Annotated in this window: 47 protein-coding genes (1 of these 47 running past the window's edge); 13 read left to right on the top strand and 34 right to left on the bottom strand. The window is 73.0% G+C overall.

Features of this window, described 5'->3' with window-relative positions:
• A protein-coding gene (locus ORI94_RS02140; protein WP_416237751.1) for a permease crosses the window boundary here: on the bottom strand, positions 1-816 show its 5' portion. It extends 219 nt beyond the left edge of the window; only the first 816 of its 1,035 coding nucleotides appear in the window; the start codon lies at positions 814-816; its stop codon lies beyond the left edge, outside the window.
• A 218-nt stretch (positions 817-1,034) separates the two neighbouring features.
• On the opposite strand from ORI94_RS02140, the gene ORI94_RS02135 reads away from it, so the two are divergent.
• Positions 1,035-3,023 (top strand): potassium channel family protein, encoded by a 1,989-nt coding sequence (locus ORI94_RS02135; protein ID WP_266071979.1) that lies wholly within the window; start codon positions 1,035-1,037, stop codon positions 3,021-3,023.
• 55 nt (positions 3,024-3,078) lie between these two features.
• Here ORI94_RS02135 and ORI94_RS02130 read toward each other — a convergent pair whose 3' ends face one another.
• Positions 3,079-4,971 (bottom strand): prolyl oligopeptidase family serine peptidase, encoded by a 1,893-nt coding sequence (locus tag ORI94_RS02130; protein ID WP_266071935.1) that lies wholly within the window; start codon positions 4,969-4,971, stop codon positions 3,079-3,081.
• Between the two features lie 154 nt (positions 4,972-5,125).
• Here ORI94_RS02130 and ORI94_RS02125 point away from each other — a divergent pair, with 154 nt between their 5' ends.
• The gene (locus ORI94_RS02125) at positions 5,126-5,968 is read left to right on the top strand and encodes an SURF1 family protein (RefSeq protein WP_266071934.1); all 843 of its coding nucleotides are present in this window, start codon (positions 5,126-5,128) and stop codon (positions 5,966-5,968) included.
• Between the two features lie 30 nt (positions 5,969-5,998).
• Here ORI94_RS02125 and ORI94_RS02120 read toward each other — a convergent pair whose 3' ends face one another.
• The 7 genes from ORI94_RS02120 to ORI94_RS02090 form a co-directional block, all read right to left on the bottom strand.
• The gene (locus tag ORI94_RS02120; protein WP_266071933.1) at positions 5,999-7,471 is read right to left on the bottom strand and encodes a hypothetical protein; all 1,473 of its coding nucleotides are present in this window, start codon (positions 7,469-7,471) and stop codon (positions 5,999-6,001) included.
• Positions 7,468-8,142: a SigE family RNA polymerase sigma factor gene (locus ORI94_RS02115; protein WP_266071932.1), complete on the bottom strand. Its 675-nt coding sequence runs from the start codon at positions 8,140-8,142 to the stop codon at positions 7,468-7,470. The genes ORI94_RS02120 and ORI94_RS02115 overlap by 4 nt, the downstream gene beginning before the upstream one ends.
• A gap of 398 nt (positions 8,143-8,540) precedes the next feature.
• The gene (locus ORI94_RS02110; RefSeq protein ID WP_266071931.1) at positions 8,541-9,617 is read right to left on the bottom strand and encodes an aspartate-semialdehyde dehydrogenase; all 1,077 of its coding nucleotides are present in this window, start codon (positions 9,615-9,617) and stop codon (positions 8,541-8,543) included.
• Positions 9,617-10,894, bottom strand: a complete 1,278-nt coding sequence (locus tag ORI94_RS02105; RefSeq protein WP_266071930.1) for an aspartate kinase — start codon at positions 10,892-10,894, stop codon at positions 9,617-9,619. The genes ORI94_RS02110 and ORI94_RS02105 overlap by 1 nt, the downstream gene beginning before the upstream one ends.
• A gap of 1,088 nt (positions 10,895-11,982) precedes the next feature.
• On the bottom strand, positions 11,983-12,642 hold the full coding sequence (locus ORI94_RS02100; protein ID WP_266071929.1) for a DUF5063 domain-containing protein: 660 nt from the start codon (positions 12,640-12,642) through the stop codon (positions 11,983-11,985).
• Entirely contained in the window at positions 12,635-13,234 is a 600-nt protein-coding gene (gene recR / locus ORI94_RS02095; protein ID WP_042163566.1) for a recombination mediator RecR, read from the bottom strand. Before recR ends, ORI94_RS02100 begins: the two co-directional genes overlap by 8 nt.
• 58 nt (positions 13,235-13,292) lie before the next feature.
• On the bottom strand, positions 13,293-13,634 hold the full coding sequence (locus ORI94_RS02090) for a YbaB/EbfC family nucleoid-associated protein (protein WP_266071928.1): 342 nt from the start codon (positions 13,632-13,634) through the stop codon (positions 13,293-13,295).
• 379 nt (positions 13,635-14,013) lie between these two features.
• Between ORI94_RS02090 and ORI94_RS02085 the strand changes: the two genes are divergently transcribed.
• Positions 14,014-14,766, top strand: a complete 753-nt coding sequence (locus ORI94_RS02085) for an SLATT domain-containing protein (protein WP_266071927.1) — start codon at positions 14,014-14,016, stop codon at positions 14,764-14,766.
• Between the two features lie 190 nt (positions 14,767-14,956).
• Here the strand turns inward: ORI94_RS02085 and ORI94_RS02080 are convergent, their stop codons facing one another.
• The 3 genes from ORI94_RS02080 to ORI94_RS02070 all read right to left on the bottom strand — a co-directional run bounded on the left by ORI94_RS02080 (position 14,957) and on the right by ORI94_RS02070 (position 18,092).
• A complete protein-coding gene (locus ORI94_RS02080; protein WP_416237755.1) occupies positions 14,957-16,921 on the bottom strand; it encodes a serine/threonine-protein kinase in 1,965 nt (654 codons plus the stop codon).
• A 77-nt stretch (positions 16,922-16,998) separates the two neighbouring features.
• Positions 16,999-17,490: a MarR family winged helix-turn-helix transcriptional regulator gene (locus ORI94_RS02075; RefSeq protein ID WP_266071925.1), complete on the bottom strand. Its 492-nt coding sequence runs from the start codon at positions 17,488-17,490 to the stop codon at positions 16,999-17,001.
• The gene (locus tag ORI94_RS02070; protein WP_266071924.1) at positions 17,487-18,092 is read right to left on the bottom strand and encodes a type 1 glutamine amidotransferase family protein; all 606 of its coding nucleotides are present in this window, start codon (positions 18,090-18,092) and stop codon (positions 17,487-17,489) included. The genes ORI94_RS02075 and ORI94_RS02070 overlap by 4 nt, the downstream gene beginning before the upstream one ends.
• A 159-nt stretch (positions 18,093-18,251) precedes the next feature.
• Here ORI94_RS02070 and ORI94_RS02065 point away from each other — a divergent pair, with 159 nt between their 5' ends.
• The 3 genes from ORI94_RS02065 (at position 18,252) to ORI94_RS02055 (ending at position 21,402) form a co-directional block, all read left to right on the top strand.
• The gene (locus ORI94_RS02065) at positions 18,252-19,619 is read left to right on the top strand and encodes an aspartate aminotransferase family protein (RefSeq protein ID WP_266071923.1); all 1,368 of its coding nucleotides are present in this window, start codon (positions 18,252-18,254) and stop codon (positions 19,617-19,619) included.
• Positions 19,620-19,852: 233 nt separating this feature from the next.
• Positions 19,853-20,560, top strand: a complete 708-nt coding sequence (locus ORI94_RS02060; protein ID WP_266071922.1) for a GntR family transcriptional regulator — start codon at positions 19,853-19,855, stop codon at positions 20,558-20,560.
• Positions 20,561-20,751: 191 nt separating this feature from the next.
• Positions 20,752-21,402, top strand: coding sequence for a hypothetical protein (locus ORI94_RS02055; RefSeq protein WP_042163549.1), 651 nt, complete (start codon positions 20,752-20,754; stop codon positions 21,400-21,402).
• A 110-nt stretch (positions 21,403-21,512) separates the two neighbouring features.
• Here the strand turns inward: ORI94_RS02055 and ORI94_RS02050 are convergent, their stop codons facing one another.
• A complete protein-coding gene (locus ORI94_RS02050) occupies positions 21,513-22,796 on the bottom strand; it encodes an adenylosuccinate synthase (protein WP_266071921.1) in 1,284 nt (427 codons plus the stop codon).
• 186 nt (positions 22,797-22,982) lie between these two features.
• On the opposite strand from ORI94_RS02050, the gene ORI94_RS02045 reads away from it, so the two are divergent.
• A complete protein-coding gene (locus tag ORI94_RS02045) occupies positions 22,983-23,885 on the top strand; it encodes a diacylglycerol kinase family protein (RefSeq protein ID WP_266071920.1) in 903 nt (300 codons plus the stop codon).
• Positions 23,886-23,915: 30 nt separating this feature from the next.
• On the opposite strand, the gene ORI94_RS02040 is transcribed toward ORI94_RS02045, so the two are convergent.
• Positions 23,916-24,419, bottom strand: coding sequence for a GbsR/MarR family transcriptional regulator (locus ORI94_RS02040; RefSeq protein ID WP_266071919.1), 504 nt, complete (start codon positions 24,417-24,419; stop codon positions 23,916-23,918).
• 173 nt (positions 24,420-24,592) lie between these two features.
• On the opposite strand from ORI94_RS02040, the gene ORI94_RS02035 reads away from it, so the two are divergent.
• Positions 24,593-25,555, top strand: a complete 963-nt coding sequence (locus ORI94_RS02035) for an ABC transporter ATP-binding protein (RefSeq protein WP_266071918.1) — start codon at positions 24,593-24,595, stop codon at positions 25,553-25,555.
• Positions 25,552-27,213, top strand: coding sequence for an ABC transporter permease (locus tag ORI94_RS02030; RefSeq protein WP_266071917.1), 1,662 nt, complete (start codon positions 25,552-25,554; stop codon positions 27,211-27,213). The genes ORI94_RS02035 and ORI94_RS02030 overlap by 4 nt, the downstream gene beginning before the upstream one ends.
• Positions 27,214-27,273: 60 nt before the next feature.
• Here the strand turns inward: ORI94_RS02030 and ORI94_RS02025 are convergent, their stop codons facing one another.
• From ORI94_RS02025 to ORI94_RS01980, 10 genes are all read right to left on the bottom strand, one after another.
• Positions 27,274-28,494 carry a cytochrome P450 gene (locus ORI94_RS02025; RefSeq protein ID WP_266071916.1) on the bottom strand — a complete coding sequence of 407 codons (1,221 nt, stop codon included), beginning with the start codon at positions 28,492-28,494 and terminating at the stop codon, positions 27,274-27,276.
• Between the two features lie 207 nt (positions 28,495-28,701).
• Positions 28,702-29,448, bottom strand: coding sequence for a response regulator (locus ORI94_RS02020; RefSeq protein ID WP_266071915.1), 747 nt, complete (start codon positions 29,446-29,448; stop codon positions 28,702-28,704).
• Complete coding sequence (locus ORI94_RS02015; protein ID WP_266071914.1) at positions 29,445-30,803, bottom strand: sensor histidine kinase; 1,359 nt, start codon at positions 30,801-30,803, stop codon at positions 29,445-29,447. Before ORI94_RS02015 ends, ORI94_RS02020 begins: the two co-directional genes overlap by 4 nt.
• 243 nt (positions 30,804-31,046) lie before the next feature.
• Complete coding sequence (locus tag ORI94_RS02010) at positions 31,047-31,709, bottom strand: response regulator (RefSeq protein ID WP_266071913.1); 663 nt, start codon at positions 31,707-31,709, stop codon at positions 31,047-31,049.
• Positions 31,706-33,058 carry a sensor histidine kinase gene (locus ORI94_RS02005; RefSeq protein WP_266071978.1) on the bottom strand — a complete coding sequence of 451 codons (1,353 nt, stop codon included), beginning with the start codon at positions 33,056-33,058 and terminating at the stop codon, positions 31,706-31,708. Before ORI94_RS02005 ends, ORI94_RS02010 begins: the two co-directional genes overlap by 4 nt.
• A 10-nt stretch (positions 33,059-33,068) precedes the next feature.
• Entirely contained in the window at positions 33,069-34,283 is a 1,215-nt protein-coding gene (locus tag ORI94_RS02000) for an acyltransferase family protein (RefSeq protein ID WP_266071912.1), read from the bottom strand.
• Positions 34,276-35,241, bottom strand: a complete 966-nt coding sequence (locus ORI94_RS01995) for an alpha/beta hydrolase (protein WP_266071911.1) — start codon at positions 35,239-35,241, stop codon at positions 34,276-34,278. Before ORI94_RS01995 ends, ORI94_RS02000 begins: the two co-directional genes overlap by 8 nt.
• A gap of 170 nt (positions 35,242-35,411) precedes the next feature.
• The gene (locus ORI94_RS01990; protein ID WP_266071910.1) at positions 35,412-36,323 is read right to left on the bottom strand and encodes an alpha/beta hydrolase; all 912 of its coding nucleotides are present in this window, start codon (positions 36,321-36,323) and stop codon (positions 35,412-35,414) included.
• Between the two features lie 180 nt (positions 36,324-36,503).
• Entirely contained in the window at positions 36,504-37,868 is a 1,365-nt protein-coding gene (locus tag ORI94_RS01985; protein ID WP_266071977.1) for a kynureninase, read from the bottom strand.
• Between the two features lie 40 nt (positions 37,869-37,908).
• Positions 37,909-38,739, bottom strand: coding sequence for a tryptophan 2,3-dioxygenase family protein (locus ORI94_RS01980; RefSeq protein ID WP_266071909.1), 831 nt, complete (start codon positions 38,737-38,739; stop codon positions 37,909-37,911).
• Between the two features lie 389 nt (positions 38,740-39,128).
• Here ORI94_RS01980 and ORI94_RS01975 point away from each other — a divergent pair, with 389 nt between their 5' ends.
• Both ORI94_RS01975 and ORI94_RS01970 read left to right on the top strand, forming a co-directional pair.
• Positions 39,129-40,283 (top strand): PP2C family protein-serine/threonine phosphatase, encoded by a 1,155-nt coding sequence (locus tag ORI94_RS01975; RefSeq protein WP_266071908.1) that lies wholly within the window; start codon positions 39,129-39,131, stop codon positions 40,281-40,283.
• Positions 40,280-40,702: a DUF3151 domain-containing protein gene (locus tag ORI94_RS01970; protein ID WP_266071907.1), complete on the top strand. Its 423-nt coding sequence runs from the start codon at positions 40,280-40,282 to the stop codon at positions 40,700-40,702. Before ORI94_RS01975 ends, ORI94_RS01970 begins: the two co-directional genes overlap by 4 nt.
• Here ORI94_RS01970 and ORI94_RS01965 read toward each other — a convergent pair.
• The 7 genes from ORI94_RS01965 to ORI94_RS01935 form a co-directional block, all read right to left on the bottom strand.
• Positions 40,699-42,342 (bottom strand): DHA2 family efflux MFS transporter permease subunit, encoded by a 1,644-nt coding sequence (locus tag ORI94_RS01965; protein WP_266071906.1) that lies wholly within the window; start codon positions 42,340-42,342, stop codon positions 40,699-40,701. The two genes, ORI94_RS01970 and ORI94_RS01965, sit on opposite strands and share 4 nt — an antisense overlap.
• 69 nt (positions 42,343-42,411) lie before the next feature.
• Positions 42,412-43,443, bottom strand: coding sequence for a class II fructose-bisphosphate aldolase (fbaA, locus tag ORI94_RS01960; RefSeq protein ID WP_266071905.1), 1,032 nt, complete (start codon positions 43,441-43,443; stop codon positions 42,412-42,414).
• Positions 43,444-43,648: 205 nt separating this feature from the next.
• On the bottom strand, positions 43,649-44,221 hold the full coding sequence (gene pyrE, locus ORI94_RS01955; RefSeq protein ID WP_042163485.1) for an orotate phosphoribosyltransferase: 573 nt from the start codon (positions 44,219-44,221) through the stop codon (positions 43,649-43,651).
• A 58-nt stretch (positions 44,222-44,279) separates the two neighbouring features.
• Positions 44,280-45,080, bottom strand: a complete 801-nt coding sequence (locus ORI94_RS01950) for an aldose 1-epimerase (protein WP_266071904.1) — start codon at positions 45,078-45,080, stop codon at positions 44,280-44,282.
• Positions 45,081-45,163: 83 nt separating this feature from the next.
• Entirely contained in the window at positions 45,164-46,273 is a 1,110-nt protein-coding gene (locus tag ORI94_RS01945; RefSeq protein WP_266071903.1) for an SRPBCC domain-containing protein, read from the bottom strand.
• A 126-nt stretch (positions 46,274-46,399) separates the two neighbouring features.
• A complete protein-coding gene (locus tag ORI94_RS01940) occupies positions 46,400-48,121 on the bottom strand; it encodes a polyamine aminopropyltransferase (RefSeq protein WP_416237750.1) in 1,722 nt (573 codons plus the stop codon).
• A gap of 202 nt (positions 48,122-48,323) precedes the next feature.
• On the bottom strand, positions 48,324-48,842 hold the full coding sequence (locus ORI94_RS01935) for a DUF2617 family protein (protein WP_266071902.1): 519 nt from the start codon (positions 48,840-48,842) through the stop codon (positions 48,324-48,326).
• 790 nt (positions 48,843-49,632) lie between these two features.
• On the opposite strand from ORI94_RS01935, the gene ORI94_RS01930 reads away from it, so the two are divergent.
• The gene (locus ORI94_RS01930; protein WP_266071901.1) at positions 49,633-50,826 is read left to right on the top strand and encodes a pyridoxal phosphate-dependent aminotransferase; all 1,194 of its coding nucleotides are present in this window, start codon (positions 49,633-49,635) and stop codon (positions 50,824-50,826) included.
• 103 nt (positions 50,827-50,929) lie between these two features.
• Here ORI94_RS01930 and ORI94_RS01925 read toward each other — a convergent pair whose 3' ends face one another.
• A complete protein-coding gene (locus ORI94_RS01925; RefSeq protein WP_266071900.1) occupies positions 50,930-51,484 on the bottom strand; it encodes a Uma2 family endonuclease in 555 nt (184 codons plus the stop codon).
• A gap of 340 nt (positions 51,485-51,824) precedes the next feature.
• Between ORI94_RS01925 and ORI94_RS01920 the strand changes: the two genes are divergently transcribed.
• Entirely contained in the window at positions 51,825-53,003 is a 1,179-nt protein-coding gene (locus ORI94_RS01920; RefSeq protein ID WP_266071899.1) for a serine hydrolase domain-containing protein, read from the top strand.
• Between the two features lie 113 nt (positions 53,004-53,116).
• On the opposite strand, the gene ORI94_RS01915 is transcribed toward ORI94_RS01920, so the two are convergent.
• Together ORI94_RS01915 and clpB are read right to left on the bottom strand one after the other, a co-directional pair.
• Entirely contained in the window at positions 53,117-53,647 is a 531-nt protein-coding gene (locus ORI94_RS01915) for a YbjN domain-containing protein (protein WP_266071898.1), read from the bottom strand.
• Positions 53,648-53,839: 192 nt separating this feature from the next.
• Entirely contained in the window at positions 53,840-56,437 is a 2,598-nt protein-coding gene (gene clpB, locus ORI94_RS01910) for an ATP-dependent chaperone ClpB (RefSeq protein ID WP_266071897.1), read from the bottom strand.
• Positions 56,438-57,402: the final 965 nt, after the last annotated feature.

Raw genomic sequence — 57,402 nt, 5'->3', positions numbered from 1 at the left:
CAGCAGGACGGCCAGCGCGGCCAGGACCAGTACCGACAGCACGGGGTGGTCGGCCGCCCGTTGCAGCCAGGCGGCCGGGACGACCGCCTTCAGCGTCGCCGCGGCCATCGCACCGACCACCAGGAAGCCGCCGGCGTGCATCACGTCGTGCCGGACCGACCCCCAGAACGCCGCGCCCCGGCTCTGCCCCTCGTGGGACGAACGGGACGGCGGGCGCAGCCAGTCGGCGCGGCCGTGGCGCTGCCACAGCCAGCCCATCAGGCAGGCCACCAGCAGGCTCGCCACGAACCGGGCGAGGACCATCAGGGGATCGTCCGGGAAGGCGACCGCCGTCGCCGTCAGCACGATCGGGTTGATCGCGGGCGCGGACAGCAGGAACGCCAGCGCCGCCGCCGGGGCCACTCCCCTGCGCACCAGCGCCCCCGCCACCGGGACCGACGCGCACTCGCAGCCGGGGAGCACCGCGCCCGCCGCGCCCGCGACCGGAACCGCCAGGGACGGACGCCTCGGCAGGGCGCGGGCGAAGAAGGACGGCGGGACGAAGACCGCGATCGCCGCGGACAGCAGGACACCGAGCACCAGGAAGGGCAGCGCCTGGATCATCACCGCCACGAACACCGTCGTCCAGCTCTGCATCACCGGGGCGCCCAGGGCGCGGCGGACCGGGTCCTGGAACATCACGGCGGAGAGCAGGAACAGGACGAGGAGGAGAGACGGGTCGAGGTGCCGGGACTCCCCGGCCGCCCCGCCACCGCCACCACCGGGCCCCGTGTCGCCGTCGGCCCCCCTGCGGGGAGCCGGCTCGGTCATGGCCACGGGCCGGTCACCTCCGGACTGGCGCGGGAGCGGGGACGTCGGCGGGGCGGGGGCGCGCGTTCCCCCTCCCATCGATACGGAGCGGAGGGCGGGCCCGTTCAGCACCGTTCGGCACCGGCCGTCGTGCACCCCCTGGAACCGCCTGCGTGTATACGGCAGTCTTTCCTCCCGTGGTGAGCCTTCCGAATCAGATCCCGCCGGGCGTTCCCCCCGCGCACATGCTGGTGTGCGGTGACGACGGACTCGCGCACCGGCTCGCCGCCGAACTCCGGGGCGTGTACGGCGAACAGGTCACCCTCGTCGTGCCGCCCTCCGGGCTCCGGGTACGGGAACCGGTGGTGGGCCGGGCCCGCGCCGCGTCCGCCGCGCTGCTCGACCGGTTCGTGAACGCCACCGTCAACCGCGCCGGCGCGGGCGACGGCCTCGACGACCCGTCCGACGAACGGCTGATCGAGGCCGCCGAACCCACCGACGCCGTACTCGCCGAAGTGGGCGTCGCACGGGCCGCCGCGCTGGCCCTGGTGTACGACGACGACGAGACCAACATCCGCGCCGCCCTCAACGCCCGCAGGATCAACCCCAGGATCCGCCTCGTCCTGCGCCTCTACAACCGGCGCCTGGGCCGGCACATCGAGGACCTGCTCGACCAGGCCGCGGAGTTGTCCGGCGGCGACGCGCAGGGGCGTGGACACCACAGGGGCGACGCCTCCACCACCGTGCTGTCCGACGCCGACACGGCCGCCCCCGCCCTGGTCGCCACCGCGCTCGTCGGCACCAGCAAGATCGTCGACACCGACGGGCTGATGCTGCGCGCGGTGGAACGCCGGCCCCCGCGGCCCGGCGAGGTCGCCGATCCCGGCCTGTGCACGCTGGCGCTGCTGTCCGCGACGAGCAACGACCCGGCCGGCTCGGACGGTTCGGAGGACAGCGGCGACCAGGGTCCGCAGATGCTGCCCGACGCGGCGGCCGTCGCGGCGGCGACCGGACGCGGCACGATGGTGCTGGAGCAGGTGTCGTACTCCGGGCCGCCCCTGCCCGCCGTACGGGCCGGGGTGCCGCCGTTCGCCTCGCTGTTCTCGCAGCGGCTGCGGTGGTCGCTGGCGGGGCTCGCGACGGCCGTGGTGGTCCTGGCGGTCGTGCTGGCCCTGGTCACAAACGACCACCCGCTGCACGCCGTCTACGTCACCCTGCTCGACCTCTTCGCGATCAACGAGCCCGCGCACAACCAGTCCATGGGGCGGCAGATACTGCAACTGCTCACCGGGCTGGTCGGGTTGCTGCTGCTGCCGGTGATGCTGGCGGCCGTCCTGGAGGCCCTGGGCACCTTCCGCATCGTGTCGGCGCTGCGCAAGCCGCCGCGCGGGCTGAGCCGGCACGTGGTGCTGCTCGGGCTCGGCAAGATCGGTACGCGGGTGCTGACCCGGCTGCGCGAACTGCACATCCCCGTGGTGTGCGTCGAGGCCGACCCGGAGGCCCGGGGGATGGCCACGGCACGGCGGCTGGGCGTACCGGTGGTGCTCGGGGACGTCACGCAGGAGGGCGTACTGGAGGCCGCGAAGATCCACCGGGCCGACGCGTTCCTCGCGCTCACCAGCGCCGACACCACCAACCTGGAGGCCGTGCTGTACGCGCGGGCCGTACGCTCCGACCTGCGGGCCGTCCTGCGGCTGTACGACGACGAGTTCGCGACGGCCGTGTACCGCACGCTGCGGGCCGCGCACCCCGACGCGGTGACCCGCAGCCGCAGCGTCTCCCACCTGGCCGCGCCCGCCTTCGCCGGGGCGATGATGGGCCGGCAGATCCTGGGGGCCATCCCGGTCGAGCGGCGGGTGCTGCTGTTCGCGGCGCTGACCGTGGGCGGGCATCCGCAACTGGAGGGGAAGACGGTCGGCGAGGCGTTCCGGGCCGGGGCGTGGCGGGTGCTGGCCCTGGACACGGCGGCGACCCGGTCGGCGCCGGGCGCGGGCGGGAACGGCACCGGCCACGGCTCCGGGAACGCCGTCGGTCCCGGAGCCGGGACCGGGGCCACGGCCGGCGGCACCGCGGCGGCCGGTGAGCCGCCGGGGCCGTCGGGGCCCTCGGGGCTGGTGTGGGACCTGCCCGACACGTACGTCCTGCGGAACGAGGACCGGGTGGTGCTGGGCGCCACCCGGCGGGGGCTGGCGGAACTGCTCGGACGCAGGGGGAGGGAACGGTCGGGAAGGTGACCTGCCAATGCTCCCCGGGCGGCCGGGGCCCGGGAAACACCGGCGCCGGAATCCCTCAGCCCCCCTCCCCCTCCGCCGTCGCCGTCCCTGTCGCCGATCCCAAGTACCTTTCGGCGAAGTCCAGTTCCATGCGAACCTGCTTGATCCGCTCGTCGACCACCAGGGAGCCGTGTCCCGCGTCGTAGCGGTAGACCTCGTGGGGGGCCTCGCGGGACCGGAGGCGGTGGACGTAGTTCTCGATCTGCCGGATCGGGCAGCGCGGGTCGTTCACCCCGGCCGAGATGTAGACCGGCGCCTTCACCCGGTCGACGTAGGTGATCGGGGAGGACGCCTCGAACCGCTCGGGCACCTCCTCGGGCGTGCCCCCGAGCAGCGTGCGGTCCATCGCCTTCAGCGCCTCCATCTCGTCGTGGTACGCCGTGACGTAGTCGGCGACCGGGACCACCGCGATGCCCAGCGTCCACGCGTCGGGCTGGACGCCCAGGCCGAGCAGGGTGAGGTAGCCGCCCCAGGAGCCGCCGGTGAGGATCAGGCGGTCCGGGTCCGCGAGGCCCGAGCCGATCGCCCACTCCCGGACCGCGGCGATGTCCTCCAGCTCGATCAGTCCGACCCGGTGCTTGAGCGCGTCGGTCCAGGCACGGCCGTACCCCGTGGAGCCCCGGTAGTTCACGCGCACCACCGCGTACCCGTGGTCGACCCAGGCGGCGGGGCCGGCGGCGAAGGAGTCGCTGTCGTGCCAGGTGGGGCCGCCGTGGATGTCGAAGACGGTGGGCAGCGGGCCGGTCGCGCCCTCGGGCTTCTGGACCAGGGCGTGGATCCGGCCGCCGGGACCCTCCACCCAGACGTCCTGAACCGGCACCGAGCCGGGCGAGCGCATCCCCGGCGGATCCAGGACGACCCCGCCGCTCGTGGAGCGCACCGCCGACGGCTGGGCCGACGACGACCACAGGTACTCCACGCTGCCGTCCGGCCGGGCCGTCGCACCCGAGACGGTGCCGGGCGGGGTGTCGATCTCCACCAGCTCCGGGCCCGCCAGGTCGTAGCGGAACAGCTCGCTGCGGGCCTCGAAGCTGTGCGCGATGAGCAGACCCGTACCGTCCGGGAACCACTCGGCGCTCACGTCGCCCGGCAGCTCCAGGGAGAGGTCCGTCTCCTCGCCCGTCGCCACGTCCCACACCAGGGGCTCCCAGCGGCCGCGCCGCTGATGGCCGATGAGCAGACGCGTGTCACCGGCGACGGGGGCGAAGCCCAGCACCTCCAGGCCCAGCTCCTCGGTACCGCCCCTGGTGTCGTCCAGTTCGGCGACCGTGGTGCCGTCGGGGCGCAGCACGCGCAGCGCGGAGTGCATCGCGTCGCCGTGCTCGGTGTGCTCGACGGCGATCAGCGAACCGTCGTGCGAGAGGTCCCCGACGCCCGCCGACTCACGGTGCCGGTAGATCTCCACCGGCGCCGCAGCCGCGTCACCCGCCCGCACCAGGTGGATCGTCGTACCGTCCTCGTCCGTGGAACGGCCCACCACGGCCGTGCTCCCGTCCCGGCCGAGAGCGAGACCGGCCGGGTACGAGGCGTCGAGCCCCGGGGCGGCGAGCTCGTCCGGACCGCCCGCGAACGGCTGGCGGCGCCAGACGCCGAACTCGTCGCCGTCCTTGTCGTCGAACCACCAGATCCACTCGCCGTCCGGCGAGAGCACGCCGTCCGTGGTGCCGTTGGGCCGGTCCGTCACCTGGCGCTGCCCGCCGGTCGACCGGTCCCAGGCATACAGCTCGTACGTCCCCGTCGCGTTCGACACGAACAGGGAACGGTCGGGGGCGTCCTCCGCCCAGTCGGGCAGGGACACCCGCGGCGCCCGGAAGCGCTTCTCCCAGTCGGGCATCCGCTCGCCCTGATGTACTCGCTCGGTCCGGTCCGTCCGCCGCGCCGGTGCGCCGGACCCGTTGCTCTCAGTCATGACCCCATACTGCCCGCCCCGGTGGGGTTCGCGCCGCCGAGGTCCCGACCTGTGGACAACCGGAATCCCCAGCCTGTGGACAACCGGCGGGGCCACGGGCCGTCGAGGCGGCCCCGCGGGCCGCTTCCCGGGCGCGGCACCGTACGGTGGGGGCGTGTACCGGTTTCTGCTGACGCCCCGATGGTGGGGGATCAACGTCTTCGTGCTGCTCGCCATCCCCTTCTGCGTCTTCATGGGGTCGTGGCAGCTGGGCCGGTTCGAGGACCGCGTCGAGAACCACCGCGGCGCCGAGGAACAGGTCGCCTCCAGCCGGCAGGAGGAGGCCCGGCAGCTGGACACGTTGCTGCCGGTGACCAAGGTGACCTCGGGCAAGCAGGCCACCGCGGGCGGCCGCTACGGGGAACAGCTCCTCGTGCCCGACCGCGACCTCGACGGCGAGCCCGGCCACTACGTCCTGACGCTGCTGCACACCGGCACCGGCAAGGTTCTGCCCGTCGTACGGGGCTGGCTGCCCGGCGACCCGGACCCGGCCGGCGCGCCCGCGCCGCCGGACGGCGAGGTCACCGTCACCGGGGCGCTCCAGGCGTCCGAGACACCCGGCAGCAACGGCGTGGGCGCCCTCAGCGGCCTGCCCGAGGGACAGACCGGCGCGATCAGCTCGGCGTCCCTGGTGAACCTGGTGCCCCACGACGTGTACGACGCGTGGATCACCCTCAACGAGGGCGACTCGGGGATGCGCCCGGTGCCCGCGGTCGCACCCGGCGGTACCGGCCTGGACCTCAAGGCCTTCCAGAACCTCGGTTACACCGCCGAGTGGTTCGCCTTCGCGGGCTTCGTGATCTTCATGTGGTTCCGTCTGGTGCGCCGCGAGGCGGAACTGGCCCGGGACACGGAACTGGGCCTGGTCCCGGACGAGCGGCCCGCACAGGACCGGAAGCAGGGCCAGGACGAGGACCGGAAGCGGGACCGGGAGCAGCCGAGCCCGTCAGGGGTGTGACGGGCCGGCCTCGTCGGCCCGCCGTCGCCGTCAGCCCGCCGTGGTCGGCAGCAGTCCCGTCCAGTAGACGGTCCCCGCGCAGGCGTTGGGCACCGTGGCGGTCGCCGTGCCCGCTCCGCCCTCCGGGGTGTACGTCACCGTCACGCTGCCGCCGGTCGTGCCGTCCTCCGTGAGGAGCTGGGTCTCGGCCCCCGTGTCACCGCCCGTGGACGTGCCGTCGGCGGCCGTCGGGTTCTCGGACGGGCTGGGGTCGGGCGAGGGGTCCACGCTGCCGCCGCTGCCGCCGCTGCCGCCGTTGTCGCCGCCCCCGCCGTTGGTGGGGCAGGGCTCGGAGGGCACCCAGGCGAACTTCACGTCGTACGCCTCACCCGGCTCGAGCACCAGTCGCCCGGCCTCCAGGGACGGGTCCGGCAGGCCCGCCGCCGCGTCCCCCGCCGTGTGCCGGACCGGGGCCACCTCGGCGGCGTCGGCCGCGCCCAGCGGCGTCACACCCAGGCTTCCCGGACCGCCGACCGTACAGCCGGCGGTGGACACGTTGGCCACCCGGAAGGAGCCGTAGACCGCGCCGGTGGAGTCGGGGGCGCCGCTGCTCGCGACGGCCGGGCCGAGCTGCGCGCCCGTACAGACGGGTGACCCCGCGGTGGCGCTCGCCGAGGGGGCGGCCCCCTCCGTCACGCCCGTGCCCGCCCCGGTGCCGGTGGCCTTCTCCTCGTCCTTCGCGTCGTCCTTGCGGTCCCCCTCGACCCGGTCCGAGGTGCCGCCCGCGGTGGTCTCGCCCCCGCCGGGGCCCTCGCCCTCGCCGGTACCGCCCGGTGCCTGCGAGGCATGCCCCACGGCGGACGGGTTGGCGTCGGGGCCGGTGGAGTCGGTGAGGTGCACGAGAGCCGGTACGGCCGTGCCGACGAAGAGGGCTGCGGCCGCCGCACCGACGAGGATCTGCCGCTTGCGCGCCCGGCGGGCCGGGACCGCGCGCCGCAGGTAGTCCAGCGAGCCCTCGCTCGGCTCCACCACGCGCACCGAGCTGTGCAGCAGGCTGCGCAGCTCCAGCTCGTCCGGACCGAGCCGGTCGGGGCCCGGTCCGTCCGGGCCGGCGTTGGCGTCGTTCACAGTTCCGTTCCCAGGGTGCGATTGCTTCGACTGCTGCCCGGACGGCGACACCAGCCCGCGCAGCACGCGCAGGCCGCTCCCGCCGGACGGACCCGGGCCGTCGGACGGGGACGCGTCCTCGGACGCGGGCACCTCGGACGCAGGCTCCCCGGCCGAGCCTTCCCCGGGCCCGCGCTCCCCGGCCGTACGCACGTCGGCCTCCCGGCCTCCGGTCTCCTCTTCACGGGGCCCCTCTTCACGGGGTTCCCGTTCCTCGGGTTCCCGCTCGTCGCCCTCGGGCTCGCGCTGCCCGCCCCCGGGGGCGGGCTCGGACGTGCTCTCCTCCGCCCCGGGCCCCTGCGGCTCGCGCTCCTCGCCCCGCACGTCCTCGCCGCGGGCGTCCTTCCCGCCGCTCATACCGGTGCCTCCATGGCCACCCTCAGCGCCGCGATCCCGCGCGAGCCGTACGCCTTCACCGAACCCAGCGAGATGCCGAGCGTCGCCGCGACCTGAGCCTCGGTCATGTCGGCGAAGTAGCGCAGCACCAGTACCTCGCGCTGACGGCGCTGGAGCCCCTTCATCGCCTTGATGAGGGAGTCGCGTTCCAGCAGGTCGTACGCGCCCTCCTCCGCACTCGCCATGTCGGGCATGGGCTTGGAGAGCAGCTTCAGGCCGAGGATGCGGCGGCGCAGCGCGGAACGGGAGAGGTTGACGACCGTCTGGCGCAGATACGCCAGGGTCTTCTCCGGGTCCCGGACGCGCTTGCGGGCGGAATGGACGCGGATGAACGCCTCCTGGACGACGTCCTCACAGGAGGCGGTGTCGTCGAGGAGGAGCGCGGCGAGGCCCAGCAGCGAGCGGTAGTGCGCGCGGTAGGTCTCGGTGAGGTGGTCGACGGTCGTGCCGGCCGCCACTACGTCGTCGGCACCGCCGTCACGCTGACTGGGTATGCGGGCGGGCCGCGCTGCGGGCATCGGCGCGATCACCGGAATGCCACCGGACGCACCGGCCCTACGGGGTCGGAGTGCCTGGCGGGGCGGGCGCAGAGCCGGGCCGCGCGGCGTTGCGAAGTCGAGTACCTCAGCCACGCCAGTTGGACACACGTCCCCCCATGAGGGTTGTACGGGCCGGACGTCACGTTTGTTGCGGCGCCCGGAATCCGCTGTCCCCCGTCCACGCCGGGCAGCACCACCGACAGCACACCGAATGCCCTCATGCGTCCCGCTCTTCCCCTATGCCTCATATGAACGGACGTCCCCACGCCCGGTTCCGGACGTCCCCACGCCCGGAAAAGACCACCTCGCCCCCGGCGCGCCCGAAAAAAAGGGGGTGCCCGCAAAGACGTTTTCCGCCCGGCACGCGGTTGCGTGGGGCGGAAGGCAAATCCTTGACTGCCTGCCGGTCAGGATCAAGAGATCAGGGCATCATGACCGGTCCACATCACTTGCACAGATCCTACAAAGCAAATGCCGTGACCAAGCATCATTTACGGTGCGTGCGTCCGGGGCCGGTCCGGCACCGCCACCAGCTCGGCGATCTGCGCGGTGTTGAGGGCGGCGCCCTTGCGGAGGTTGTCGCCGCAGACGAAGAGTTCGAGCGCCGTCGGGTCGTCCAGGGCCCGGCGGACCCGCCCCACCCAGGTCGGGTCGGTGCCGACGACGTCGGCGGGCGTGGGGAACTCGCCCGCGGCGGGATTGTCGTACAGCACGACGCCGGGCGCGGTGGCGAGGATCTCGCGGGCCGCGTCGACGGTGACCTCGTGCTCGAACCGGGCGTGCACGGTGAGCGAGTGCGTGGTGATCACCGGCACGCGGACGCAGGTCACGGCGACCGGGAGGCGGGGCAGGCCGAGGATCTTGCGGGACTCGTCGCGGACCTTCATCTCCTCGGAGGACCAGCCGTCCTCACGCAGCGACCCGGCCCACGGCACGACGTTCAGCGCGACCGGATCCGCGAACGGCCCGGTGTCGTCCCCCACGACCCGGCGTACGTCACCGGGGCTCGTCCCCAGCTCCGTGCCCGCGACCAGGGAGAGCTGGTCCCGCAGGGTCCGCACACCGGCGTGACCGGCGCCGCTGACCGCCTGGTAGGAGGAGACGACCAGCTCGCGCAGCCCGAACTCGGCGTGCAGCGCACCCACGGCGACGATCATCGACAGGGTGGTGCAGTTCGGGTTGGCGACGATCCCGCGCGGACGCATCCGCACGGTGTGCGGGTTGACCTCGGGGACGACGAGGGGCACCTCGGGGTCCATGCGGAAGGCGCCGGAGTTGTCGACCACCACCGCGCCCCGCGCGACGGCGACGGGCGCCCACCGCGCGGCGACCTCGTCGGGGACGTCGAACAGCGCGACGTCGATCCCGTCGAAGGCCTCCTCGGTGAGCGCCACGACCTCGGTCTCCTCGCCGCGCACGGCCAGCTTGCGGCCGACCGAGCGCGGCGAGGCGATCAGTCTGATCTCGCCCCAGACGTCCGCCCGCTGGGACAGGATCTGGAGCAGCACCGTGCCGACGGCTCCGGTCGCTCCCACGACCGCGAGCGCCGGTCGCCCGGACCGCGTCATCAGCGGCCGGTACCCCCGTAGACGACGGCCTCGTCGCTGTCGGAGTCCAGCCCGAAGGCGGTGTGCACGGCGCGGACGGCCTCGTCCACCTCGTCCTTGCGGGTGACGACCGAGATGCGGATCTCGGAGGTCGAGATCAGCTCGATGTTCACGCCCGCGTCGGACAGCGCCGTGAAGAAGTCCGCGGTGACTCCGGGGTGGGTCTTCATGCCGGCGCCGACCAGGGAGATCTTGCCGATCTGGTCGTCGTAGCGCAGGGAGTCGAAGCCGATGACGCCCTTGTTCTTCTCCAGGGCGTCGATGGCCCTGCGGCCGTCGGTCTTCGGCAGCGTGAACGAGATGTCCGTGAGGCCGGTGGAGGCCGCGGACACGTTCTGCACGACCATGTCGATGTTGATCTCGGCGTCGGCGATCGCGCGGAAGATCGAGGCCGCCTCGCCCGGCTTGTCCGGCACACCGACGACCGTGATCTTGGCCTCGGAGGTGTCGTGCGCGACACCGGAGATGAGCGCCTGCTCCACCTTCTTGTCCCCTCGCTGAATCGGCTCACTGCTGACCCACGTGCCCCGCAGCCCACTGAAGGACGAGCGGACGTGGATCGGGATGTTGTACCGGCGGGCGTACTCCACACAGCGGTGGAGCAGCACCTTGGACCCGGAGGCCGCCAGCTCGAGCATGTCCTCGGTCGAGATCCAGTCGATCTTCCGGGCCTTCTTCACCACACGCGGGTCGGCGGTGAACACGCCGTCGACGTCGGTGTAGATCTCGCACACCTCGGCGCCGAGGGCGGCCGCCAGGGCCACCGCGGTGGTGTCGGAGCCGCCGCGGCCGAGCGTGGTGATGTTCTTGCCCTGCTGGCTGACCCCCTGGAAACCGGCCACGATGGCGATGTTGCCGTCGTCCACCGAGGCCTGGATCCGACCGGGCGTGACGTCGATGATGCGGGCCTTGTTGTGGACCGAGTCGGTGATGACACCCGCCTGGCTGCCGGTGAAGCTCTGGGCGTTGTGGCCCAGGTTTTTGATCGCCATGGCCAGCAGCGCCATGGAGATCCGCTCTCCCGCGGTCAGCAGCATGTCGAGTTCGCGCCCGGCAGGGATCGGGGATACCTGCTCGGCGAGATCGATCAGCTCGTCCGTCGTGTCGCCCATCGCGGAAACCACGACGACCACCTGGTGGCCGTTCTGCTTGGCTTCCACGACCCTCTTGGCGACGCGCTTGATGCCCTCGGCATCGGCTACGGAGGAGCCTCCGTACTTCTGCACGACAAGGCCCACGTGCGCTCCTCGCTCATTCCGTCGTTGTCCCACGTTTTGCGCACATGTGTGCACAGTGTGGTCGGCTCATTCTATCGAGCGCCCGAAAATCGCCTCCGCGATATCGCATCGTGAGACTTCCGGGCACCCGCGCAGGGGGGCTCATGCCCAGGGCGGCGCGGGCCACTCGGAAAAGTGCCCCGCGTCACATACTCCCCCGTTCACGCCTTCACGGCTCGCGGCTCACGAGTCCCGGCTCACGGCTCACGGCAGGGCGTTTTCCGTACCCCGTTTCGGCCATGGGGTGGGACGCGGGAGGCAGGGCGGGACCAGGGTGGGCGTAAGCCGCGGTCGAACTCCGAGTTCTTCGATCCGCAGGTCAGGCCCCGTTCGGTGTCGCAAGCACGTACCGGGGCCGATCTGTTTGCTCGCTCGCCGCGAACCCGGAGCGCCTCCACGTTCCGCCGCAAGCCGATCACGGAACGTCACCCGTTCGAGGTATGGCGCCTCGACTGAGCTGCAGACTTGGTTGGTCGGGTATTCCCACCACACCGGAGAAACCCAGAAGAACCATGGGAAGAGCCCGGGTCCCGGAGCCCGGGTCCCGGAGCCCGGGGCTCAAGCTCCGGGCTGAACTGCGGCGACGAACGCCGACCAGGCGGAGACGCGGAGCCCGGGGCCGGCGGAGGTCGCCGTGGAGTCGCGGGCGTGGAGGGCGGGGAGACCGGGGAGGATGCCGGGCCGATCGTGGCCGAGGCGGCGCGGGGGTCTCGTTCCGGGCCCAGGCAGCCCGGATCCCCTACGTGCCCCTGGTGCTCTCGGCGTCCCAGGGGCACACGGACGTCGTGGAGCTGTCGCTGGACCGCGGGGCGGACATCGAGGACCGGGACTTCAAGGGCAGGCCGCCCCTCGAAGGGGCAGCCTCGTTCGGGCAGGCGGGCGTGGTGCTCCAGTTGCCCGGCCGCGGTGCCGAGCCGACGTCGGGGCCACTGGCCAACGCGCGCGAGCGCGGAGCGGAGAGGCATCCGGAGCGGGCCGGGGACCACGCACGGATCCTCGACGCCCTGCGTGCCACTGGGGTCGAGGGGGGAGGTGAACTGCCGGCCCTGTTACAGCACCGGGCGCAGGCCCAGCGGGACGCCGATCTCCTCGGCCATGACTCTGCCCGCCTCGATCTCCAGGGCGTCGTCGCCCATGTCCTGGTCGGTGTCGAGGCCGTCCAGGGCGGCCAGGGGCTGGTTGAGGCGGACGTGGGCCACCACCGACTGGAGTGCGCGCAGGGTCGCGGACGCGGTGGAGCCCCAGTTGGAGAAGTAGGAGAACTGCCACCACCACAGCGCCTCCGTGGTGCGGCCGGCGCGGTAGTGGACCATGCCGTGGCGGAGGTCGGAGACGACGTCGGTGAGGTCGTCGGAGATCCGGGCCGGGACGGGCGCCTTGCGGGGCTCGTAGGGGTCGAAGACCTCGGAGTAGACGTCGACCGGCTCCAGGAGACGGGCGAGGTTCTCGCGGAGCGCGTCCACGTCGGCCTCCGGGCCCGGGTCGGGCTCGTAGCGCTCGTCGGGGAGGATGTCCTCGTGCGCGCCCAGCCGGCCGCCGGCCAGCAGGAGCTGGGAGACCTCCAGCAGGAGGAAGGGGACCGCCGAGTCCGGCTCGTCGCCCTTGGCGACCTCCGTGACGGCGACCAGGAAACTCTCGATCTGATCCGCGATCTGGACCGAGAAGTCGTCCGGGTCCCGGTCGGTAGCGTGCAGCGTGGCGTCAGACATCTAGGAGTCGTCTCCCCTCGAAGGCGCGGCCGAGGGTGACCTCGTCCGCGTATTCCAGGTCTCCGCCCACCGGGAGGCCACTGGCCAGGCGGGTGACCTTCAGGCCCATGGGCTTGATCATGCGGGCGAGGTACGTGGCCGTGGCCTCGCCCTCCAGATTCGGGTCCGTGGCCAGGATCAGCTCGGTGACCGCGCCGTCGGCCAGCCTGGCCAGCAGTTCCCGAATACGCAGGTCGTCGGGGCCCACCCCGTCGATCGGGCTGATCGCGCCGCCCAGGACGTGGTAACGGCCCCGGAACTCGCGCGTGCGCTCGATGGCGACGACGTCCTTGGGCTCCTCCACGACACAGATGACGGCGATGTCGCGGCGGGCGTCACGGCAGATGGCGCACAGCTCCTCCTGCGCCACGTTGCCGCAGGTCGCGCAGAAGCGGACCTTCGCCTTGACCTCCATCAGGGCGTGGGCGAGCCGCCGTACGTCCGTCGGCTCCGCCTGCAGGACGTGGAAGGCGATCCGCTGGGCGCTCTTGGGACCGACGCCGGGCAGCCGCCCGAGTTCGTCGATGAGGTCCTGCACCACGCCTTCGTACAACGGACTGCCGTCCTTCCTGTGTTTCCTCAGTACGTACCGTAGAGGCCCGCGGGCCGTCTTAGAAGGGCAGACCGGGGATGCCGCCGCCGCCCAGTCCCTGGGCCAGCGGGCCGAGCTTCTGCTGCTGGAGGGTCTGCGCGTTCTCGTTGGCCGCCTGGACGGCCGCGACGACGAGGTCCGCGAGGGTCTCGGTGTCCTCGGGGTCCACCGCCTTCGGGTCGATCCTCAGGGCGCGGAGCTCGCCGGAGCCGGTGACGGTGGCCGTCACCAGACCGCCGCCCGCCTGGCCGTCGACCTCCATGTGCGCGAGTTCCTCCTGCGCCTGGGCCAGGTCCTGCTGCATCTTCTGGGCCTGCTGGAGCAGCTGCTGCATGTTGGGCTGGCCACCACCGGGGATCACGATTCAGCTCCTTGGTCGGTCCGTCCGTACGGGATTTTCCCGTTCGGCACGAGCCTACGTGGTCCGGGCGGCCGTCGCCCCAGCACTCTTTCGAGTGAGTCACCCTCGCGCCCTATACCTGATCACAGCCCCCTTTCGGGCGGAAGCGGCGCCCGAACCCCCGGCACGGCCACCCGTTGGGCGGTAGGAAGGGGGCCGGCACGTCCGTGCCCACGTCCACGTCGATGTCCGCGTCGGCCGTCCGCGCCGGTGTCCGGCGCCCGGCGCCGGGCAGGCGTCGCGCAGGGGTCCGCAGGGGTCCCGTGGAAGTCCAGCAGGGGTCGGGGCAGGGTCGAGTTCGGGTTCGGGGTCAGGCTCCAAGGTCAGTAGGGAGTACCGGGTGGTTCAGCCGGAGAGGCAGCCCGAGGACCGTCCGCAGGACGGGCTCGGCAAGGGGGCGGCCGGGCTGCGGCCGGGCGATCTGGCCGGGCGGGTGTTCCCGCTCGGGGACTGGGGCGAACCCGCGCCCCGGCTGGACGAGCTGTACCGGTGGGTGGAGCGCGGGGCGCTGGACACCGCCGCCTGGTACCTCACGGTCCGGGTCCGCAAGCGTCGGTGCGCGCGGGCGCTGCGTACGGGGGCCGCGGCGGGGGCGGCCGCCGGGGCGGCGCTGCCGCTGCTGGACCTGACCGGAGCGACCGGCGGAGCCGCCCCCTGGGGATACATGGCGCTGCTGCTCGCGGCGGCCTGCGTGGCCGCGGACCGGTTCTTCGGAGTGACCTCCGGCTGGATGCGGGACGTGGCGACCGCGCAGGCCGTGCAGCGGCGGCTCCAGGCGTTCCAGTTCGACTGGGCGTCGGAGTGCGTCCGCGAGATGCTGGGCCCGGCCGAGGGCACCGCGAGCGAGGCGGCCGAGCGGTGCCTGTCGGTGCTGCGGCGGTTCTCCGAGGACGTGGACGAGCTGGTGCGGGCCGAGACGGCGGACTGGATGATGGACGTCCGTACGGGCGCGAGCGTGCCGCCCGCCGCCCAGGGGGCGCCGGCGGGCACGGGCCGCCCCGAGTCGCCCGGACAGTCCCACGGCCGCTTCGCGACCGCGCCCGGGGCCGCCCGCCCGAACATGCCCCGCCAGCGGCCGCCGGAGCCGAGGTGAGGCACGGCGCGGGCCGGCGGTGGGTCCGGCCGCCCGCGCGTCGCTGCCGAGAGGGCTCCCCGACGGCGCGCGGCAGCGGACGCTCCCCCTCCTCCGCACGGCAGCGGACGCTCCCCCGCCTCCGCACGGTCAACGGCGGGGCCCGGGTGTGCGGCCGGCGTGGCACGGAGGGGCGTGCCGGTCCCGTGGGTCAGTGCCCCGTGTCCACCCGCGTGTAGGTGAGCTGGTCGCCGTTGCCGGTGTTCACGCGCCGGAGGGTGCCGTCGGGCAGGAGGGTGATGTCGGTGGCGGCGCCCGGCGTGCAGGCGCTGCGCGGCCGGCCGGCCGTCACGGTGGTCGGGCCGATCTCCAGCGGCTCTCCGGGCCCCGGGGCTCCGGAGAGGGCGCCCTCGAACACGCAGTGGTAGGTGCCGTTCCCGGTGGGGCCCTCGGCGACGAGGGACATGACCGTGTCACCGGCCTCGCCCTGCTGGATGGTCAGTGTGCGGGTGTGCAGCCCGCTCGCGTTGTCGATGGTCGTCGACCAGGTGCCGAGGTATCCGGCCGGGACCGTCCCGTCGGCGGCCGGCGAGGGGGCCGGCCGGTCCGTCCCGGTGGTACCGCCGGCTGTGTCCGTCCCGGTCGAGGACTTCCCGTCGGGCGACGGGTCGCTGCCGTCGGTGCCCTGGGACGTGCCCTCGCCCGGCGTGCCCGAAGGGCTGCCGCCGGCGGTGCCGCCGGCTCCGCCGCTCATCAGCGTGTACACCGTGCCACCCGCGGCGAGCGCGACGACCAGCGCGATCACGACGAGCAGCGCGGTGGAGCGGTTGTCGCGCGGGGGCCTCGCCGGGCCGTACGGCGGCGGGGCCGTGCCGAAGGGCGGCGGGCCGTAGGCAGGGGTGGCGCCGGCGGCCCCGTAGCCGTTGTAGGGGGAGCCGGAGGGCTGAGGGTGCGGCTGGGCCTGCTGCCGGGCGTACGGCTGGGGGTACTGCTGGGGGTGGCCGTACGCGGCGGGGGGCTGCCCGGCCGCGGGGGCGTCCGGGGTCGGGCCCGGGGGCGCGGCGGGGCCGTTCGGGCCGGCGACCGGGGTGGGCAGGTGGTCGACCACCGCACCGTCACGGGGCGCTCCCGGGGCGGGCGGGGCGGAGCCGTCGGCGGCGGGGGCGTGGTCGGGGGTGGCGGCGGGGGCCGGGCCGTCCGGCCCGGGCGGCGGCGCCTGGGGATCCTCCGCGTCCAGGAGCCGTACGGCGTGCCGGCCGAGCTGGGCGACCAGGACGCCCGGCAGCCAGGGCTCGCGGAAGCGGCCGTCGCCGACGGTGTCCCCGGCGCCGGTGCGCAGCAGGATCTGGTCGAGGGTGGGCCGCCGGGCGGGGTCCTTCCCGAGGCAGTCCTGCACGAGGTCGGCGAGGCCCTCGGGGACCCGGCCGAGATCGGGTTCCTCCTCGGCGATGCGGAACATCAGGGCGTGCACCCCGCTGTGGGCGGTACCGAAGGGCAGCTCGCCGGTGGCGGCGTAGGCGAGCACCGAGCCGAGGCAGAAGACGTCGCAGGCGGGGGTGATGCGGTCGCCGCGCACCTGCTCCGGTGCCATGAACCCGGGCGAGCCGACCAGCGCCCCGGTCCGGGTGAGACCGCCGTCGGTCACGGTCTCCAGGGCCCGCGCGATCCCGAAGTCGATGACGCGCGGCCCGTCGATGGTGACGAGCACGTTGGACGGTTTGAGGTCGCGGTGCACGATGCCGGCGGCGTGGATGTCCTTCAGCGCGTGTGCGAGACCGGCGGCGAGAACGCGTACCGAACGCTCGGGCAGCGCCCCGTGGTCGTGCCCGACGACCTGCTGGAGGCTGGGCCCGGCGACGTAGCCGGTGGCGACCCAGGGCACCGGGGCCTCGGTGTCCGCGTCCAGCACCGGCGCGGTCCAGTCGCCGCCGACCTGCCGGGCGTTCTGCACCTCCTGGCGGAAGCGTGCCCGGAACTCCTCCTGCCGGGCCAGCTCCTCGCGCACCAGTTTGACGGCGACGGTGCGTCCCCGGTCGGAACGGGCGAGGTAGACCTCTCCCATGCCGCCGGCGCCGAGCCGCGCGAGCAGCCGGTACGCGCCGATCCTGCCCGGGTGCCGGGCACCCCGGCCCCCTGCCGGATTCCCCGCCGCGTCCCCCGGCCCGTGCTTCTCCATCGCTCTGCCGCCTTCCCCCGCCGTGAGCAACAGCATGAGGATAAACCGGACAGGGCCCGGGGTGAGCTGGGCGTTGTCTACGGTTCCGTAACAGGCGGCGCAGCGGGTGACACTGCGGGCGGTACGGGCGGGCCGAGGTCGTCGAGCACGGCGCACAGGCGTTCCATCGTCTGGACCGCCTGTGCGAGTTCGGCCTCGCCGAACGCCTCCGCGAGCCGTTTCGCGAAGGCCGCGTGGCCGGGGCCGATCCCCGCGACGGCCGCGCGCCCCCGCTCGGTGGGGGCGAGGAGCTTGGCCCGGCGGTGCGCCGGGTTGGGCCGGTACTCGGCGAGACCGCGATCGACCAGCAGGTCGGCGATGCGCTGCACGCTCTGCCGGGTGATGCCCATGACGCGGGCGATGCCGGAGACCGGCAGGGGTTCGCGGAGGGCCGCGCCGAGCACCTGCCACCAGGCGGCGGTCAGTCCGGCGGGCCGGGCGAGTTCCTCGGCGACCGCGAGGAACTCGCCGTTCAGCCGGAAGGCGCCGAGCGCGCTGCGGCTGAGCAGATCCTGCTGTTCCCTGCTCACCGGCCCAGAGCCTCCTCGAGCTCGGCGTACGCCTGGGGGTCGGAGTCGTGGAAGAGCCGGTACCAGGCGTCGATCGCCGGTGCTTCGTAGGCGCCGAGCAGCCGGAAGATCTCGCGGGCGAAGGCGACGGGTTCGGTGGGACCGGCGGTGACGAGTCCGCCGTCGGTGACCGCGTCGGCCTCGACGTACCGCTCTTTGCCGGCGTAGCCGGTCGCGGCCAGGTACGAGGAGGCGGCGCCGGTGTGCGCCCGGTCGTCGAGCAGGCCCTCGCGGGCGAGTCCGGCCGTGGCCCCGCAGATGGCGGCGACGGGAACACCGGCGTCGAGGAACGCGCGGGCCCTGCGGGCGAAGGGGGCGAGGTCGTCGCCCTCGTCCCAGCGGCCGGCGCCGGTGAGGATCAGCAGCGAGCTGTCCTCGGGCCGCAGCGCGTCGAGCGCGAGGTCGGGCAGCACGCGCAGCCCGCCGACGCTGGTGACGGGTGCTCCGGCGGGGGCGACGGTACGGACCTCGTACCCGGCGAGGGCGAGGTGCGCGGTGGCGTGACCGGTCTCCCAGTCGGCGAAGGTGTCGTAGACGGCGAGATGGACGGGCTTACGGGTCATGACCGCTCCCTGGAGTGCGCCGGTGGACACCGGCGGATGCCGGCGAGGACCGCCGGATGTCGGGTGCCGGTCGAATGCCGGCGAACACCTATTGACAACATACTGACATGATTGCAGCACACTGTCAAAGAACCGGAGGGGAGACTTACGCTCGCCCGTATGACTGCTCAGCCGAACGCCGGGGCCGGGGCCGGGGCCACCGTGAAGGCCGCCGACCGCGCCCACGTCTTCCACTCCTGGTCCGCGCAGGAGCTGATCGACCCGCTCGCCGTCGCCGGGGCCCAGGGGTCGTACTTCTGGGACTACGAGGGCCGGCGCTACCTCGACTTCACCAGCGGACTCGTCTTCACCAACGTCGGCCACCAGCACCCCAAGGTCGTCGCCGCGATCCAGGAGCAGGCGGGGCGGATGGCGACGTTCGCGCCCGCGTTCGCCGTCGAGGCGCGGTCGGAGGCGGCACGGCTGATCGCCGAGCGGACGCCGGGCGACCTGGACAAGGTCTTCTTCACCAACGGGGGCGCGGACGCCGTCGAGCACGCCCTGCGCATGGCGCGGCTGCACACCGGGCGGCCCAAGGTGCTCTCCGCGTACCGCTCGTACCACGGCGGCACCCAGCAGGCCGTGAACCTCACCGGCGACCCGCGCCGCTGGGCCTCCGACAGCGGCACGGCCGGGGTCGTGCGCTTCTGGGCGCCGTTCCTGTACCGCTCCCGCTTCTACGCGCAGACCCAGGAGCAGGAGTGTGCGCGGGCGCTCGAGCACCTGGAGACGACGATCGCCTTCGAGGGGCCGTCGACGATCGCGGCGATCGTCCTGGAGACCATTCCGGGGACCGCGGGCATCATGCCGCCCCCGCCCGGTTACCTCGCCGGGGTGCGGGAGCTGTGCGACCGGCACGGGATCGTCTTCGTCCTGGACGAGGTGATGGCCGGGTTCGGCCGGACCGGCACCTGGTTCGCGGCGGACCTGTACGACGTCGTGCCGGACCTGATGACCTTCGCGAAGGGCGTGAACTCCGGGTACGTGCCGCTCGGCGGCGTCGCGATCTCCGGCGCGATCGCGGACACGTTCGGGAAGCGGCCGTACCCGGGCGGGCTCACCTACTCCGGGCATCCGCTGGCCTGCGCCGCGGCCGTCGCGACGATCGACGCCATGGCCGAGGAGGGCATCGTCGAGAACGCGGCGCGGCTCGGGGAGTCCGTCGTCGGGCCGGCGCTGCACGCGCTGGCGCAGCGGCACCCGAGTGTGGGCGAGGTCCGCGGGGTCGGCATGTTCTGGGCGCTGGAACTGGTGCGGAACCGGGAGACCCGGGAGCCGCTGGTCCCCTACAACGCGGCCGGTGAGGCGAACGCCCCCATGGCCGCCTTCGCCGCCGCCGCGAAGGCGAACGGGCTGTGGCCCTTCGTGAACATGAACCGCACCCATGTCGTCCCGCCGTGCACCGTGAGCGAGGCCGAACTGGAGGAGGGCCTGACCGCGCTGGACTCGGCGCTGTCGGCGGCGGACGAGTACACGGACCGACCGTGAGGGGATGACCCGGGCATTCGAACGGGCATGTGGCACTCGAACACGTAAAGTGGCGTGACCGTGGACGGACGCGTGCGCCGGACCAAGCGGCCGACGCGCGGGCCGGATGCACACGGCCGGATGCAGGCGACCGGTGCGCGGGGCACGCGCACCGCCCCCGCGCGGGGCACGCGCACCGCCCCCGCGCGGGGCACGGTCACGCCACTCGAGGACGACGAGGGAGACGCCCGACCATGCCCGGCATCGGCGGCAACGGCGCGGTGACGCGCAGCACGCTGCGGCAGCAGATCGCCGACGCGCTCCGTGACGAGGTGCTGGCCGGGCGGATGGAGCCGGGGCAGGAGTTCACCGTCAAGGAGATCGCCGACCAGTACGGGGTGTCCGCGACCCCGGTGCGGGAGGCGCTGGTCGACCTGTCGGCACAGGGGCTGCTCGACGCCGACCAGCACCGGGGGTTCCGGGTGCACCAGTACTCCGCCGACGACTTCCGCGGCATGATCGAGGCCCGCACGCTGGTGATCGACGGGATGTTCCACGCCCTGACCGACGCAGACGGCCGCCTCGCCCGTCTGCGCCCCGAGGAGCCCCGGGTCGCCGCCGCGCTCGCCGGGGTCCGGCGGCGCGGCGAGGAGGCCCAGCGTTCGGCCCTCGCCGGGGAGCTCACCGTACTGATCGGCTACGACCTGCGCTTCTGGCGCGAGCTCGTCGCCCTGTTCGGCAACCCCCACCTCACCGCCTTCCTGCACCGGCTCCGCGTCCAGACCTGGGTGTGCGTGGTGCAGCATCTGCGGCGGCTGCCCGACCTGCGGGGGCGGCTGTGGTGCGAGCACACCGGTCTGGTCGACGCGCTGGTGCGCCGTGACACCGACTCCGCCCGCGCGGTCGTCGCCTCGTACGACGCGTACTCCCTCGCTCTCGTCGAACAGCTTCCCGCGGACTGAGCGGACTGAACGGCCCGGGCGACCGCGAGCCGGAGCCCGGAGGCCGGGTCCCGCGTCGTCTGTGTTCGTATGGGTAGAGGACCTGCACGAGGGGACTCACCCTCGCGCCGCACCGGTACCCTTCCCTGACCGCCGTCCCGGACGCGGTGGACGTGCCGGACGCGGTGGACGTGCTATGCGAGGAGCCCTCTTTGGCCTGTGACCTGTGGCTGGTACCGCTCGTCGACGTGTTGTGCCACACCCCCGACAATCCGTTCGCCGAGGAACTCGCGCAGTACAACAAGGTGCTCGCCGAGGCCGGGCTGCCGCCGGTGCCGGTGTACCAGTACATGCCGGGTCTGTCCGGCGAGGTCGCCCCGGTCGCGGGCTTCGACTACGACGCACTGCACTTCCTGCGGCGCGCCTACCTGCTCCAGGTGTGCGGCCTGCCGGTCACCCCGGTGGACGAACTGGGCGGCGACTACGAGCAGTTGCTGGAGATGTTCGAGACGACGGCCCAGCAGTCGCACCTGGTCTGGCACTACGACCACGCCGGGGCCTACGTCCCCGTGGACTTCCCGCACCCGCTCTCCAGCGACGAACTCCTCGCCGGCGGCGGCCCGCTGGGCTCCTCCCACGCGCTGCTGCGGGAACTGGAGGTCGTCGCCCCGGCCCTCGGCATCGACCCGGCGAACCCCCCGGCCGCTCCGGAGCCCCCGCAGGGGCCGACCGAGCTGGAGGAACCCGCCGTCCCCGCCCCGTACGACCCCAGCCCCTTCGCCCGCGAACGCCACGTCTGGCTCGGCCTGCACGCGGCGGCCACCCGCAGCCTGGCCCAGGGTTCGATGATCGTGTTCAGCTGAGCCCGGTGCGGCGGCCGGCCCGCCCCGGACGCGAAGACGTCCCGGTGGCCCTGGACGGACCACCGGGACGTCGGTACGGCGGGGTGGGGCGGGAGTACCGCGGGACCGGACTACAGGAACGAGTTGATCTCGATCGTCTCGTCGCGGCCCGGGCCCACGCCGATCGCGGAGATCGGGGCGCCGGACATCTCCTCCAGGGCCCTGACGTACGCCTGGGCGTTCTTCGGCAGGTCGGAGAAGGACTTCGCGCCGGTGATGTCCTCGGACCAGCCCGGGAGCGTCTCGTAGACCGGCTTCGCGTGGTGGAAGTCCGACTGGGAGTAGGGGAGCTCCTCCACGCGCCTGCCGTCGATCTCGTAGGCCACGCAGACCGGGATCTGCTCCCAGCCGGTGAGGACGTCGAGCTTGGTGAGGAAGAAGTCGGTCAGGCCGTTCACGCGGGTCGCGTAGCGGGCGATGACCGCGTCGAACCAGCCGCAGCGGCGGTCGCGGCCGGTGGTGACGCCCCGCTCGCCGCCGATGCGGCGCAGCGCCTCGCCGTCCTCGTCGAACAGCTCCGTCGGGAACGGGCCGGCGCCGACGCGGGTCGTGTACGCCTTGAGGATGCCGATGACCCGGCTGATCTTCGTCGGGCCCACGCCGGAGCCCGTGCAGGCGCCGCCCGCGGTCGGGTTCGACGAGGTGACGAAGGGGTACGTGCCGTGGTCGATGTCGAGCAGGGTGCCCTGGCCGCCCTCGAAGAGGACCACCTTGTCCTGCTCCAGCGCCTGGTTGAGCACCAGGACGGTGTCGGCGACGTACGGCGCCAGCTTGTCGGCGTAGCCCAGCAGTTCCTCGACCACCTGCTCGCCGGCGATCGCGCGCCGGTTGTAGAGCTTGGTGAGCATCTGGTTCTTGGCGTCGAGGGCCGCCTCGACCTTCTGGGTGAGGATCGACTCGTCGTACAGGTCCTGGACCCGGATGCCGACGCGGTTGATCTTGTCGGCGTAGGTCGGGCCGATGCCGCGGCCGGTGGTGCCGATCTTGCGCTTGCCGAGGAACCGCTCCGTCACCTTGTCGACGGTCACGTTGTACGGCGTGATGATGTGCGCGTTGCCGCTGATCAGGAGCTTGGACGTGTCGACGCCCCGCTCGTTCAGCCCGCTCAGCTCGGAGAACAGGACGGAGGGGTCGACGACGACGCCGTTGCCGATGACCGGGGTGCAACCGGGGGAGAGGATTCCGGAAGGGAGCAGGTGGAGGGCGTACTTCTGGTCGCCCACGACCACCGTGTGGCCGGCGTTGTTACCGCCTTGGTAACGCACCACGTAGTCGACGGACCCGCCGAGCAGGTCCGTCGCCTTTCCCTTGCCTTCGTCACCCCACTGAGCACCGAGCAGCACAAGTGCGGGCACGCGCGTACACCCCTTCCGGGTGGGGCATGTCCAGGGTCAGGGGCGTACGCGGAGGATCTCCGCCGCGCACACACCGCGACCACCGTTGGCCGCCAACCGTCGGACCGGATGCCCCGGAATAGACGAAGCCCCTGCGCAACAGCGCAAGGGGCTCTTGCACAAAGATGCTACCCGAGGAAGCGAGGCATGGCCGAGGTGGCGACTTCCCCGACGTCCGATCAGCTCCTGGTGGTCATCGATCCGGTCGCCCGCCGCAGGGACGGCGAGTCCGTACGCATCGCGAAAGACGTGCTCAGCGGGGGTGCGGCGACGAAGGTGTGCCTGCCGGACGGCCCGGAGGAATTCGCCCGCGCGCTCGCCCGGCGGGGCTCGAGGCGCCCGGTACTGGTCGGCGACGACCGGGCCCTGATCCGGGCGGTGGGGCTGCTGCACCGGCAGCGGGAGCTGACCGGCTGCGCGCTGGCCCTGGTGCCGGTCGGGGGCGCGCTGTCGCTCGCCCGGTCGCTGGGGGTGCCCACGGGGGCGGTGGCCGCGTCCCGCGCCGTGCTGGAGGGCACCGAGCGGCGGATGAACCTGTTGGTGGACGACAGCGACGGCGTGGTGCTCGGTGCGGTACGGATTCCTCCGGCCGGTGCCGCGCGGATGCGGAAGGAGGGGGCCGGCGGGGCCGGGTACGCCTACGACGCCGAGGACCTCGGCCGGGACACCGGCACGGGGCAGCATCCGTGGCTGCGGACCTGCCAGTCCCTGGTGCGCACCCTGGTGCCGGCCCTGCCGCCCCGGGTGGCCTCCGCTCCCGAGGGCGGGCCGGTGCGGCTGCGGGTGGAGGTCGACGGGGTGACGCTGGTCGACCTGCGCCAGCCGGTGGAGGGGGTCTCCGTCGTCCCCGGCCCCGGCGGGGTCGCCCGGGTCGAGGTGCGGCCGGTCTCGGTCGGCACGGAGGCGTCGCCGCTGCTGGCCGAGGGGCACACGGTGACCGTGTCGGGCGCGCACTTCCGCTACCGGGCGGACGCGGTCGTGTCGGGGCCGGTGGGCACCCGGACGTGGGTGGCCCGGGAGGACGCCTGGGGGCTGACGCTGCCGGTGTGAGCGGGGTCGGCCTCGGCCGGGCGGAGCGGCTCAGTCACGGCCGAAGCGCTCCTCGCGGTGGGCGCGCCACCGGTCCATGAGCGCCTCGATCTCCTTCTCGGCGAACTCGAAGAAGGCCAGCGTCTCCGCCAGCCGGAGGCCGGCCGGGGTGTCGGGGCCCACGCTGGCGACGCCCTCGCGCAGCGCGTCCTGCCAGCGCCGGAGGACCGCCTCGCGACTGGTGAGGGCCTCGTACCACTGGTCGCCGTGCACCCGGTAGCGCTCACGGCGCGAGCCGGGCTCCCGCTCGCGGGAGACCAGGTGCTGCTGGTCCAGGTAGCGCACCGCCCCGGAGACCGCGGCGGGCGAGATCCGCAGCATCTCCCCCAGTTCGGCGGAGGTGCTGACACCGGTGTCCGAGACCAGCAGGGCCGCGAAGACCCTGGCCGGCATGCGCGGCACTCCGGCCGCCACCAACTGCGCGGCGAAGTGCTCGACGAACCGGGAGACCGCCTCGGGGTCCCGCCCCGGCAGCCCGGTCCCTTCCTCCGTCATGACCCGCCCATCTCCGCCTCGGCCCGCACGCGTCCCGTCCACCCTCCGCGGATCCGTACCCGTACCCGTACCCGTCTCCGTATCCGCAGCTCAGCGACGTCGACCAGTCTAGTCCGGCATTCATACGCTTCCTTAACTTCACAAATTTGTGAAATCAGCGTACGTTCCGAAGCATGACGAAGGCCATCACCGTGTCCGGACTCCACAAGTCGTTCGGCCGCACGCACGCACTCGCCGGTCTCGACCTGGAGGTCGAGACCGGCGAGGTCCACGGGTTCCTGGGCCCGAACGGTTCCGGCAAGTCCACCTCCATCCGCGTCCTGCTCGGCCTGCTGCGCGCCGACTCGGGCGCCGCCCAGGTGCTCGGCCGCGATCCGTGGGCGGACGCCGTGGAGCTCCACCGTCGCCTCGCCTACGTCCCCGGCGACGTCGAACTGTGGCCGAACCTCACCGGCGGCGAAGCCATCGACCTGCTGGCACGGCTGCGCGGCGGCCTGGACAGGAAGCGGCGCGCCGAACTCGTCGAGCGCTTCGACCTGGACCCGACCAAGAAGGGCCGCGCCTACTCCAAGGGCAACCGGCAGAAGGTCGCCATCGTCGCCGCGCTCGCCTCCGACGCCGAGCTGCTGCTGCTCGACGAGCCGACCGCGGGACTGGACCCGCTCATGGAGGTCGTCTTCCAGGACGTCATCGGCGAGGCCAAGGCGGCCGGCAAGACCGTCCTGCTCTCCAGCCACATCCTGGCCCAGGTGGAGAAGCTCGCCGACCGCGTGAGCATCATCCGGCTGGGGCGCACCGTCCAGTCCGGCACCCTCGGCGAGCTGCGCCACCTGACCCGCACCACCATCGAGGTGGAGACCGAGCGGCCCGCCACCGGCCTCGACGAGCTGCCCGGCGTCCACGACCTGCGGACCCTGGACGAGGCCACCGGCCGGGTCCGGTTCGCCGTCGACGGCGGCCGGGTCGACGGCGCGGTCCGCAAGCTCACCGAGTTCGGCATCCGCAGTCTCGTCAGCCACCCGCCGACCCTGGAGGAGCTGATGCTCCGCCACTACGGCAGCGAACTCGCCGCCAACGAGCACGGCACGGACGGACACGGCACGGACGGGCAGCGCACGGACGGAGGCCTGCGATGACCACCGCGACCGCCGCCCCCGAGGCGCCGACACCCGCCGGACCGGTCGCGGGCGGCAACGCGCTGGCCGGGACCCGGACCCTGATCCGCTTCGCCCTGCGCCGGGACCGGATCCGGCTCCCGGTGTGGATCCTGGCCCTGCTCCTCGGCACGCTCATGACGGCGAACAGCTTCAGGACGCTGTACAGCGAGCCGCAGGACCGGGCCAACGCCGTCAGGAGCATGGACAGCCCGGCCGGCCTCGCCATGTCCGGCCCCCGCCACTACCTCGACGACTACACCTTCGGTTCCATGCTGGGCCACCAGATGATCGGCTTCACGGCCGTCCTCGTCGGCCTCATGAGCGTGCTGGTCGTCACCCGGCACACCCGCGCCGAGGAGGAGACCGGCCGCGCCGAGCTGGTGCGCTCGACCGTCGTGGGCCGCCACGCCCACCTCGCCGCCGCCCTGTCCGTCGCGGCCCTGGCCAACCTCGCCCTGGCCCTGCTGCTGACCTTCGGCCTGGCCGGCCTGGGGCTGGAGGGCATCGACACCGAGGGCTCGCTGCTCTACGGCTCCGGCCACGCCGCCGTCGGCCTCGTCTTCGCCGCCGTCGCCGCGGTCACCGCCCAGTTCACCGCGCACACGCGCGGCGCGTCCGGCATGGCGCTCGCGGTCATCGGCGTCGCCTACGTGCTGCGCGCCGCCGGCGACAGCGGCGAGAACGCCGCCCTGTCCTGGCTGTCCCCGATCGGCTGGGTGCAGCGCAGCTACCCGTACGTCGACAACCGCTGGTGGCCGCTGCTGCTCTGCCCGGTGCTCGCGGCGGCGTGCGCGGCGGCCGGGTTCGTGCTCTCCACCCGGCGGGACGTGGGCGCGGGCCTGCGTCCCGGGAAGCTGGGCCGCCCCACGGCCTCCGACGCGCTCGCCACACCGGTCGGCTTCGCCCTGCGCCTGCACCGCGGCATGCTGGTCGGCTTCGGCACCGGCCTGTTCCTGATGGGCGCGATGTACGGATCGATCCTCGGGGACGCCGAGGACATGCTGGAGGGCATCGACGAGATCCAGGAGGCCCTGGACCGCATCGGCGGTAGCGGCGTCGCCGAGTCCTTCGCCTCCATGGTCATGGTCGTCCTGACGGTCGTGGCGGCGGTGTACGTCGTCATGGCGGCCCTGCGGCCCCGTTCCGAGGAGACGGCGGGCCGCGCCGAACCCCTCCTCGCCACCGGCCTCTCGCGCACCCGCTGGGTCGGCGGCCACCTGGCCGTGGCCATGGGCGGCGGTACGTTCGTGCTGCTGCTGGCCGGGCTCGGCTTCGGCATCGCGGGCGCGGCCTCGACCGGTGACACCGGGCTGCTGCCGGACCTGGTGGGCGCGGCCGTGGCGTACGCGCCCGCCCTGTGGGTCACGGTCGGCGTGGCCGTGGTGCTCTTCGGCTGGTTCCCGCGGGCGAGCCAGGCGGCCTGGATCGTGCCGGTGTACGCCTTCGTGGTCGGCTACCTCGGCCCGATCCTGCAGTTCCCGGACTGGACGAACAACCTCTCCCCGTTCGGCCACGTCCCCCGGCTCCCCGCCGCGGACATGAACTGGACCCCGCTGCTCCTGCTGTCCCTCGTCGCCGCCGGCCTGGTCTGGCTGGGCCTGGCAGGCTTCCGGCGGCGGGACCTCGAGACGAAGTAGCCGGGCGGGCCGCGGGACGACGCGGCCGTCCCGCGGCCCCGCCCGGCGCGGACCGGCGGGTCAGACCTCGACCGCCAGCCCTTCCAGCCCCCGGATCACGAAGTTCGGTGTGCGCTCCGGTTCCTCCGCCGGGGCGAGGGTGGGGGCCCGCTCCAGCAGCGCCCTCATGGACGCCGCGAGTTCGATGCGGGCCAGGGGCGCCCCGATGCAGTAGTGGATGCCCGCGCTGAAGGAGACGTGCGGGTTGTCCGCGCGGGTGAGGTCGAGGCGGGCGGGATCGGCGAAGACGGCCGGGTCGTGGTTGGCGGAGCCGAAGAGCATGGCGATCTCCGCGCCCCGGGGGATGACCGTGCCGTCGATCTCGATGTCGTCCAGGACCCAGCGTTCGAACAGCTGGAGCGGGGTGTCGTAGCGCATCAGCTCCTCCACGGCGGAGGGGACCAGGGAGTGGTCCGCGCGCAGGGCGGCGAGCTGGTCCGGGTTGCGGAACAGCGCCCACCAGCCGTTGACCGTGGAGTTCACCGTCGCCTCGTGGCCCGCGTTCAGCAGGAGCACACAGGTCGAGATCATCTCCTGCTCGGTGAGGCGGTCGTCGTCCTCGTCGTGGGCCGCGATCAGCCCCGAGACCAGGTCGTCGCCGGGGTGGGCGCGACGGTGCGCGATCAGCTCGCGCAGGTACTCGGTGAACTCGACCGAGGCGCGCACCGCCCGCTTCGCCGTCCCCTCGGACGGGTTCAGCTCGTACATCCCGCAGATGTCCGCCGACCAGGGCCTCAGCGGGGCCCGGTCCGACTCGGGGATGCCCAGCATCTCGGCGATCACCGCGACCGGGAGCGGTTCGGCGACGTCCCGCAGCAGGTCGCCCCCGCCGGCGTCGACCAGCGCGGACACCAGGTCCGCCGCGAGCCCCTCGACGTACGGCTTCAGGCGTTCCACCGTGCGCGGCGTGAACGCCTTCGACACCAGGCGCCGGATGCGGGTGTGGTCCGGCGGTTCGAGGTCGAGCATGCCGTGGTCGTTGAGGGTGTGGAACGGCTCGTGCTCGGGCGGCGGGGCGGTCCGGCCGAACTCCTCGTGGGTGAAGCGGTGCCGGTACGTCCGGCCCAGACGCCTCTCGCGCAGCAGCGCGGAGACGTCCGCGTGGTGCGGGACCAGCCACTGGTGCGTCGGCTCGAACCAGTGCACCCGGCCGCGTTCCCGCAGCTCGGTGTAGGCGGGGTACGGGTCGGCGAGGAACGCCGGGTCCCACGGGTCGAACGCAAGGTCGGATTCAGCCGTCATGAACGGACCCTAGGACGCCGACCGGGCCCGTGCCCAGGGACATCCGACCGGAAGTGGGCCCGGCCACAGTCACCCGGCGGGCTCCCCTGACCGAGGAGGCGGCTCACGGCCTCACCCACGATCGAGGGACTGCTCCGACCCGTGGGGCCGGCAGGCGCTCTCCCGATCCGGCGACCGGGGCACGTGCGTGGGGTGCGGGCTCGGCGGTCAGCCCGGTGTCACCAGGCGGGCCTCGTAGGCGAAGACCGCGGCCTGGGTGCGGTCGCGGAGGCCCAGTTTCACCAGGATGCGGCTCACGTGCGTCTTGATCGTCGACTCGGCGACCACCAGGCGCCCGGCGATCTCCACGTTCGACAGGCCCTGCGCGATGAGCACCAGGACCTCCGTCTCGCGTTCGGTCAGGTCGCCGTACGCCGCGTGTGCGGACGGCATCAGGCGCGGGGCCTCGGACAGCTTGGAGAACTCGGTGATCAGCCGCCGGGTCACCGAGGGGGCGAGCAGCGCGTCGCCGGCCGCGACCACCCGTACCCCGTCGGCGAGGCGACGGGCCGAGGCGTCCTTGAGGAGGAAGCCGGAGGCGCCCGCGCGCAGCGCCTGGTAGACGTACTCGTCGAGGTCGAAGGTGGTCAGCACCAGCACCTTCGCGGCGCCGTCGGCGGCGACGATCTCGCGGGTCGCCTCGATGCCGTTCAGCTCGGGCATGCGGATGTCCATCAGCACCACGTCGGGGGCGAGTTCGCGGACCCGCTGCACCGCCTGCCGGCCGTTGACGGCCTCGCCGACGACCTCGATGCCCGGCATCGCGTTCAGCAGGACCGAGAAGCCCTCGCGCACCATCATCTGGTCGTCCGCGATGAGCACGCGGATGCTGTCCTCGTCGCCGGTCCCGAGTCCTGCTCCGGGGCCTCCTCCGGGACCTGCCCCGCGGCCGCCCGTCCCGCTCGCCCCGCTCATGCCTCGTCCTCGTCCGCCGCGCCGACCGGCAGGAACACCGCGATCTCGTAACCGCCGTCGTCCGCCGGGCCTGCCGTCATCTCGCCGTTCAGCATCGTGACCCGCTCGCGCATGCCGGTGATGCCGTGTCCGGCTCCCGGTGAGGGTTTCACCAGGTGGGGCTCGGGCGCCGGACCGTTGACGACGCGCAGGCCGAGCCCGCCGAGGACGTACCCGATCTCGACGCGGGCGCTCGCCCCGGGCGCGTGGCGCAGGCTGTTGCTGAGCGCCTCCTGCACGATCCGGTACGCCGACAGCTCCACCCCCGGCGGCAGCTCGCGCACCGCCCCGGTCACCGCCTTCTCCACCTCCAGACCGGCGTCCCGCACGTTGGCGAGCAGGGAGTCGAGGTCGGCGAGGGTGGGCTGGGGGGCGTCGGGGACCTCGTAGTCCTCGGCGCGGACCACGCCGAGGACCCGGCGCAGTTCGGTGAGGGCGGCCACCGCGTTCTCCCGGATGGTGGCGAAGGCCCGCTCCAGCTCGGGCGGCGGGTTCTCCACCCGGTAGGGCGCGGCCTCGGCCTGGATGGCGACGACCGACATGTGATGGGCGACCACGTCGTGCAGCTCGCGGGCGATGGTGGTGCGTTCCTCCAGGAGCGTGCGCCGGGAGCGTTCGTGCGCGGTGACCGTCTGCTGGGCGGTCACCTCCTGCTGGGCGGTATGACGGACGTGCCGGAAGGAGACCACGAGCAGGGCGAAGGCGGACGTCACCATCATGGGCCCGCTGTTCGTGTAGTAGTACGACCCGCCGAAAACGATGTCCGAGAGGAAGGCGTACACGGCGGTCAGGACCCACATCCAGGCGGCGGTGCGGGGCCGGGTGCGCAGCGCCACGACGATCAGCACCGCCAGGTGGCAGACGAACGCGCCGGGCATCCACGGCCACTCGCCTCCGCTGCCGTTGAGGACCGCGACCACCGGGGCCGCCGCCAGCGACAGCCAGAACGCGCCGACCGGCCGGACCAGCGTGGCGAGCACCGGGAACGCGCACAGCAGGCCGGCCAGCAGAGCCAGGACGTTCCCGCCGGGCAGGCCGCCCCCCAACGCGCCGGCGCACAGGGCGAGCAGCGCGACCGCCCCCACCAGCGCGTGCGGGAGATGTTCCGCCGAAGACCCCAGTCGGCCGGGCAGCCGGCGGACGAACGGGCCGTCCGTGCGCCGGCGCGGCAGCGGCCGGTAGGCGAAGGCGTCCTCGAACAGGTCGTGGCGCAGCCCGCGCAGGGCGTTCTGGGCCAGCCGGTACTCCGGGCTGCGGGTCTTGGTCTCGTCCCCCGGTGGCGGGGCCGCGGAGTGGGCGTGGGTCGTCTCGGTCACGGTCACACGTTAGGCCGACCGGGGGACCGGGGGCGTCCCCGGTGAGAGGGGTTCCCGGGCGTCCGTCTCAGGTACTACGAGGGTGCGCGAGGAGGTACTACGAGGGTGCGCGGGGGTGCCGAGGGGTGCGCGGGGAGGGCCGGCGAGAGGCACGCGCGAGGAGGTGCTACGAGGGGGACGCGGGGAGGGGTGCCGAGGGGTGCGCGGGGAGGGCCCCGCGCACCGTACCCGTACCGCTTCGCGTCAGTACCCCGACGGCCGGACCAGCCCCGACTCGTACGCGAAGACCGCCGCCTGGGTGCGGTCCCGCAGGCCCAGTTTCACCAGGATGCGGCCCACGTGGGTCTTCACGGTCTGCTCTGCGACCACCAGCCTCAGGGCGATCTCCGCGTTGGACAGGCCCTGCGCGATCAGCCCGAGCACCTCCGTCTCCCGCTCGGTGAGGCCGGCGACACGTTCTCTGAGCGGGGAGCGGGGCCTGTCCTCGAGACGTGCGAACTCGGCGATCAGCCGTCGGGTGATGCCGGGCGCGAGCAGCGCGTCACCGGCCGCCACCACCCTTACGGCGTGCGCGAGTTGGTCACTGGAGGCGTCCTTGAGGAGGAACCCGGAGGCGCCCGCGCGCAACGCCTCGTACACGTACTCGTCGAGGTCGAAGGTGGTCAGCACCAGCACCCGGACGTGCGAGGTGGCGGCGGTGACGCGGCGGGTGGCCTCGATACCGCCGAGTTCGGGCATGCGGATATCCATCAGGACGACGTCCGGGGTGAGATCGGCGACCTGCGCGACCGCGTCCAGCCCGTCGACCGCCTGGCCGATCACCTCGATGTCGGGCTGGGTGTTCAGCAGCACGGTGAAACCCTGCCGGACCATCTGCTGGTCGTCGACGACGAGTACGCGGATCATGAGGTGTCGTCCTTGTGCTGAGGAGCCGGGTCGATGGTCCCGGTGCGGGAGTCGGCGGGAAGGCGGGCGGCGACCCGGTAGCCGCCGTCGGGCCGGGGGCGGGTGGTGAGGGTGCCGCCGAGCATCGTGGCCCTCTCCCGCATGCCGAGCAACCCGTGCCCCGCGCCGGCGGACGGGGGCGCCTCGCCCGTGGGACGGGTGTTGGTCACCTCCACCCCCAGCCCGTGCGGGTCGTAGGCGAGGGCGACCCGGGCGGTGGCGCCGGGGGCGTGACGCAGTACGTTGCTCAGCGCCTCCTGCACGATCCGGTACGCCGACAGCTCGACGCCGGGCGGCAACGGCCTCCGCACACCGGTGACTTCGGTGGTCACGGCGAGTCCGGCGGCCCGGGTGTTCTCCACCAGTGCCCCGAGCCGGTCCAGGGTGGGCTGCGGGGCGGTGCCGGAACCGTCCTCGTGCGCGGGGGAGGCGGGGCCTTCGGAGCGCAGTACACCCAGAACACGACGTAGCTCGGTGAGCGCGTCGAGGGCGTTCTGCCGGATGCCGACCAGGTTCTCCTTCAGCTCCTCGGAGGGGTTCTCGACCAGGTGCGGGGCGACCTGGGCCTGGATGGAGATGACCGACATGTGGTGGGCCACCACGTCGTGCAACTCCCGTGCGATCCGGCTGCGTTCCTCCAGCAGGGTGCGCCGGGCCCGTTCCTCGGCGGTGAGCGTGGTCTGCTGCACGAGTTCCGCGCGGGCCTCGTGGCGGCCGCGCAGGGCCGTGCCCAGCATGACGACGACCGCGAACAGGATGACGGCGAACTCGCCGGTCGGCTCGTAGTTCTGCCCGCCGATCAGGCCCTGGACGACATAGGTGGTGAGCACGGTCAGGCCCAGTGTCTCCATGGACACCCGGGTACGGACGCGCAGAGCGAGCAGCAGCAGAACGAGTCCGTGCGCGATGATGCCGGCCGCTGTCCAGGGCCAGGTGAACTCGTGCCCGTCGGGGACCATGAGGGCCCGCACCGCGTACTGCCCCACCACCATGGCCGCCATCGACAGCCACCACGCCGGGATCGGCCGCCACAGCGCGAGCACCATCGCAGCGGCCTTGGCGAGAGCAGTCAGGAAGGCGGGCCCGCCTCCGAGTCCGCCGTTGTCGTCGAGTTGAGCCGCGTCACCGAGCAACACTCCGAGAGCGGCCAGGCAGACGACCCCGTGCGGAACCCATCGCAGCCACACCGACGGTGGCAGCGGGTCCACCCGCGCGGTCCACAAGTCGTCGCGCAGCACGCGCAGCCAACGTCCCGCCCAGCCCGCCACCGCCCGTTCGAACACCCGCGTAGCGCCCCCCGACTCCGTCATCCGCGTCAGCCTAGACATGCCGTACTCCCTCCGCTGCGCCCCGGTCCGGCGGCGACGGCCGGTGTGCGTGCACCACTGGGGGCGGCCGGCGCCGCCCCTCGCCCCGCTCCCAGGACCGGAACGCCGCCCAGCAGACCGCGAGGGCTCCGGCGAGCACCGGCAGCCAGGCCAGCCGGGCGGCCACCCAGCCGAGGCCGTCGGGAACGGTGTGGAGTCCCGGGAGACGGCCGAGGAGGAGCGCGGTGGCGGTGGTCGCCATGAGGGCCGTCTGATGCCAGAGGAAGACCGTCATCGCGGAGAGGTTGACCAGCGCCACCGCCGCCCAGGCGACGGGCCGGCGCATCGCGCTCCGCAACCGCTCCCGCAGCAGCAGCGCCAGCCCGCACTGGGCCAGGCCGAAGGTGACGGCGGCCAGCGTCGGCGGGTCGAGGTTGGAGACCCCGGCGCCCGGGACGCCGACCATGGAGGCCGGGTAGCCGGCCCAGGCGACGAGCACGGCCGTGGCCGCCGTACCGGAGACGAGGAGGATCCAGCCCGAGCGGCGGCGCTCCAGTTCGCCCCGGGTCCAGGCCGCGCCCAGGGTGTAGGGGACCAGCCAGCCGGCCACGAGGTTGATCCAGCCGAGCCGGGCGGGGCCGCCGAGGCCGAAGCGCACCACGTCCACGTGCAGGACGACGGCGAGCGGCCACAGCGGGTGGAGCCGGGCCAGCAGCGGGGTCGCGGCGGTGAGGGCGGCGAACACCAGCAGGAACCAGAGCGGGGACAGGGCGAGCTTCACCAGCGTGCGGGTGGTCGCGAGGTCGGTACCGGAGAGCAGCAGCACGACCGTGACGGTTGTCCACAGGGTGAGGACGGCGGCGACCGGCTTGAACAACCGGGCGAGCCGGCCGCGCAGCCAGCGGTGGTACGGAACACCCCGGGCGCGGGCCGAGGCGTGTCCGCGGGTCGCCGCATGGCCGCCGACCAGGAAGAACACGGCGAGCGTCTGGAACAGCCAGGAGACGGGTGCCAGCCAGGGCAGGTGCTGCAACGGGCTGGCCGTGTGCAGGGTGCGGCCGTCCGCGACGAGCGCGGTGACCAGCCAGTGGCCGAGGACGACACCGAGGATCGCGCCGGCGCGCAGGGCGTCCACGGCACGGTCGCGGTGGGCGGGGGTGGCCTCGCCCAGACGGTGGGCGGCCTGCCGTATGCCGCCGCGTACGCCGTTCGGGGTCAGGTCAGTCATGGGTCACCGCCGTGGTCTCGCCCAGGACGATCCGGGCCAGGTTGGCCAGGGAGGGGGAGCCGGATGCGAAGTAGTCGCTGTGGCCGCCGTCGCCGGCCTCGAAGACCCGGGCACCGAACCCCGGGGAGACGGGATCGGCGCCGAAGCCGACGCCGGTGCCGAACAGGTCGACGCCGAGGTGCGGCACGTGCCTCACCCAGTCGTCGGCGCCGCGGGCCGCCCAGATCCGGGCGCGGGTGCGCAGGTCGGCGGCGGTGTCGGCGCCAGTGCCCGGACTGCCGACGACAGCGATGTCGTCGACGTCGGCGGCGTCCAGACCGGGGGCGGCACGGGCACAGACGACGGAACCGTAGGAATGGCAGAGCAGGGAGAGGCGCGGGCGCGGACCGGTGACGGCCCGCACGTCCCTTACGAAGGCGCGCAGTTCGGGGGCGGCCCGGTCCGCGAGGTCGGTGGTGGCGACGGCGACGCCGACCGTGGCGGGCGTCTGGTAGCCGAGCCAGGCGACGACCGCCGTGCGGGTGCCCGCCGGAGCCTCACGGGTGAGCCGCCCGTGCAGGGCCTGGGCGGCGGCGCGGAACCGGCCGTAGGTGTCGAGGCCGGTGTCGGAACCGGGGACGAGGACGGCGACGCGGTCGGCGTGCGCGAGGTCGCCCAGGACCTCGGTGACCAGTCCGGGCCCGCGCCCGTCGAAGGCGAGCAGTTGCCGGGTGGGGCCGGCCAGGGCGCGGTTGGCGGCCGCACGCCGCCGGTCGCCGTGGTCCGCGGCCATCCGGGCGGCCCTCCCGGCACCCGCGCGGTGAGCGGCGTAGGCGGCATCGAGGGTGGCCGCCGTCGGTGCGGCGAGTGTGACCGATGGCGGGGCGGGGACCGGGGACCGGGCCGCTCCGACCACGGGCAGCGTCACGGCCGATGCGACCAGCACGGCGAGTGCGGTGCGGCGCCACCGGTACCTCATGATCGGTCCCCCTGTCCGTTCGCCCGCTCATCGGGCCGGTCAGGGAAGGAAGTTACGGATCGGCGCAGGTAGTCCGCGTCCCACCGGGGAGCTCACCTGCGGGGTGGCTCTCAGGTATGACGGGTATGACCGGAGGCTGTTGGGGTGAGCCGGGGCATCCCCAAGAATGGTCACCAGGCGAGTTGGGCGATCTCCTCCGCCACCACCGCGCAGGCGTCCGCCGCCGGGTCGATCAGCGGGAAGTGGCCGACGTCCTCCAGCAGCGTCACCCCCACCACCTCACCGGCCTTGGCCGCCGCGTCGGCGTACGACTCGGCGACCGCCTGCGGGACATCGGCGTCGCAGCGGCCCTGGACGAGGGTGGTGGCGATGCCGGTGGGCAGCAGCAGCGCGGGGTCGGCGTAGGGCTGCCGCTCGGCGAACCGCTCTTCGCCGCCGAGGAGTTGGCGTACCGCGCCGCCGCAGACGTCCAGCTTGTCGGCGACCGTGAGGTCGGCGATCGGAGCGAGCGCGACCACGCCGCGCAGGGGTGCGGGACGGTCGGTGTACCAGGGGGCGTCGGCGGGGAGGAGGTGCCGGGCGGCGGCCCACAGCGCCAGGTGGCCACCCGCCGAGTGGCCGGTGACCACGATGCGGCGCGGGTCGGCGCCGGGCAGGTGTCGGCCGGCCAGCCCGGGCAGCGCGTCGAGCGCGGCGGCGATGTCGTCGAAGGTGTCGGGCCACCGCCCCGCGACCGGGCCGCCCACCTCCCCCGCCCCACGCCGGTACTCGACGCTGGCCACGGCGAATCCCCGGCGGGCCAGGAAACCGGCGAACGGGCTGATGTACCGCCGGTCGTAGGGTGCCCGCCAGGCACCACCGTGCAGGACGACGACCAGAGGGGCGGGCCCTGCGAGCCCCGCGGTACCCGCGACAGCGGCCGCACCGCCGGGACCACCGCTCGCGCCCCGCGGGGCATAGAGGTCGACCACCTGATCCGGGCCGTCACCGTAGGCCGCCGTGACATCGGGCCCGACCGGCGGACGGGAGAAGAGGGACTCCTCCTCGGCTGCGGACCGGGCTGCTGCGACGTCGTCCCTCATGCTCAACCTCTCAGCGTTCACACGTGCTTGACGGACGAGAGAAGAATTCGGCCGTTGGCCGGGACGGTATCAGCACGGTGACGGGCATGGACATGGGGATATCACGCTCGGTGAACCTCTCCCGAGGGCGGCCGGGACGGAGAGCACCTCCCGCCCCGGCCGCCCTCCTCCGGCCGTCGCTCAGGCCCCGCGGGCGGCTCCTGTCTCCGCCGGAGCCTTTGCCGATGCCTCCCTCAGTACCTCCGCCAGCACCCGGGCCGCCCGCTCCGCGTCCGCGAAGCCGACGTACAGCGGGGTGAAGCCGAAGCGGAGGACGTCCGGGTGGCGGAAGTCGCCCACCACCCCCCGCTCGATCAGCCGCCGCATGACGTCACCGGCGTCCCGGCAGCGCAGGGCGATCTGGCTGCCCCGCTCCCGGTGCGCACGCGGGGTCACGCACTGCACCCTGCCCCCGGGGACGTACGCCTCGACGCACTCCAGGAAGAAGTCCGTCAGGGCAAGGGATTTGGCCCGTACCGCCTCGACCGTGACGCCGGCGTCCCAGACGTCCAGTGCCGCCTCCAGGGCGAGCATGGACAGGATGTCCGGGGTGCCGACCCGCCCACGCAGCGCACCCGGCGCCGGTGCGTACTCCGGGCGCATGCCGAAGGGCTCCGCGTGGGAGTTCCAGCCGGGCAGCGGGGAGTCGAACCGGTCCTGCAGCCCTGCGCGGACATAGAGGTACGCCGGTGACCCGGGGCCGCCGTTCAGGTACTTGTAGGTGCAGCCGACCGCCAGGTCCACGCCGTGCTCGTCCAGCCCGACCGGCAGCGCGCCCGCGCTGTGGCACAGGTCCCAGACGACGTACGCCCCCGCCGCGTGCACGGCGGCCGTCAGCGAGGGCAGGTCGTGCAGCCGCCCGGTGCGGTAGTCGACGTGGTTGAGCAGCACGGCGGCCGTACGGTCGCCGAGCGCGCCCGGGACCTCGGACGGCGGCACCGGACGCAGGGTGCAGCCGGTCATCCGGGCCGCCGACTCGGCGATGTAGCCGTCCGTGGGGAAGGCGGTCGCGTCCACCACGATCTCGTCACGCACGGGCCCGGCAGGCCCGGCAGGTCCGGCGGATCCGGCGGGGCCGGCGGGGCCGGCGGGGCCGGCGGGGCCGGCGGGGCCAGCGGCACCGTCCGTCAGCCGGGCCAGGCGCACCGCGCCCACCACCGCCTTGAAGAGGTTGACACTCGTGGAGTCGCCGACGACGATCTGCCCGGCCGCCGCGCCGACCAGCGGGGCGATCCGGTCGCCGATCCGCTCGGGCGCCGTCCACCAGCCGCTCTCCGTCCAGGACCGGATGCGCAGCTCGCCCCACTGCCTGCGGACGACGTCCTCGACCCGGCCGGGGACGGTGACGGGCAGCGCGCCCAGCGAGTTGCCGTCGAGGTAGACCGTGTCGCCGCCGCTCTCGTCGCCGTCCGCGCCGAGCGCGAACTCGGCCCGCTTGACGGCCAGTCCGTCGGCCGCGTCCAGCTCCTTCGCCCTGAGTCTCAGGTCGGACACCGGCTCGGGCATCGGCTCGGGCATCGGCTCGGGCATCGGTTCAGACATCGGTTCAGACATACGATCGCGCCGTCCACAGCTCGGGGAACACGTTGTTCCGCGCCCTCTTCTCCAGCCAGGCCACTCCGGCGGAGCCGCCCGTACCGGTCTTGGCGCCCATCGCACGGCGGGTGGCGACCAGGTGGTCGTTGCGCCAGCGCCACACCAGCTCGGCGACATCGGTGAGCGCCTCGCCCAGCCGGGCGACGTCGCCGCGCTCGTCACCCGAGTAGACGGCCGTCCAGACCTCCTCCACCTGCGACGACGGCTCGTACCGCCGGGACACGTCGCGGTGCAGCACCTCGCCGGGGACGGCGTGCCCGCGGCGTGCGAGGAGGCGCAGCACCTCGTCGTACAGGCTCGGCTCGTGCAGCGCCTTCTCCAGCTCGGCGTGCACCCGCGGCGCGCCCCGGTGCGGGACGAGCATGGACGCGGACTTGTCGCCGAGCAGGAACTCCATGCGCCGGTACATCGCCGACTGGAAACCGGATCCCTCGCCGAGCGCGCCGCGGTAGGCGTTGAACTGCGCCGGAGTGAGCTGTCCGAGTGGTTTCCAGGAGGCGTTCAGCGCCTCCAGTTCCCGGACGGACCGCTTCAGCGCGTCGATCGCGGTGGGGATGTCGTCGCCGCGCAGCGCGTTCGCCGCCGTCTCCCACTCGTGCACGATCACGGTGAACCACAGCTCCATCACCTGGGTGGTGACCAGGAAGACCATCTCTCCGGGATCGTCGGAGAGGGTGTGCTGGAGATGGGTGAGGACGTCGGCCTTGACGTAGTCCTCGTAGGGGGTCGTGCCCTCGAAGTCGAGATGCGGGGTCTCCGGCTCAAAAGCCTCGTGGGACATCGCTGTCTCCTGTTTTTGTGCTCCGGGTAGCGGTCCGCCCCTGCCGTTACCGACACGGGGGCCCCGGTCCCCACACGGCATCCTCCGCAATCGTCCCCCGGCATCGCAAGGCCCGCCTGATCACGGACGGGCCACGGGAATACCTCACGGGGTACGTGTGGGGGACACCTCATGGGGGCGCGCCGGGAGGTCACGCCCTCGGAACGCGCCGCAGGGGCACGGGGTGCGGGGTGCGGGGTGCGGGGGAACGGTGGCCCACCGCACCGTGCCCTGGCCACCGGAGCCGGCCCGTGCCCGCGGAGATCTTCCGGTAGCCGTCGCCCGGAGTGTGCCGGAGACTGAGTGCCGGCCGCACCGACGGGACGACCACCTCAGGAACGCTGAATCGCATGCGAAACGGGCGCAGGGACGTGAGGGAGCGCGAGCGGTGGCTCCGGTGGCTGCCCGCCGCGCTGCTCGTGGGTGCCTTCGTCCTCGACCTCCTCCTCCTGAACAACTTCAGCACGTTCCCCCTGCTCGCGGCCGCCCCCGTCGTGGCCGCGCCGGTCCTCTCCCTGAACGGGACGATCACCACCGGTGTGGCGGCGAACGTCGTGGGGCTCCTCCTGGTGGGCCTGGAAAGAGAGCCGACCCGCGCCGACGGCACCGCGTTCAGCAGTCTGGTCCTGCTCACCGTCATCGCTGCGGGCCTCAACGTGCAGCTGACACGCGACCGGCAGCAGCTGAGGACGAGCCGGGAGGTGGCGGCGGTGGTGCAGCGCGCGGTACTGCCGGACCCGCCGCGCCGGGTGGGACGGCTCACCGTGGCCGCCCGGTACGAGGTCGCCCACACGGAGGCAGCCATCGGCGGTGACCTCTTCGCCATCCACGAGACGCCGCACGGCATCCGCATGCTCATCGCCGATGTGCGCGGCAAGGGGCTGGAGGCGGTCCGCGCGGTGAACGCCCTGCTCGGATCGTTCCACGAGGCCTGCCTCTACCGGTCGGACCTGCCGGGCGTGGTCCGGCAGCTGGAGGAGCGGATGCGGGGGGACATCGACCAGGCGAGCGGGGCGGAGACCGAGTCGTTCGCCACGGCCGTCGTCGCGGAGCTCGCCCCCGACTACTCCGAACTCCGTATCGCCGTCCGGGGCCACGCGGCACCCCTGCTGGTGCACGACGGCGGGGTGGTCCCGCTGGAACCTGCCGTGGCGTCGCTGCCCCTGGGCCTGAGCGTTCTCGGCGGCGGTTCCGGTGACGCTCCCGACGGCGACGAGGTCCCGGTCGACCGGTTCGCGTTACCGGCCGGGGCCACGCTGGTGCTCTACACCGACGGCATCAACGAGGCCCGCGACGTGGACGGCACCTTCTTCGACCTCGTCCCGATGCTGTCCCGGCCCTTCCCGCCGAACCCGGACGTGGTGCTCGACGCCGTGCTCGACGCCGTCTTCCGACACACCGGGGGTGCGCTGCAGGACGACGCCGCACTCTTCGCCGTCACCCTGGACGCGGACACCGCCACCCCGCCGGAACGGCCTGCGACAGGTGGCAGACTGGCGTCATGACCACTCAGAAGAACCTGCTCGGCGGCCCGGACCCGACCCATCTGCCGGAGAACGAGGAGGCGTACCGCCTGCTCGTCGAGAAGTCCCTGCCGCCCGCCGAGGTGGTGGCGAAGTTCCCGACGTTCTCGCTTGCCTGGGCCATGCTCGCCGACGACGCCTTCGAGGCGGGGCGAGTGGTCGAGTCGTACGCGTACGCCCGGACGGGCTATCACCGAGGTCTCGACTCCCTGCGCCGGTCCGGCTGGAAGGGGCACGGCCCGATCCCGTGGAGCCACCGCGCCAACCGCGGCTTCCTGCGCTGCCTCGCCGCTCTCGCCCGCGCCGCCGAGGCGATCGACGAGAAGGACGAGGCGGAGCGCTGCACGCAGTTCCTCCAGGACAGCAGCGCCGAGGCGTACGAGGAGCTGAAGCGCGCCTAGAGCCTCTCAGGCCCGGGCGGTGGTGGTGTTTCACGTGAAACACCACCTTTCCGCCCCGTATCGGGCCCGGGTGCGGCCTCGGATGCGGTCACAGGGTCGGTCTCGGATGCGGTCACAGGGTCGGTCTCGGATGCGGTCACAGGGTCGGTCTCGGATGCGGTCACAGGGTCGGTCTCGGGGTCGGTCTCGGGTTCCAGCGGGGGTACCGCCACACTGCCGTGCGTACGGCATTCGGGATGGCGGCAGCCCGGTGCCGGACGCCGCACGATCGCGAAGGCGATGACCGAGCCGACCACCAGAACCCCGGCACACAGCACCATCGCCCGGCCGAACGCGCCGTCGAAGGCGTCCGGCTCCCGGTACGCCTCCGGCCCCATCCCGGCCAGCAGGGGCAGCGCGGCCACCGCCACCAGGCCGGCCGCGCGGGCCGCCGCGTTGTTGATGCCGCTGGCCAGGCCGGCCCGTGCAGTGTCCACGGCGGCGAGAACGGTCGCGGTCAGCGGCGCCACCAGGGTGACCATGCCGAGACCCAGCACCAGCAGCGCGGGCAGGACGTCGGGGAGGTACGAGGCGCCCGGCCCCACCCGCGTCATCAGCAGCATCCCGGCCGCGCACAGCAGCGGTCCGACAGTGAGCGGGACGCGCGGCCCGATCCGGTCGGCGAGCTCACCGGAGCGGGCGGAGAGCAGCAGCATCAGCACGGTCGTGGGCAGCAGCGCCGTACCCGCGGCGAGCGCGGACCAGCCGACGGCGACCTGGAGCTGGAGCACGGCGAGGAAGAAGAAGCCGCCGAAGGCCGCGTACACGCACAGCGTGACGATGTTGACCGCCGTGAACAGGCGTGAGCCGAAGACGTCCAGCGGCATCATCGGGTGCGGGCCGCGCTTCTCGACGGCCACGAAGGCGACCGCGACGGCCAGTCCGGCGACCCCGGTGGCCGCGACCAGGAGAGAGCCCCCACCGGCCCCGCCCGCCTCGATCAGCGCGTACGTGACCAGGGCGAGGGCGAGCGCGCCGAGCACCGCGCCGAGCACGTCGAAGCGGCCGTGGGCCCGCTCCCCGCTGTCCGACTCCGGCACGTGACGGACCGCGATCGGGGCGCACAGCACGGCCAGCGGCACGTTGATCAGGAAAACCCAGCGCCAGCCCGGCCCGTCCACCAGCCAGCCGCCGAGGAACGGGCCGACCGCCGCGCCGATCCCACCGAAACCGGACCACAGACCCACCGCCCGGCCCCGGTCGTCGGGGTGGAAGGACGCCTGGATCAGGGCGAGTGAGCCGGGCGTGAGCAGCGCCCCGCCGACCCCCTGCAGGGCACGGGCGGCGATCAGCACACCGGCGTCCGGCGCGAGGCCGCACAGCAGGGAGGCCGCCGCGAACCACAGCACCCCGACCACGAACACCCTCCGGCGCCCGAACCGGTCGCCCAGCGCCCCGCCCAGCAGGATCAGCCCGGCCAGCGTGACCATGTACGCGTTGACCGTCCACTGCAGGACGGTGAGGTCCGCGTCGAGGTCACGGCCGATGCGCGGGAGGGCGACGTTGACGACGGTGGAGTCCAGCATGGCCATGCTGGAACCGAGCACCGTGGTGAGCAGAACCCACTTGCCCTGCGGGGAGGACAGCCGGACACCGGGCATGCTCGGAGCATACGGAAACGGGTCGGGCCCGGCACCACCGGCGCCGGGCCCGACCACGCGTACGAACAGTTACTTGATCTTCGTCCCCGTGGAGCGCAGGTTCTGGCAGGCCTCCAGGACACGGGCGGACATCGACGCCTCGGCCAGCTTGCCCCAGGTGCGCGGGTCGTACGTCTTCTTGGAGCCGACCTCACCGTCGACCTTCAGGACGCCGTCGTAGTTCCTGAACATGTGGTCGACGACCGGACGCGTGAAGGCGTACTGCGTGTCCGTGTCGATGTTCATCTTCACGACGCCGTTCTCCAGCGCGGTGAGGATCTCCTCCGGCGAGGAGCCCGAGCCGCCGTGGAAGACGAAGTCGAACGGCTGCGAGCCGGCCGGCTTGCCGTACTTGGCGGCGGTGCCCTCGTTCAGCTCCTTGAGCAGGTCCGGACGCAGGACGACGTTGCCCGGCTTGTACACGCCGTGCACGTTGCCGAACGACGCGGCCAGCAGGTAGCGGCCCTTCTCACCGAGACCGAGCGCCTCCGCGGTGCGGATCGCGTCGTCGACCGTGGTGTAGAGGGAGTCGTTGATCTCGTGCGAGACACCGTCCTCCTCACCGCCGGTCGGGGTGATCTCGACCTCGAGGATGATCTTCGCGGCGCGGGCACGCTCCAGAAGCTCCTGGGCGATGCCCAGGTTGTCGGCAAGGGTCTCCGCGGAGCCGTCCCACATGTGGGACTGGAACAGCGGGTTGCGGCCGCCCTTGACGCGCTCCTCCGAGATCGCGAGCAGCGGACGGACGTAGCCGTCGAGCTTGTCCTTCGGGCAGTGGTCCGTGTGCAGGGCGATGTTGACGTCGTACTTCTCGGCGACGATGTGCGCGAACTCGGCCAGGGCGACCGATCCGGTCACCATCTCCTTCTTGTGCTGACCGCCCAGGAACTCGGCGCCGCCCGTGGAGATCTGCACGATGCCGTCGCTCTCCGCCTCGGCGAAGCCGCGCAGAGCCGCGTGCAGGGTCTGGGACGAGGTGACGTTGATGGCCGGGTAGGCGAACTTTCCTGCCTTCGCCCGGTCCAGCATCTCGTTGTAGACCTCGGGAGTTGCGATGGGCATCTGTCCGCTCCTTATGCATGCGCGTGCGGGTTGGCGTACTGCGTACTGTCGGCCCTGACCTGGAACCTTGGATGCGACGTCGTTGTCGGGCCCATCTTCCCAGACTCGCCCCGCCCGTCCACGGCGCCGGTCGAGTCGTTATGCGGGGTGACGTCGGAGTGCCGGTCCCGTGGGGCCTGCCCGCCGGTCCCGTGGGGCCTGCCGGTCAGTCCAGGCCGAGCTCGTCCTTGCCGAAGGCGAACAGGTACGGCACCCCGGCGCCCTCCTGGATCTTCTCGGCGGCGCCGGTCGCCCGGTCGACGATGGTCGCGACGGCCACGACCTCGCCGCCGGCCTCGCGCACGGCCTCGACGGCGGTGAGCGGGGAGCCACCGGTGGTCGAGGTGTCCTCGACCACCAGGACCCGGCGGCCCCTGATGTCCGGGCCCTCGACCCGCCGCTGCATGCCGTGCGCCTTCGCCGCCTTGCGGACCACGAACGCGTCCAGCCGCCGCCCGCGCGCCGCCGCGGCGTGCAGCATGGCACCGGCCACCGGGTCCGCGCCCATGGTGAGGCCGCCGACCGCGTCGAAGTCCAGCTCGGCGGTGAGGTCCAGCAGCACCTGGCCGACGAGCGGGGCGGCCTCCCCGTCGAGGGTGACGCGGCGCAGATCGACGTAGTAGTCGGCCTCGAGCCCCGAGGAGAGGGTCACCTTGCCGTGCACCACGGCCTTGTCCTTGATCTGCTGCAGCAGCGCGCCGCGTGTGCCCGGCGGCATTGCTCCGTTGACGTCACTCATGGCAGCCAGGGTAGACGGCGCCGGGGCATGCCCCGCAGGGCGTACTGCGGGGCATGCCCTAGAGCCGCCGCCAGGTCCAGGTGGTCGTGGCCTCCAGCGGCTCCAGCGGGGTGACCAGGCGCGGGTGGGTGTTCAGTCCGTTGGGCGGCCCGGTCTGCGGTTCCACGCAGACGGCCTCGCGCTGCTCGTCGTAGACCACCACCCACTCCTCACGGCTGGTCACCTTCAGTTCCAGCCGTCCCGGCCAGGTGAGGGTGACGTCGACCCCGTCGGGCATGCCGAAGCAGTCGTCCCAGGGGCCGGGGCGGAGCTCGGTCCGGTTGCCGGTGGGCAGGTGGTCGTCGCCGCGCTCCTCCTGCCAGGCGGCGGTGAAGTCGAGGCGTACGTCCCGGGCGTCGTCCGGGCCGCCGAGGGTGCGGTTGAACCAGGGGTGCCAGCCGATCTGCGCCGGGAAGGACGACTCGTACGTCTCCACGGCCATGGTCAGCGTCAGTGCGTCCTCGCCGAGCGTGAACTGCTGCGTCACCCTCCCGGGGTACGGCCACGGCTCCACGAGGTCGTACGTGAGCACGGCCTCGTCGGCGCTCTTGCGGGCGGTGCGCCAGGCGGCGTCACGGGCGGTGCCGTGGATGGCGTGGGGCGGGGCGTTCAACGGCAGCTGGTGGACGGTCGCCCCGTCCCGGAACCGGCCGTCCCTGGTCCGCCCGCACCAGGGGACCATCGGGAAGCACCCGAAACGGTCGCCCTGCCGCAGCAGCTCGAGGCCCCCGACCCGCAGCCCTGAGACCCGCCCGCCGTTCCCCGGCCGTACGGTCACCTCCGCGTCGCCCGCGGTCAGCGTGATGTCTTCGTCACTCACGGGACGACCCTACTGGGGCGATCAAGAGTTCCTCCGCCGGTCGGCCCGGCCCCACCCCCGGCCCCACCCCCCGGCCACGGGTTTCAGCGGCGCCTGCGAAGGGCCCGCACCGCGACGATCGCCGAGGCCACCGCCAGGGCCGCGGCCGGGGCGGCCCAGCGCAGGGGGGCGGCGGAGACGGTCTGGGGGCCGGGAACCGGCGCGTAGCGGCCCCGGGGCGGAGCGTGGTCCACCTCTTCGGCACTGCGGCCGATCATGGTGCGGCGCGCGTGCGCGGCCTCGGCAACGGTGTCTTCGTCCGCGTCCGCGTCCCTGTCCCTGTCCCTGTACGCGTCGACGGAGTCATCGGCCCCGTCCGCGCCGCCCGCCGGGCCCGCTGCCCCGTCCACTGTCTCCTCCGCCGTCTCGTTCGCGTCGTCCGCGTCGTCCCGGAGTTCGGGCCCGATGGCCGGAGAGGGCTTCTCCGCGTCGAAGACGGAGGGGGCCGAGGAAGCCGAGGGCGGCTCCGGGGCGGGAGGCTCCTCCGCGGATGTCTCCCCTGCGGGCGCTTCCCCCGCGGGCATCCCCCCCGCGGGCGCTTCCCCCACAGGCGGCTCCCCCGCAGGCTCCCCCTCCGCGGGCGTCTCCCCCGCGGGCGCTTCCTCCGCGGGCGTCTCCCCCGCGGGCGCTTCCTCCGCGGGCGTCTCCCCCGCGGGCGCTTCCCCCACAGGCGGCTCCCCCGCAGGCTCCCCGTCCGCGGATGTCTCCCCCACAGGCGTCTCCCCCGTTGTCCCCGTCGACATCCCCAGATTCGCCGCGAAGCGGTTCAGGAGGCGGGCCACCGCCGAGGTCACCGCGTCCGGCGGCAGCTCCGCGACCCGCCCGCCGGCCGTCACCGTGCCGTGGACGGTGAGCGTGGCACCGCCCTCCGCGGCCCGCGGGGTCAGCCTCAGCCCCAGTTTCACCGCGCCGGTGCCGCGCGCCTCGACTCCCTCGCCCTCGACGGCGTAGGAACCGTCGTCCCGCCGGGACACCCGGACGGCTCCCCGGTAGGTGATGGAGTGGCTGCCGATGCGGACCTTGAGCCGGCCGGTGACCGGCTCGGCATCGGCCTCGTGCTGGAGCCCCGGCACCGCGCGGGCGACCCGTGCGGGATCGTCCAGCGCCTCCCTGAGCCGCTCCACCGGAACCGGAACGAACACCTCGTGCTCCATGACTGCGGAGCCTACCCACGCGAACGCCGGGCTGTATCCCCGTCGGCGCGAAAGGACCACCGAACGCGGCCCGGTGGGCCTGCCCCAGCGGTCACGGTCCAGCGGTCCCGGTCCAGCGGTCCCGGCTCACCGCGCGTACCGGGGGTGGATCAGTGTCGACGGGGGGAGACCGGGGACGCGGGTACGTTCGACGGTCCGCGCGCCGGCGGTCAGGGAGCTGTCGGTGAGGGTGCGCGGGCGGGGGCCGGACGGGTCCAGGCGCAGCTCGGGGGCGGTACGGGCGGCGAGGACGAAGCCCCGGCCGCGCAGGGCGCGGGTGGTGTCCGCCGGGGTGCGGCCAGGCCCGGCGGCGGAGCCGTCCTGTCGGCCGCCCGTGCCGTACGGGGCGGTGCGGAAGCCGGCCGAGCGGATCGTGGACTCCACCGTCCAGAACGCCTCGGGCCGGGACGCCACCGGCCCGGCGTGCACCACGAGCCGCCCGCCCGGGGCGAGAAGGCGCCGGGCCAGGCCGTAGAACTCCTGCGAGTACAGCTTGGTGCTCGCGGTGATCTCCGGGTGCGGCAGATCGGAGACCACCACGTCGTACGCGGCCGGGGGCGCCCCGCGCAGCCAGTCGAAGGCGTCCTCGGTGGTGACGCGTACGCGCGGGTCGTCGAGGGCGCGGTCGTTCAGTGCGGACAGGGCGGGGTCGTGGCGGGCCAGCCGCACCACGCCCGCGTCGAGTTCGACGACGTCGACCCGCCGCGCGCCGGAATGGCGCAGCACCTCGCGGGCGGTCAGCCCGTCGCCGCCGCCGAGGACGAGTACGCGCGCGTGCGGGCCGGTCATCGCGGGGTGCACCAGGGCCTCGTGGTAGCGGAGTTCGTCCCGGCTGCCGGCCCGCAGCCGGCCGTCGAGGAACAGGCCGAGGGACCGGCCGTCCCGGTCACCGGTGAGCACCACTTCCTGTACGTCGGTCCGCAGGGCCACCCGGACGTCCGGGCCGTACACGGCGCGGCGGGCGGCCCGTTCGAAGTCGTCGACGAGGACGGTGGCCGAGGCGAGGACGGTCAGCACGCAGAGGTTGCCGACGATCAGCAGGCGGCGGGCGCGGCGGGTGAGATCCTGCCGGAACAGACCGAGCACCAGCGCGCCGCCGACCACCGTGTTGACCGCGCCGGTGATCAGGGTCCCCGTCAACTGGCCGAGCAGCGGCAGGAGAAGGAACGGGAAGGCGAGCCCGCCGACGAGGGCGCCGACGTAGTCCGCGGCGAACAGGTCGGCCACCGCGCCGCCCGCGTCCTGGCGCCGGATCCGCTGGATCAGCTCCATCAGGAGCGGTACCTCGGCCCCGATCAGCAGGCCGACGGCCAGCGAGAACACGACCAGCAGCACAGGGGGGCCGTGCGCCCACGGGCCGCCCCAGTCGCCGGTCCAGGCGAAGACCGCGTACAGGGCCATCGCGCTGCACCCGCCGACCAGGGCGAGGACGGCCTCGACGGCTCCGAAACCGGCCGCCGCGTGCCGCCGCAGCCGCTTGGCGCCCAGCGAACCGATGCCCATGGCGAAGACCATGACGGACAGCACGACGGATGCCTGGGTGACCGAGTCGCCCATCAGGTACGTGGCGAGTGCGACGAGTTCGAGTTCGTACACGAGTCCGCAGGCCGCGCAGACGAACACCCCCGCGAGCACCAGGAACCGCCCGGTGCCCGGCTGCACGGGCAACCGCAGAGAACCGCCCGGGCCGTCTCCGCCACCCCCGCCACCGCTTCCGCCCTCGCCCCCATCCCTGCCGCTGCTACTGCCGCGCGACCCGTCCGGGGACTGCGTGGAGCCGGGCGGAGCGGGAGCCTGCGGTTCGATCACCCTGCGACGTTACGTTACGCCTCAGCCGCGAACCGTCACCCACACGCCCGATGCTCATTCACCCTTGACCGATTTCAGTACGATTTTCAGGACGACCAGAAAAGATCACATATGGTGCGGCGCGACACAGCACGGCGCAGTTCCGCACAGTTCGACACCGCGCGACATCACGCGCCCCCGCACTCGGCGCGCACGACACCGTTCACACGGCAGCCTTCACCCGTACGCCCACCCTGGTCCGGGTCGCCACCACCTGGCCGTCCTGCGGGTAGGCGTGCCAGGTCCGCCAGTGGACCCGGCTCTCCTGACGCTGGGCGAGCATCGCGGTGAACGCGTGCGGGCTCCCGGGAAACACGCCCGCGAGACCGTGCGGATGCTCGGAGACCAGGGCGAGCAACTCCTGGGCGCGCCCCGCGAAGGAGCCCGGGGAGAGCATCTCCACGCGGGCGGCGAACTCGTACTCCCAGTCACCCACCCGGGTGGCGACGCCCAGGGGGAGGGGCGTCCTGCTGCCCGGGATGCACGCCACCGTCTCCGAACAGACCCCCTGCTCCTCCTCCAGCAGCACCTGGTGGGAGGCGCCGAGGAGCCGCAACTGGACCTTGGCCCCCGTCAGTTCGAGGTCGAGTGTGGCCAGCGCGGGCAGCGGATCGCGCCCCAGGGCCCAGGCCAGGTCGGCCGCGCGCGTGTCGGTGTAGGCGGTGGTCAGGGTCGTGAGCATGGATCGGCTCCGCAAGCGCACAGGGAGAAGGAGTGGGAAGGGGGATACGGGCGTCCGTCGCACCCCGGTCACGCCGGAGGGGTCGGCCCGCCAGCCCGGTCGGCCGGTCGGACGAGGTCCGCAGGGAGTCCGAGGGCTGCGTCGGTAAAGGAGAGGGAATCACGAACTATGAGGCCGCCACAGCGTTTTTACCCAACTTCGTGCGGTTTCCATCCCCTCGGGGGCTCCTCAGATCACCTGTTCAAAGGGCCGGGCCTGGCGTATGCCTGGCGTATGCCTGGCGCGCGCTCTGGCGCACATCCGGCGCGCAACGCGGCAGTGGGGCCCGCCGGGCGCGGACCCCACTGCCTCCCGGAGCGGACTGCCCCGACTGCCCCACCGGCTCCGTCAGCTGCCGCCCCCACCGCATCCGCCGCCGCCCCCGCAGGACGACCCGCCGAAGCTCCCCCCGCCTCCGTTCCCTCCACCGTCACCGTGCGACGAGCCGCAGGAGGCGGCGACGGCCCCGCCGCCCGCCCACCAGCTGCCTCCGCTGTCACTGCCCCCGCTGCCGCCGCGGCGCGGCCGGCCCGCAGGGCGACGGCGTCCCGCCGCCACCGCGAACACGACGACCAAGGCGAAGACCAGTGTCAGGATGATGCCGATGACCATGACGTCACCGTCCTTTCGTCCCCCGTGATTCCCCCGAAGCGACCCCCCGTGGGTGCCTCGCTCACGTGTGTGGACGGGAGATGCCCGATGCCCGCACGGCCCAAGCCGGAGTTGAGCAACTCCAGAGGTTCGGCGCAGGATGACCGGCATGACCTCCAGCGCGCGTCCCCTCCTGAACCGCCGGCTCACCGAGTTCGGGACCACGATCTTCGCCGAGATGTCCGCCCTGGCCCTGCGCACCGGCTCCATCAACCTGGGCCAGGGCTTCCCGGACGCCGACGGCCCGGAGGAGGTCAGGGAGGCGGCGGTGAAGGCCCTGCGGGACGGCCGCGGCAACCAGTACCCGCCCGGCCCCGGCGTCCCCGAGCTGCGCACCGCGATCGCCGCGCACCAGCGGCGCCGCTACGGCCTGACCCTCGACCCCGACACGGAGGTCCTCGTCACGGCGGGCGCCACCGAGGCGATCGCCGCGTCGCTGCTCGCCCTGCTGGAGCCGGGCGACGAGGTGGTCGCCCTGGAGCCGTACTACGACTCGTACGCGGCCTGCATCGCACTGGCGGGCGCCACTCGCGTGCCGGTCACCCTGCGCCCGCGCGAGGGCCGCTTCCACCTCGACCTCGACGCACTGCGCGACGCCGTCACCGACCGCACCCGCCTGCTGCTGATCAACACCCCGCACAACCCGACCGGCACCGTCCTCACCCGCGAGGAGCTGTCGGTGATCGCCGCGCTGGCGGTGGAGCGCGACCTGCTGGTGGTCACGGACGAGGTGTACGAACACCTGGTCTACGACGACGCCGAACACGTCCCCCTGTCGACCTTCCCGGGCATGCGCGACCGCACGGTCACCCTCTCGAGCGCCGGCAAGACCTTCTCCTTCACGGGCTGGAAGGTCGGCTGGGTCACCGCCTCCCCCGAGCTGATCACGGCGGTCCGCTCGGCGAAGCAGTACCTGACGTACGTCTCGGCGGGCCCGTTCCAGTACGCGGTCGCCGAGGCGCTCGCGCTCCCCGAGTCGTACTACACCGAGCTCCGCGCGGACCTGCGTGCCAAACGCGACCTGCTGGCGACGGGGCTGACGGAGGCGGGCTTCGGCGTCCTGCGGCCGGCCGGCACCTACTTCATCACCGCCGACATCCGCCCCCTCGGCGAAACCGACGGCGAAGCCTTCTGCCTCGCCCTCCCGGAACGCGCCGGCGTCGTCGCCATTCCCACGTCGGCCTTCTACGACCACAAAGAGGCCGGGGCGCCTTACGTCCGCTTCGCCTTCTGCAAACGCGTCGAGGTGCTGGCAGCCGCGGCGGAACGGCTGCGCGAGGCCCTCGCGCGCTGACCGCCGCTCCACGGGGCCGGCGACCGCCTTACCCGACGCCTGCCGCACCCGCCCCCCGCACCCGGCGAAGACCACCCGCTCTCAGCCACGGCCCCACCCGTTCTCAGCGGGCGTCGTCCCCGGGCTCCGGGCGCGGGAGTTCGTCGAGGTCGAGGGTGAAGGTGCGGCCGTCGGCCAGGGGGATGGGGAGCTTGCCCGTCCCGTACTTGTGGGTGTGTGCCGCGATGTAACCGGTGGCGGTCGGCTGGGTGTGGAGGACGACTTCCTGGGCGTAGGGGTCCACGATCAGGTAGACGGGGATGCCGTAGCGGCCGTACTTCGCGGTGCAGTCGTCGTAGTCCTTGCGTGCGGAGGAGGTCGGGACGACCTCGGAGATCAGCAGGACGTCCTCGAAGCTGTAGCGCTTGCCCTCCCGGCGGGCATCCTCGCGGAGGATCGCCAGATCGGGGGCGGAGTTCTCGTCGGCGGGGAAGTCGATGCAGACGTCCGAGGCGGTCTTCGCGTGGCGTCCGAGGGAGACGACCGTGTCGTACTGCATCGACTTGATCGTGCTGGAGTGCTCGAAGCTTTGCGGAGTCATGATCACTTTTCCGTCAGCTCCGAACAGGACCGTGTACCCCTCGGGGAACTCGGTGTGCATGATCGCGTCGACGCTCATGGACGGCTCCTTCCCGTGTGGGGTCAGGATACGGTGGACAGCGCCGCGTCACCGAGCCCGACGGCGCGACTGCGGGACCGGGGGGACCCCGCTCGGGGTGGCGGGCCGTGGCTGCTCGGCAGCGCGAACGCACCAGCCGTCAGGGGGCGCCGCGAAGCCGAAGGCCTCGAAACTGTGGTCGAGGCCCCAGGAACGACCGCGCGAGCACGCTTCAGCTTCCTTCGGGTTCCTTCGGGTTCCTTCGGGTTCCTTCGGGCGCATGTCCATCCTGCAAGCCCCCGACAGGTCGGGGGGGCGGTCCGGATGGCCGGTGGAAGGGGAGTGTTCCTACCTTCGGACCATGATTCTTCGTCGCTTGTCGTTGTCCGCCGCTGTTCTGGCGCTGACCGTGGCGGTTTCCCCGTCCGCGGCGGCCTCGCCCCCCATGCCGCGCCCTTCTCCCGGGGAGCAGTTCTTGCAGCACGGCGCCGACGCGCTGCGCGACGCCGGGGTCACGGGGGTCTCGGTCCGCCTGGAGACCCCTCGGGGAGCCGCCACCGCCCGCTCCGGTGTGGGTGACCTGGTCAGTGGCCGCCCGGTTCCCGAGGACGGCTATCTGCGTCTGGGCAGCGTCACCAAGACGTTCGTCGCGACCGTGTTGCTGCAACTGGTGGACGAGAAGCGGCTGGCGCTCGACCAGACGGTGGAGCGATTACTGCCCGGGGTGGTGTCCGGCGCCGGCAACGACGGTCGTACGATCACACTCCGCGATCTGCTGCAGCACACCAGCGGACTGTACGACTACACGGCCGACGTGTTCCCCGACCCGAGCGTGGAGACGTACTACGCCCGTCGGTGGCACACCTACCGGCCGGACCAACTGGTCGCCATGGCCATGCGCCACGAACCGGTCTTCCCTCCGGGAACGGGCTGGGAGTACTCCAACACGAACTACGTCCTCGCCGGGATGGTCATCGAGAGCGTCACCGGCCGCTCCTGGGAGCAGCAGGTCCGCGAGCGCATCCTGCGTCCTCTCGGGATGCGTCACACGGACATCCCCGGTCCCCGGCCCCTCCTGCCGCAGCCGCACGCGGCCAACCACCAGCAGTTCGCCCCGGACGGCCCGATGGTCGACACCACGATCCCCTACCGTCCCTTCGACCTCGGGGCCGACGGAGCAATGACGGGCACGGCCCGTGACCTCAACCGCTTCTTCACCGCCCTGGCCCGGGGACGACTGCTGGAACCCGCCACCCTCGCCACCATGCGGACCACCGTCCCCATGCCCGAGGACAGTGGTCGTCCCGGGGGCACCCGGAGCGGTCTGGGGCTGTTCTTCACCCCCTTGTCCTGCGGTGGCGGTTACCTCGGTCACGGGGGAAGCGGCTTCGGTTATCTCGTCCGGGCCGCCACCACGACGGACGGCCGCCGCGGCATCACCGTCTCCGTGCACAGCCGTCCGGGAGATCCGGACACGGCGGCCCGCCAGGAGAACCTGCTGCGCGATCTCGTCGACCGTGCCCTCTGCCGTCCCGCGTGAGAAGGATCCCGGGCAGTGGGCCCGGTGAAGAAACCGAAGGAGCCCGGCTCCGGGACGGCCTCTGGGGTCGGTTCCGGGCCGGGCTCCTTCGTGCCCGCGGCGGGGGCGAGTGGCTACGCGTCGTCCTCGGGCTTCTCCGCCTCGTTGACTTCCTGCTCCAGGCCGAGCTGCTCGACGAGCCACTTGTCGAACTCGATCGCGGCCCGTACCCAGCTGACCGTCGACGAGACGAAGTGCTCCAGGCTGACGCCCGTGCCGATCAGCATCTGGGCCTCGCCGATGAGGCGGACCGTGCCGTCGTCATGGGTGTGGGTGTAGACCTTGGGCCACAGGGTGCGGCGGTTCCAGTCGTCGATCGACTCGAGGAGCTGCTGCTTCTCCTCGATCCCGTGCGGCCGGTCGTAGAAGGTCCGCACGGAGAAGATCTGCTGGTCGCCCTCCCCGCGGAACATGAAGTAGGTACGGAACTGCTCCCACGGCGCCGCGAGGTCTCCCTCGTCGTCGACGACGTATTTCAGCTCCATCTGGTCGAGGAGCTGCTTCACGAGGTCCTGATCCGGGACGACGGGGCCGGCGGGGCCCTGGGGCTGCGGCTCCGGCTGCTGGCCCCCGAAGCTGGGAATCGAGGACGGGTCGATGGACATGCTGGGACACTCCTGCGGTCGTCTGGCGTCCGGCCGTGGATGGGACCAGACGTACGTCCCACCCTCTCTCTCTTGGCACGTGCCGGGCAACCTGCCTGGCCGACGGGTCGCCCCCACGCACCGGTCTCCATGATCACATCCGGGCCGTCCGGTGTGGTCACGGAGACCGTGGCGTCCGTGCCTCCGGGGGTGCTACAGCGTCCTGCCCGTGGCCGGGCCCACCAGGAGGCCCTCGCCGGCGCGGTCCACGCGGACCGTGTCGCCGTCCTTGATCTCGCCGGACAGGATCTCCTTGGCGAGCCGGTCCCCGATGGCGGTCTGCACCAGGCGGCGCAGCGGGCGGGCGCCGTAGGCCGGGTCCATGCCCTCCTCCGCCAGCCAGGCCAGCGCCTCGGGGGTGATGTCCAGGGCAAGCCGGCGTTCGGCGAGGCGCCGGCCCAGCCGGTCGAGCTGCAGTGCGGCGATGCGCTCCAGCTCGGGCATGGTGAGCGCGGAGAAGACGACCAGGTCGTCGAGCCGGTTGACGAACTCCGGCTTGAAGGAGGACCGGACCACTTCCAGGACCTGTTCCTTCTTCTGCTCCTCGGTGGTCAGCGGGTCGACCAGGAACTGGCTCCCCAGGTTGGAGGTGAGGACCAGGATCGTGTTGCGGAAGTCGACCGTGCGGCCCTGGCCGTCGGTGAGCCGGCCGTCGTCGAGCACCTGGAGCAGGATGTCGAAGACCTCGGGGTGCGCCTTCTCCACCTCGTCGAGCAGCACCACGCTGTACGGGCGGCGGCGCACGGACTCGGTGAGCTGGCCGCCCTCCTCGTAGCCGACGTAGCCGGGCGGGGCGCCGACCAGGCGGGCCACGCTGTGCTTCTCGCTGTACTCCGACATGTCGATGCGGACCATCGCCCGCTCGTCGTCGAAGAGGAAGTCGGCGAGTGCCTTGGCCAGTTCGGTCTTGCCGACGCCGGTGGGGCCGAGGAAGAGGAAGGAGCCGGTGGGGCGGTCGGGGTCCGCGATCCCGGCGCGGCTGCGGCGTACGGCGTCGGAGACCGCCCGTACGGCCTCGCTCTGGCCGATGAGCCGCTTGCCCAGCTCGTCCTCCATGCGCAGCAGCTTCTGCGTCTCGCCCTCCAGCAGGCGGCCGGCGGGGATGCCGGTCCAGGAGGCGACGACGTCCGCGATGTCGTCGGAGCCGACCTCCTCCTTGACCATGGTGTCCCTGGCGACCTCCTCCTCGGCCTCGGAGGCGGCCTCCAGGTCGCGTTCCAGTCCGGGGATCTCGCCGTAGAGCAGCTTGGAGGCGGTGTCGAAGTCGCCCTCGCGCTGCGCGCGTTCGGCCTGACCGCGCAGTTCGTCGAGCTTCTCCTTCAGCTCGCCGACCCGGTTCAGGGACTGCTTCTCCTTCTCCCACCGGGCGTTGAGGCCGCGCAGTTCCTCCTCCTTGTCGGCGAGGTCGCGGCGCAGCTTCTCCAGGCGCTCACGGGAGGCGGCGTCGGTCTCCTTGCCGATCGCCAGCTCCTCCATCTTCAACCGGTCCACGGCGCGCTGGAGTTCGTCGATCTCGACGGGCGAGGAGTCGATCTCCATGCGGAGCCGGGAAGCCGCCTCGTCGACGAGGTCGATGGCCTTGTCGGGCAGGAAGCGGGAGGTGATGTAGCGGTCGGAGAGGGTCGCGGCCGCCACCAGCGCGCTGTCGGCGATCTGCACCTTGTGGTGGGCCTCGTAGCGGCCCTTCAGACCGCGCAGGATGGCGATGGAGTCCTCGACCGACGGCTCGGCGACCAGCACCTGCTGGAAGCGCCGCTCCAGCGCCGGGTCCTTCTCGATCCGCTCGCGGTACTCGTCGAGGGTGGTGGCGCCGACCATGCGCAGCTCGCCGCGGGCGAGCATCGGCTTGAGCATGTTGCCGGCGTCCATGGCGGAGTCGCCGCCGGCACCCGCGCCGACGACCGTGTGCAGTTCGTCGATGAAGGTGATGATCTGCCCGTCGGAGTCCTTGATCTCGGCGAGGACCGTCTTCAGCCGCTCCTCGAACTCGCCGCGGTACTTGGCTCCGGCGACCATCGCCCCCAGGTCGAGCGCGACCAGTCGCTTGTCCTTCAGCGACTCGGGCACGTCGCCCTTGACGATCCGCTGCGCGAGGCCCTCGACGACGGCGGTCTTGCCGACGCCGGGCTCCCCGATGAGCACGGGGTTGTTCTTGGTGCGGCGGGACAGCACCTGCACGACCCGCCGGATCTCCTGGTCCCGGCCGATCACCGGGTCGAGCTTGCCCTCCCGGGCGGCCTCGGTGAAGTCGGTCCCGAACTTCTCCAGGGCCTTGTACTGGCCCTCGGGGTCGGCCGTCGTCACCCGGCGCGCTCCTCTCGTCTGCTGGAAGGCTGCCTGCAGCTTCTTCGCGGTGGCGCCCTGCCGGGACAGTACCTCGCCGGCGGCGCCCCCCTTCGCGGCGATACCGAGGAGCAGGTGCTCGGTGGAGAGGTACTCGTCGCCCAGGTCACGGGCACGGGACTGGGCGTCCGCGATGACGGCGAGCAGCTCACGGTTGGGCTGGGGCGGGGCGACGGTGGACCCGGCGACGCTCGGCAGCCCGGCGAGGACCCGCTCGGCCCCGGAACGTACGGCGGCCTGGTCGGCGTCGGCCGCGGCGAGCAGGTCGGTGATGTTCTCGTTGTCCTGCCCTTCGAGCAGGGCGAGCAGCAGGTGGGCAGGGGTGAGGTCGGGGTGTCCCCCGGTCAGGGCCCGATTGCCGGCTGCGTTGATCGCGTCCCGGCTCCGGTTGGTCAGCTCGGCGTCCACGTTCGCGTTCTCCTCCTTGCGATCACCGTTCAGCGGCCTTCAGGGCTGATTCGGCTTGGCTGACTCTGCCAGCGTACACAAACTTGAGTCTATTCCACTCAAGGTGCAGACGGGAGGCCCGAACGGCCCCCGACCCCGGCTTCCGGCCCCCGATCCCGGCTTCCGGCTTCCGGCTTCCGACTCCCCGCCTTCCCCTTCCCCCTTCCGGCTCCCCGCTTCCGGCTTCCGGCTCCCCGCTTCCGGCTTCCGGCTTCCGGCTCCCCGCTTCCGGCTTCCGGCTTCCGGCTTCCGGCTTCCGGCTTCCGGCTCCCCGCTTCCGGCTTCCGGCTTCCGGCTCCCCGCCTTCCCCTTCCCCCTTCCGACTCCCGGCTTCCGGCTTCCAGCCTTCCCCTTCCCCCTTCCGACTCCCGGCTTCCGGCTTCCAGCGCGGTCGACACCCGTGCACGCGGACATGGATACGGACGCGGATGCCGATACGGATCAGACGATGCCGATCCGATGCCGATGCGGGTCGGACACGGACGCGGACGCGGACAGGACCGCACTCGGCGCCATGAGGTGAGGCAAGCGCGAAGGAAGCGTGAAGGCGCAGGCCCGACGTGAAGGCACGGGGCCGACGCGAGAGGCGCGCGACGGACCCGCACACGGGGGACGCCAACCGCGGTTCGTGGGCGACACTGGAGGGGCGACGGCCCGTCGCGCGGACCGGCCGAAAGCGCGCGGTAGAGGTGCGGGCAGGGCGTCGCGGGCGGGCGCGACCGGCACCGGATCCGGCGCGGGAGACCATGGAGAGCGCACTCACGGCGCGAGGGGGCAGGGGTGATGCCGCGGTGACGGTTCGTACCGCCCAACAACCGGTTTCGGCCATCACCGGCCTCTGCCCATACCCGGAAATGTCCCCGAAAACTGCAGTGGCGGCCCCGTGGTGAGGTGACCGTGGGCGCCCAGCCGGGGGGAGCCCCGGG

The organism is Streptomyces sp. NEAU-W12, assembly GCF_026242095.1.
Classification (GTDB): Bacteria; Actinomycetota; Actinomycetes; order Streptomycetales; family Streptomycetaceae; genus Streptomyces.
The sequence above is the reverse complement of the archived record's forward strand: the minus strand, read 5'-3'. Positions and strand labels throughout refer to the sequence as shown.

Excerpts from the sequence above, each read along its gene's own strand:
- ORI94_RS02020 (WP_266071915.1), bottom strand. The coding sequence starts at position 29,448 with ATGAGCGGGGCGAGCGGGACGGGCGGCCGCGGGGCAGGTCCCGGAGGA.
- ORI94_RS01920 (WP_266071899.1), top strand. The coding sequence starts at position 51,825 with ATGATTCTTCGTCGCTTGTCGTTGTCCGCCGCTGTTCTGGCGCTGACC.
- ORI94_RS02100 (WP_266071929.1), bottom strand. The coding sequence starts at position 12,642 with ATGTCTGACGCCACGCTGCACGCTACCGACCGGGACCCGGACGACTTC.
- ORI94_RS02010 (WP_266071913.1), bottom strand. The coding sequence starts at position 31,709 with ATGATCCGCGTACTCGTCGTCGACGACCAGCAGATGGTCCGGCAGGGT.
- fbaA (WP_266071905.1), bottom strand. The coding sequence starts at position 43,443 with ATGCCCATCGCAACTCCCGAGGTCTACAACGAGATGCTGGACCGGGCG.
- ORI94_RS01965 (WP_266071906.1), bottom strand. The coding sequence starts at position 42,342 with ATGCCCGGTGTCCGGCTGTCCTCCCCGCAGGGCAAGTGGGTTCTGCTC.
- ORI94_RS02065 (WP_266071923.1), top strand. The coding sequence starts at position 18,252 with ATGACTGCTCAGCCGAACGCCGGGGCCGGGGCCGGGGCCACCGTGAAG.
- ORI94_RS02080 (WP_416237755.1), bottom strand. The coding sequence starts at position 16,921 with ATGGAGAAGCACGGGCCGGGGGACGCGGCGGGGAATCCGGCAGGGGGC.
- ORI94_RS02045 (WP_266071920.1), top strand. The coding sequence starts at position 22,983 with ATGGCCGAGGTGGCGACTTCCCCGACGTCCGATCAGCTCCTGGTGGTC.
- ORI94_RS02120 (WP_266071933.1), bottom strand. The coding sequence starts at position 7,471 with ATGAGCGGCGGGAAGGACGCCCGCGGCGAGGACGTGCGGGGCGAGGAG.
- ORI94_RS01935 (WP_266071902.1), bottom strand. The coding sequence starts at position 48,842 with ATGCTCACGACCCTGACCACCGCCTACACCGACACGCGCGCGGCCGAC.
- ORI94_RS02035 (WP_266071918.1), top strand. The coding sequence starts at position 24,593 with ATGACGAAGGCCATCACCGTGTCCGGACTCCACAAGTCGTTCGGCCGC.
- ORI94_RS01970 (WP_266071907.1), top strand. The coding sequence starts at position 40,280 with ATGACCACTCAGAAGAACCTGCTCGGCGGCCCGGACCCGACCCATCTG.
- ORI94_RS02030 (WP_266071917.1), top strand. The coding sequence starts at position 25,552 with ATGACCACCGCGACCGCCGCCCCCGAGGCGCCGACACCCGCCGGACCG.
- ORI94_RS01995 (WP_266071911.1), bottom strand. The coding sequence starts at position 35,241 with ATGAGGTACCGGTGGCGCCGCACCGCACTCGCCGTGCTGGTCGCATCG.
- ORI94_RS01915 (WP_266071898.1), bottom strand. The coding sequence starts at position 53,647 with ATGTCCATCGACCCGTCCTCGATTCCCAGCTTCGGGGGCCAGCAGCCG.
- ORI94_RS02040 (WP_266071919.1), bottom strand. The coding sequence starts at position 24,419 with ATGACGGAGGAAGGGACCGGGCTGCCGGGGCGGGACCCCGAGGCGGTC.
- ORI94_RS02005 (WP_266071978.1), bottom strand. The coding sequence starts at position 33,058 with ATGACGGAGTCGGGGGGCGCTACGCGGGTGTTCGAACGGGCGGTGGCG.
- ORI94_RS02070 (WP_266071924.1), bottom strand. The coding sequence starts at position 18,092 with ATGACCCGTAAGCCCGTCCATCTCGCCGTCTACGACACCTTCGCCGAC.
- ORI94_RS02025 (WP_266071916.1), bottom strand. The coding sequence starts at position 28,494 with ATGACGGCTGAATCCGACCTTGCGTTCGACCCGTGGGACCCGGCGTTC.
- ORI94_RS02135 (WP_266071979.1), top strand. The coding sequence starts at position 1,035 with ATGCTGGTGTGCGGTGACGACGGACTCGCGCACCGGCTCGCCGCCGAA.
- ORI94_RS01930 (WP_266071901.1), top strand. The coding sequence starts at position 49,633 with ATGACCGGCATGACCTCCAGCGCGCGTCCCCTCCTGAACCGCCGGCTC.
- ORI94_RS01980 (WP_266071909.1), bottom strand. The coding sequence starts at position 38,739 with ATGTCCCACGAGGCTTTTGAGCCGGAGACCCCGCATCTCGACTTCGAG.
- ORI94_RS01990 (WP_266071910.1), bottom strand. The coding sequence starts at position 36,323 with ATGAGGGACGACGTCGCAGCAGCCCGGTCCGCAGCCGAGGAGGAGTCC.
- ORI94_RS01985 (WP_266071977.1), bottom strand. The coding sequence starts at position 37,868 with ATGCCCGAGCCGGTGTCCGACCTGAGACTCAGGGCGAAGGAGCTGGAC.
- ORI94_RS01975 (WP_266071908.1), top strand. The coding sequence starts at position 39,129 with ATGCGAAACGGGCGCAGGGACGTGAGGGAGCGCGAGCGGTGGCTCCGG.
- ORI94_RS02000 (WP_266071912.1), bottom strand. The coding sequence starts at position 34,283 with ATGACTGACCTGACCCCGAACGGCGTACGCGGCGGCATACGGCAGGCC.
- pyrE (WP_042163485.1), bottom strand. The coding sequence starts at position 44,221 with ATGAGTGACGTCAACGGAGCAATGCCGCCGGGCACACGCGGCGCGCTG.
- ORI94_RS02130 (WP_266071935.1), bottom strand. The coding sequence starts at position 4,971 with ATGACTGAGAGCAACGGGTCCGGCGCACCGGCGCGGCGGACGGACCGG.
- ORI94_RS01945 (WP_266071903.1), bottom strand. The coding sequence starts at position 46,273 with ATGGAGCACGAGGTGTTCGTTCCGGTTCCGGTGGAGCGGCTCAGGGAG.
- ORI94_RS02060 (WP_266071922.1), top strand. The coding sequence starts at position 19,853 with ATGCCCGGCATCGGCGGCAACGGCGCGGTGACGCGCAGCACGCTGCGG.
- ORI94_RS02110 (WP_266071931.1), bottom strand. The coding sequence starts at position 9,617 with ATGACGCGGTCCGGGCGACCGGCGCTCGCGGTCGTGGGAGCGACCGGA.
- ORI94_RS01925 (WP_266071900.1), bottom strand. The coding sequence starts at position 51,484 with ATGAGCGTCGACGCGATCATGCACACCGAGTTCCCCGAGGGGTACACG.